Origin of the sequence: Pseudoalteromonas haloplanktis ATCC 14393, from assembly GCF_000238355.1 — a bacterium.
GTDB lineage: Bacteria > Pseudomonadota > Gammaproteobacteria > Enterobacterales > Alteromonadaceae > Pseudoalteromonas > Pseudoalteromonas haloplanktis.
Map to the genome: position 1 here is coordinate 57,672 of NZ_AHCA01000003.1, position 57,671 is coordinate 115,342.

General features: G+C 40.8%; 57 protein-coding genes (2 of these 57 cut by a window edge). 16 read left to right on the forward strand and 41 right to left on the reverse strand.

Translation table 11 applies throughout. From position 1 onward, the window contains the following. Together PHAL_RS0107130 and dnaQ are read right to left on the reverse strand one after the other, a co-directional pair. Positions 1-1,241, reverse strand: partial view of a TIGR03503 family protein gene (locus PHAL_RS0107130; RefSeq protein WP_167337197.1) — the 5' portion only. It extends 103 nt beyond the left edge of the window; the window shows 1,241 of its 1,344 coding nt (coding positions 1-1,241); it begins with the start codon at positions 1,239-1,241; its stop codon lies beyond the left edge, outside the window. Positions 1,242-1,282: 41 nt separating this feature from the next. After that, positions 1,283-1,987, reverse strand: a complete 705-nt coding sequence (gene dnaQ, locus PHAL_RS0107135) for a DNA polymerase III subunit epsilon (protein WP_016707727.1) — start codon at positions 1,985-1,987, stop codon at positions 1,283-1,285. 68 nt (positions 1,988-2,055) lie between these two features. On the opposite strand from dnaQ, the gene rnhA reads away from it, so the two are divergent. Further along, the gene (gene rnhA / locus PHAL_RS0107140; RefSeq protein WP_016707728.1) at positions 2,056-2,523 is read left to right on the forward strand and encodes a ribonuclease HI; all 468 of its coding nucleotides are present in this window, start codon (positions 2,056-2,058) and stop codon (positions 2,521-2,523) included. Between the two features lie 85 nt (positions 2,524-2,608). After that, positions 2,609-3,472 (forward strand): MBL fold metallo-hydrolase, encoded by an 864-nt coding sequence (locus tag PHAL_RS0107145; RefSeq protein ID WP_029216067.1) that lies wholly within the window; start codon positions 2,609-2,611, stop codon positions 3,470-3,472. Here PHAL_RS0107145 and PHAL_RS0107150 read toward each other — a convergent pair. Next, positions 3,443-4,201, reverse strand: a complete 759-nt coding sequence (locus tag PHAL_RS0107150) for a class I SAM-dependent methyltransferase (protein WP_016707731.1) — start codon at positions 4,199-4,201, stop codon at positions 3,443-3,445. The genes PHAL_RS0107145 and PHAL_RS0107150 overlap by 30 nt on opposite strands. 52 nt (positions 4,202-4,253) lie before the next feature. Here PHAL_RS0107150 and gloB point away from each other — a divergent pair, with 52 nt between their 5' ends. Both gloB and PHAL_RS0107160 read left to right on the forward strand, forming a co-directional pair. Then, the gene (gene gloB / locus PHAL_RS0107155) at positions 4,254-5,039 is read left to right on the forward strand and encodes a hydroxyacylglutathione hydrolase (protein ID WP_016707732.1); all 786 of its coding nucleotides are present in this window, start codon (positions 4,254-4,256) and stop codon (positions 5,037-5,039) included. 195 nt (positions 5,040-5,234) lie between these two features. Further along, positions 5,235-6,821, forward strand: a complete 1,587-nt coding sequence (locus tag PHAL_RS0107160; RefSeq protein WP_016707733.1) for a LysM peptidoglycan-binding domain-containing protein — start codon at positions 5,235-5,237, stop codon at positions 6,819-6,821. A 53-nt stretch (positions 6,822-6,874) separates the two neighbouring features. Here PHAL_RS0107160 and PHAL_RS0107165 read toward each other — a convergent pair whose 3' ends face one another. From PHAL_RS0107165 to PHAL_RS0107175, 3 genes are read right to left on the reverse strand one after another with little or no spacing between them, the layout of a single operon-like run. Next, on the reverse strand, positions 6,875-7,324 hold the full coding sequence (locus tag PHAL_RS0107165; protein WP_016707734.1) for a flavodoxin: 450 nt from the start codon (positions 7,322-7,324) through the stop codon (positions 6,875-6,877). Further along, positions 7,324-8,088 carry a tRNA pseudouridine(65) synthase TruC gene (gene truC / locus PHAL_RS0107170; protein WP_016707735.1) on the reverse strand — a complete coding sequence of 255 codons (765 nt, stop codon included), beginning with the start codon at positions 8,086-8,088 and terminating at the stop codon, positions 7,324-7,326. The genes PHAL_RS0107165 and truC overlap by 1 nt, the downstream gene beginning before the upstream one ends. Further along, positions 8,081-8,401, reverse strand: a complete 321-nt coding sequence (locus PHAL_RS0107175; protein ID WP_016707736.1) for a YqcC family protein — start codon at positions 8,399-8,401, stop codon at positions 8,081-8,083. Before PHAL_RS0107175 ends, truC begins: the two co-directional genes overlap by 8 nt. A gap of 103 nt (positions 8,402-8,504) precedes the next feature. On the opposite strand from PHAL_RS0107175, the gene PHAL_RS0107180 reads away from it, so the two are divergent. Together PHAL_RS0107180 and PHAL_RS0107185 are read left to right on the forward strand one after the other, a co-directional pair. Beyond that, the gene (locus tag PHAL_RS0107180) at positions 8,505-9,533 is read left to right on the forward strand and encodes a DUF3549 family protein (protein WP_016707737.1); all 1,029 of its coding nucleotides are present in this window, start codon (positions 8,505-8,507) and stop codon (positions 9,531-9,533) included. Next, positions 9,534-9,833: a DUF3301 domain-containing protein gene (locus PHAL_RS0107185; RefSeq protein ID WP_016707738.1), complete on the forward strand. Its 300-nt coding sequence runs from the start codon at positions 9,534-9,536 to the stop codon at positions 9,831-9,833. A gap of 824 nt (positions 9,834-10,657) precedes the next feature. Here the strand turns inward: PHAL_RS0107185 and PHAL_RS0107200 are convergent. Continuing rightward, positions 10,658-11,299 (reverse strand): GNAT family N-acetyltransferase, encoded by a 642-nt coding sequence (locus PHAL_RS0107200; protein WP_016707741.1) that lies wholly within the window; start codon positions 11,297-11,299, stop codon positions 10,658-10,660. Positions 11,300-11,453: 154 nt separating this feature from the next. Here PHAL_RS0107200 and PHAL_RS0107205 point away from each other — a divergent pair, with 154 nt between their 5' ends. From PHAL_RS0107205 to PHAL_RS0107215, 3 genes are all read left to right on the forward strand, one after another. After that, on the forward strand, positions 11,454-11,687 hold the full coding sequence (locus tag PHAL_RS0107205; protein ID WP_016707742.1) for a DUF2789 domain-containing protein: 234 nt from the start codon (positions 11,454-11,456) through the stop codon (positions 11,685-11,687). Between the two features lie 89 nt (positions 11,688-11,776). Next, positions 11,777-12,046, forward strand: a complete 270-nt coding sequence (locus PHAL_RS0107210; protein ID WP_016707743.1) for a hypothetical protein — start codon at positions 11,777-11,779, stop codon at positions 12,044-12,046. A 9-nt stretch (positions 12,047-12,055) separates the two neighbouring features. Further along, positions 12,056-12,829 (forward strand): Zn-ribbon-containing protein, encoded by a 774-nt coding sequence (locus PHAL_RS0107215; RefSeq protein WP_016707744.1) that lies wholly within the window; start codon positions 12,056-12,058, stop codon positions 12,827-12,829. 54 nt (positions 12,830-12,883) lie between these two features. Here the strand turns inward: PHAL_RS0107215 and syd are convergent, their stop codons facing one another. Next, a complete protein-coding gene (gene syd, locus PHAL_RS0107220; protein ID WP_016707745.1) occupies positions 12,884-13,423 on the reverse strand; it encodes a SecY-interacting protein in 540 nt (179 codons plus the stop codon). A gap of 59 nt (positions 13,424-13,482) precedes the next feature. Between syd and queF the strand changes: the two genes are divergently transcribed. After that, on the forward strand, positions 13,483-14,328 hold the full coding sequence (queF, locus tag PHAL_RS0107225; RefSeq protein ID WP_016707746.1) for an NADPH-dependent 7-cyano-7-deazaguanine reductase QueF: 846 nt from the start codon (positions 13,483-13,485) through the stop codon (positions 14,326-14,328). A gap of 44 nt (positions 14,329-14,372) precedes the next feature. Here the strand turns inward: queF and PHAL_RS0107230 are convergent, their stop codons facing one another. From PHAL_RS0107230 to PHAL_RS0107245, 4 genes are all read right to left on the reverse strand, one after another. Then, positions 14,373-15,182, reverse strand: coding sequence for a peptidylprolyl isomerase (locus tag PHAL_RS0107230; protein WP_232321841.1), 810 nt, complete (start codon positions 15,180-15,182; stop codon positions 14,373-14,375). Positions 15,183-15,262: 80 nt separating this feature from the next. After that, on the reverse strand, positions 15,263-16,063 hold the full coding sequence (locus PHAL_RS22850) for an amino acid ABC transporter substrate-binding protein (RefSeq protein ID WP_138973934.1): 801 nt from the start codon (positions 16,061-16,063) through the stop codon (positions 15,263-15,265). 34 nt (positions 16,064-16,097) lie between these two features. Then, entirely contained in the window at positions 16,098-19,790 is a 3,693-nt protein-coding gene (gene tamB / locus PHAL_RS0107240) for an autotransporter assembly complex protein TamB (RefSeq protein WP_016707749.1), read from the reverse strand. Then, a complete protein-coding gene (locus PHAL_RS0107245; protein ID WP_016707750.1) occupies positions 19,790-21,517 on the reverse strand; it encodes an autotransporter assembly complex protein TamA in 1,728 nt (575 codons plus the stop codon). The genes tamB and PHAL_RS0107245 overlap by 1 nt, the downstream gene beginning before the upstream one ends. A gap of 162 nt (positions 21,518-21,679) precedes the next feature. Between PHAL_RS0107245 and PHAL_RS0107250 the strand changes: the two genes are divergently transcribed. Then, positions 21,680-22,015, forward strand: a complete 336-nt coding sequence (locus PHAL_RS0107250) for a ribonuclease E inhibitor RraB (RefSeq protein ID WP_016707751.1) — start codon at positions 21,680-21,682, stop codon at positions 22,013-22,015. A 26-nt stretch (positions 22,016-22,041) separates the two neighbouring features. Here PHAL_RS0107250 and PHAL_RS0107255 read toward each other — a convergent pair whose 3' ends face one another. From PHAL_RS0107255 to PHAL_RS0107300, 10 genes are all read right to left on the reverse strand, one after another. Then, positions 22,042-23,799 carry a DEAD/DEAH box helicase gene (locus PHAL_RS0107255; protein ID WP_016707752.1) on the reverse strand — a complete coding sequence of 586 codons (1,758 nt, stop codon included), beginning with the start codon at positions 23,797-23,799 and terminating at the stop codon, positions 22,042-22,044. A gap of 76 nt (positions 23,800-23,875) precedes the next feature. Continuing rightward, positions 23,876-24,178: an H-NS family nucleoid-associated regulatory protein gene (locus PHAL_RS0107260; RefSeq protein ID WP_016707753.1), complete on the reverse strand. Its 303-nt coding sequence runs from the start codon at positions 24,176-24,178 to the stop codon at positions 23,876-23,878. Positions 24,179-24,407: 229 nt separating this feature from the next. Then, positions 24,408-25,178 (reverse strand): hypothetical protein, encoded by a 771-nt coding sequence (locus PHAL_RS0107265; RefSeq protein WP_016707754.1) that lies wholly within the window; start codon positions 25,176-25,178, stop codon positions 24,408-24,410. 219 nt (positions 25,179-25,397) lie between these two features. Further along, positions 25,398-25,952, reverse strand: a complete 555-nt coding sequence (locus PHAL_RS0107270; protein ID WP_016707755.1) for a DUF1439 domain-containing protein — start codon at positions 25,950-25,952, stop codon at positions 25,398-25,400. A gap of 95 nt (positions 25,953-26,047) precedes the next feature. Next, a complete protein-coding gene (locus PHAL_RS0107275; RefSeq protein ID WP_016707756.1) occupies positions 26,048-28,732 on the reverse strand; it encodes a DUF349 domain-containing protein in 2,685 nt (894 codons plus the stop codon). Continuing rightward, positions 28,722-29,003 (reverse strand): YeaC family protein, encoded by a 282-nt coding sequence (locus PHAL_RS0107280; protein ID WP_016707757.1) that lies wholly within the window; start codon positions 29,001-29,003, stop codon positions 28,722-28,724. The genes PHAL_RS0107275 and PHAL_RS0107280 overlap by 11 nt, the downstream gene beginning before the upstream one ends. A 1-nt stretch (position 29,004) precedes the next feature. Continuing rightward, positions 29,005-29,331 carry a hypothetical protein gene (locus PHAL_RS0107285; RefSeq protein WP_016707758.1) on the reverse strand — a complete coding sequence of 109 codons (327 nt, stop codon included), beginning with the start codon at positions 29,329-29,331 and terminating at the stop codon, positions 29,005-29,007. 143 nt (positions 29,332-29,474) lie between these two features. Next, complete coding sequence (locus PHAL_RS0107290) at positions 29,475-30,986, reverse strand: alanine/glycine:cation symporter family protein (protein ID WP_016707759.1); 1,512 nt, start codon at positions 30,984-30,986, stop codon at positions 29,475-29,477. A 175-nt stretch (positions 30,987-31,161) separates the two neighbouring features. Further along, positions 31,162-32,292, reverse strand: a complete 1,131-nt coding sequence (locus PHAL_RS0107295) for a M14 family metallopeptidase (protein ID WP_016707760.1) — start codon at positions 32,290-32,292, stop codon at positions 31,162-31,164. Positions 32,293-32,500: 208 nt separating this feature from the next. Then, a complete protein-coding gene (locus PHAL_RS0107300; protein ID WP_016707761.1) occupies positions 32,501-33,943 on the reverse strand; it encodes a glyceraldehyde-3-phosphate dehydrogenase in 1,443 nt (480 codons plus the stop codon). A gap of 176 nt (positions 33,944-34,119) precedes the next feature. On the opposite strand from PHAL_RS0107300, the gene PHAL_RS0107305 reads away from it, so the two are divergent. After that, a complete protein-coding gene (locus PHAL_RS0107305; protein ID WP_016707762.1) occupies positions 34,120-34,920 on the forward strand; it encodes a DUF2989 domain-containing protein in 801 nt (266 codons plus the stop codon). Between the two features lie 70 nt (positions 34,921-34,990). On the opposite strand, the gene ihfA is transcribed toward PHAL_RS0107305, so the two are convergent. The 6 genes from ihfA to PHAL_RS0107335 all read right to left on the reverse strand — a co-directional run bounded on the left by ihfA (position 34,991) and on the right by PHAL_RS0107335 (position 43,789). Continuing rightward, a complete protein-coding gene (gene ihfA, locus PHAL_RS0107310; RefSeq protein WP_016707763.1) occupies positions 34,991-35,284 on the reverse strand; it encodes an integration host factor subunit alpha in 294 nt (97 codons plus the stop codon). 2 nt (positions 35,285-35,286) lie between these two features. Then, the gene (gene pheT / locus PHAL_RS0107315) at positions 35,287-37,674 is read right to left on the reverse strand and encodes a phenylalanine--tRNA ligase subunit beta (RefSeq protein ID WP_016707764.1); all 2,388 of its coding nucleotides are present in this window, start codon (positions 37,672-37,674) and stop codon (positions 35,287-35,289) included. A gap of 15 nt (positions 37,675-37,689) precedes the next feature. Further along, positions 37,690-38,670, reverse strand: a complete 981-nt coding sequence (pheS, locus tag PHAL_RS0107320) for a phenylalanine--tRNA ligase subunit alpha (RefSeq protein ID WP_016707765.1) — start codon at positions 38,668-38,670, stop codon at positions 37,690-37,692. Positions 38,671-38,817: 147 nt separating this feature from the next. Continuing rightward, positions 38,818-39,528 carry a DnaA inactivator Hda gene (hda, locus tag PHAL_RS0107325; protein ID WP_016707766.1) on the reverse strand — a complete coding sequence of 237 codons (711 nt, stop codon included), beginning with the start codon at positions 39,526-39,528 and terminating at the stop codon, positions 38,818-38,820. Further along, positions 39,528-40,583, reverse strand: a complete 1,056-nt coding sequence (locus tag PHAL_RS0107330; protein WP_016707767.1) for a DUF2066 domain-containing protein — start codon at positions 40,581-40,583, stop codon at positions 39,528-39,530. Before PHAL_RS0107330 ends, hda begins: the two co-directional genes overlap by 1 nt. Before the next feature lie 125 nt (positions 40,584-40,708). Further along, complete coding sequence (locus PHAL_RS0107335) at positions 40,709-43,789, reverse strand: TonB-dependent receptor (protein WP_016707768.1); 3,081 nt, start codon at positions 43,787-43,789, stop codon at positions 40,709-40,711. Between the two features lie 331 nt (positions 43,790-44,120). Between PHAL_RS0107335 and PHAL_RS0107340 the strand changes: the two genes are divergently transcribed. Continuing rightward, complete coding sequence (locus PHAL_RS0107340; RefSeq protein WP_016707769.1) at positions 44,121-44,738, forward strand: LysE family translocator; 618 nt, start codon at positions 44,121-44,123, stop codon at positions 44,736-44,738. A 171-nt stretch (positions 44,739-44,909) separates the two neighbouring features. Here PHAL_RS0107340 and recR read toward each other — a convergent pair whose 3' ends face one another. Then, the gene (gene recR / locus PHAL_RS0107345; RefSeq protein ID WP_016707770.1) at positions 44,910-45,518 is read right to left on the reverse strand and encodes a recombination mediator RecR; all 609 of its coding nucleotides are present in this window, start codon (positions 45,516-45,518) and stop codon (positions 44,910-44,912) included. A gap of 282 nt (positions 45,519-45,800) precedes the next feature. Between recR and PHAL_RS0107350 the strand changes: the two genes are divergently transcribed. Next, entirely contained in the window at positions 45,801-46,148 is a 348-nt protein-coding gene (locus PHAL_RS0107350) for a hypothetical protein (protein WP_016707771.1), read from the forward strand. A 323-nt stretch (positions 46,149-46,471) separates the two neighbouring features. Here PHAL_RS0107350 and PHAL_RS0107360 read toward each other — a convergent pair whose 3' ends face one another. The 7 genes from PHAL_RS0107360 to PHAL_RS0107390 all read right to left on the reverse strand — a co-directional run bounded on the left by PHAL_RS0107360 (position 46,472) and on the right by PHAL_RS0107390 (position 52,165). Then, a complete protein-coding gene (locus PHAL_RS0107360; protein ID WP_016707773.1) occupies positions 46,472-46,798 on the reverse strand; it encodes a YbaB/EbfC family nucleoid-associated protein in 327 nt (108 codons plus the stop codon). 55 nt (positions 46,799-46,853) lie between these two features. Next, the gene (dnaX, locus tag PHAL_RS0107365; RefSeq protein WP_016707774.1) at positions 46,854-49,193 is read right to left on the reverse strand and encodes a DNA polymerase III subunit gamma/tau; all 2,340 of its coding nucleotides are present in this window, start codon (positions 49,191-49,193) and stop codon (positions 46,854-46,856) included. 3 nt (positions 49,194-49,196) lie between these two features. Next, a complete protein-coding gene (gene apt / locus PHAL_RS0107370; protein WP_016707775.1) occupies positions 49,197-49,742 on the reverse strand; it encodes an adenine phosphoribosyltransferase in 546 nt (181 codons plus the stop codon). 128 nt (positions 49,743-49,870) lie between these two features. After that, positions 49,871-49,993 (reverse strand): hypothetical protein, encoded by a 123-nt coding sequence (locus tag PHAL_RS24640; protein WP_016707776.1) that lies wholly within the window; start codon positions 49,991-49,993, stop codon positions 49,871-49,873. Positions 49,994-50,066: 73 nt separating this feature from the next. Next, positions 50,067-50,816 (reverse strand): HvfC family RiPP maturation protein, encoded by a 750-nt coding sequence (locus PHAL_RS0107380; RefSeq protein ID WP_016707777.1) that lies wholly within the window; start codon positions 50,814-50,816, stop codon positions 50,067-50,069. Position 50,817: 1 nt separating this feature from the next. Beyond that, positions 50,818-51,672, reverse strand: coding sequence for an HvfB family MNIO-type RiPP peptide maturase (locus PHAL_RS0107385; RefSeq protein WP_016707778.1), 855 nt, complete (start codon positions 51,670-51,672; stop codon positions 50,818-50,820). Between the two features lie 70 nt (positions 51,673-51,742). Beyond that, positions 51,743-52,165: an HvfA family oxazolone/thioamide-modified RiPP metallophore gene (locus tag PHAL_RS0107390; RefSeq protein WP_016707779.1), complete on the reverse strand. Its 423-nt coding sequence runs from the start codon at positions 52,163-52,165 to the stop codon at positions 51,743-51,745. Positions 52,166-52,484: 319 nt separating this feature from the next. On the opposite strand from PHAL_RS0107390, the gene PHAL_RS0107395 reads away from it, so the two are divergent. Then, positions 52,485-53,441: a tRNA-dihydrouridine synthase gene (locus PHAL_RS0107395; protein WP_016707780.1), complete on the forward strand. Its 957-nt coding sequence runs from the start codon at positions 52,485-52,487 to the stop codon at positions 53,439-53,441. Between the two features lie 71 nt (positions 53,442-53,512). After that, positions 53,513-53,857, forward strand: coding sequence for a TraR/DksA family transcriptional regulator (locus tag PHAL_RS0107400; RefSeq protein WP_016707781.1), 345 nt, complete (start codon positions 53,513-53,515; stop codon positions 53,855-53,857). A gap of 5 nt (positions 53,858-53,862) precedes the next feature. Here PHAL_RS0107400 and PHAL_RS0107405 read toward each other — a convergent pair whose 3' ends face one another. From PHAL_RS0107405 to PHAL_RS0107425, 5 genes are all read right to left on the reverse strand, one after another. Further along, on the reverse strand, positions 53,863-54,873 hold the full coding sequence (locus tag PHAL_RS0107405; protein ID WP_138973935.1) for a hypothetical protein: 1,011 nt from the start codon (positions 54,871-54,873) through the stop codon (positions 53,863-53,865). A gap of 105 nt (positions 54,874-54,978) precedes the next feature. Next, positions 54,979-56,238 carry a hypothetical protein gene (locus PHAL_RS0107410; protein ID WP_016707783.1) on the reverse strand — a complete coding sequence of 420 codons (1,260 nt, stop codon included), beginning with the start codon at positions 56,236-56,238 and terminating at the stop codon, positions 54,979-54,981. Between the two features lie 11 nt (positions 56,239-56,249). Further along, positions 56,250-56,867, reverse strand: a complete 618-nt coding sequence (locus tag PHAL_RS0107415) for an energy transducer TonB (protein WP_016707784.1) — start codon at positions 56,865-56,867, stop codon at positions 56,250-56,252. Further along, positions 56,867-57,271 carry an ExbD/TolR family protein gene (locus PHAL_RS0107420; RefSeq protein ID WP_016707785.1) on the reverse strand — a complete coding sequence of 135 codons (405 nt, stop codon included), beginning with the start codon at positions 57,269-57,271 and terminating at the stop codon, positions 56,867-56,869. Before PHAL_RS0107420 ends, PHAL_RS0107415 begins: the two co-directional genes overlap by 1 nt. 14 nt (positions 57,272-57,285) lie before the next feature. Next, on the reverse strand, positions 57,286-57,671 hold the 3' portion of the coding sequence (locus PHAL_RS0107425; protein WP_016707786.1) for a MotA/TolQ/ExbB proton channel family protein. The gene runs 139 nt beyond the window's last position; only the last 386 of its 525 coding nucleotides appear in the window; the start codon falls outside the window, past its right edge; it ends in the stop codon at positions 57,286-57,288.

The following is a 57,671-nucleotide window of genomic DNA, read 5'->3' on the forward strand; positions in this document are numbered from 1 at the left end:
GTTGCTGTTTTTTTCTGCAAAAATGGTAGCTTAATTTTTGGTATGAGTGACTTTTTCTGAACAAAGACACGAATAGCTAACCACCCAATTAACAAAATCAGAAGATTTCCACCCACAATTAAGCTTATCAAAGTTATTGTTGCCATTGCTTCAGCTTCTTTTGCCGCTTTTTGTATTGCTTGTTGCTCAGCCTCGCTGATAATGGGTGCTGCTAATTCAGGCACCACTTCAATTGGTCGCTCAATTTCAAACTTATAGGTGGGGAGTGTTGCCATAAATTCACGGCCATTAATATTAGTGCCAAAAACAGACAACTCAACACTGTATCTTCCCCAATCATAATTTTTAATTGCTAATTCACGAGTTAAGCTGGTATTAGCTTCAAGGGTAAACATTTGTTCTTCATTATTGGGGTAATAGATTTTACCTTGGATCAAAACCGTCTCTGGTTGCACTATTTGCTTATCAAGGGTAATCGTTAATTGATGCTCTTCGATGTCATCCTCAGCAAGTGCAATGCTATAGCTAAAAGGAGGCTCTTTAACTTCTAAAATATCTTGTACGACAGTGCGCTTTAATAATGGGGTTTCAATATAAAGCTCGGGCTGCCACTGCCCTGCGGGGAAAACTAATTTAAATTCGCCAGTAAAAATACCGTCTTTGGGGCGTTCATCAAAACCACGCCCATCATCTTTGAATTCTGCAACATTGTGAGTACCCGCACCAAAATTAGCAAAATCACTGTTATTAGTACTTATAAAATCAACATGTAAGCTCACTACATCACGAAACAGGCCGGTGTTTATTGGTTGCCCATCATTTAATATTTGTCCCGTAATTTTAACTGTCTCACCACGAAACAGTAACGAAGGCAACGGCTCCACTTGCAGCTCTACTTCGCCTAACACCACAATTCTACTCTTCGGTAAAATACTACCTACTACTTGCCATGGTCCCGGCATTGGCTTCTTAATGGTGATCAAGTCATAGCTGATTTCATCAAACCACTGTAAATTGTCATCTTTTCTTGCTGACGTAGCATAGTATTTACTGCCGTCAGGTTTAACTAAAACGACCGCTGGTGCCCCTGGTTTGCGAAAAAACAGCAAGGTGATTTCATCAACCTTATAGTCGATACGAAAACGATTTTCCAATAATGGAATTTCATTTTGCTGCCCATCACGCTGCAATAAGGTTATTTTATCTTCGCTTGTTGCACGACTGGTGCTTGGTAACATCATTACCAAGCACACAGCTAACAGTATGCTTTTCATGTTTTGCCTTATTCGGCACGCCATAAACATTGGCTACCGACTAGATTTAATCGTTCTTCATGAGCCAGTTGCTCATCACTACTGGCATGTAATACAACCAATGGTGGACGGTTTGGATTTAAACGACGCAACTCTTTTTGCTGTTGCTCGCTGCCTTGACTTTTATGTTGATTAAGATTGAGCTTTACTTGCCCACCCGTCATGGCTAAATAAACGTCGGCTAAGATCTCAGAATCCAGTAACGCGCCGTGTAAGGTACGTTTAGTGTTATCTACATCATAACGACGACATAACGCATCAAGGTTGTTCTTTTGACCTGGATGCAAGTCACGCGCCATAGTGAGAGTGTCGAGAACTTGGCAGTAATCATGCGTTTTTTGGTAGCCTTGATTAAGTAACGCAAATTCATTATCTATATGCCCAACATCAAACGGCGCATTATGAATGACGAGCTCCGCCCCTTTAATATAGTCGAGAAACTCTTGAGCAATCTGATGAAATAACGGTTTATCACGTAAAAACTCGTTAGTGATACCGTGAACATCAATAGCTTCTTCTTCACTTTTACGTTGCGGATTAATATAAACGTGAAAGTTATTGCCAGTTAAACGGCGATTAACTAATTCCACGCAGCCGATTTCAATAATACGATGCCCTTGTTTAGGGTCGATGCCGGTGGTTTCTGTATCTAAAACTATTTGTCTACGTGCCATATCGAATTTAACCTGACTCTGGTATCTTTCTATAATTACTTTATTGTACATAAGATCAAGGGAAAACAGTGCAAAAAACCGTAGAGATTTACACCGATGGTTCATGTTTAGGTAACCCAGGACCCGGCGGTTATGGTATTTTTATGCTTTATAATGGCCACGAAAAAAAATTAAGCCAAGGTTACACCCTCACCACCAATAACCGCATGGAAATGCTCGCAGCTATTGTTGCACTTGAAAGTTTAAACCGTCCTTGTGAGATAAACCTCACCACTGACAGCCAATATGTAAAGCAAGGCATTGAATCTTGGCTTACAAACTGGAAAAAGCGCGGCTGGAAAACAGCAGCCAAAAAACCAGTTAAAAATGTCGATTTATGGAAACGCCTTGACGAAGCTTGCGCCCGTCATACCATCACATGGAAATGGGTAAAAGGTCACAGTGGCAATAAATACAACGAAATTGTTGATGATTTAGCCCGTGATGCAGCCGGCAGTAAAAACTTACTTGTCGATGAAGGCTATAAACCTGAGTAATCAACTTATTTAGTTCAGCACAAACTATTTTACAATTAAGTTATATGATATAAGATTTAGCTATATCATATAATGGAGTTGTTTAATGTCTATTCTAGTCGAGTCTTTTTTTCATCAACAAAGTGCGACTTTTACTTATTTAGTTTCTTGCCGTCTTACGAAGACAGCGATGTTAATTGATAGCGTTGCAGACTTTAACGTTGCCAGCGGCGTATTAAGCTTTAAAACCGCCAATGACATTATTCATCACATAGCTGAAAACGAGCTAATACTTGAGTGGATTTTAGAAAGCCACGCTCATGCCGATCACATCACTGCAGCAAGTTATATCAAACAGCAGTTAGGCTCTAGCCATCCATGTAAACTTGCAACAGGTAGTAAAATAACACAAGTACAACAACACTTTAGCCGCTTATATGATATTGACATGCCGTGTGATGGCAGCCAGTTTGAACGACTTTTTAACGATAACGAGCACTTTATGCTTGGTGAGCTGAGAGTTACAGTGATCGCAACACCTGGACATACCCCTGATAGCGTATGCTATTTAGTAGAAGGTAATTTATTTGTAGGTGATACCTTCTTTATGCCCGATAGCGGCACTGCTCGTTGTGATTTTCCGGGCGGCAGCGCCAAACAATTATATGACTCATTACAACGGATATTAGCATTACCAGATCAAACTACTTTGTGGATGTGCCATGACTATCAACCCAATGGTCGCCAGTTAGCTAATAGAACTACGGTTGCACAGCAGCGCAAAAATAATATTCATCTACAAAGTACTGAGCAAGATTATATATCTACTCGTCAAACACGTGATGCCTCTCTTAATGTCCCTGCTTTACTTCATCCAGCAATACAAATGAATATTCGCGCAGGGCAATTACCGCAAGTACAGCACAATGCGCAACGTTATTTAACTATCCCGCTCACGGTGCTGCTTTGAAGTTTGCCGTAACCCAGCACCTTTGACTGGCGCAAATTGAGGCCGAGCATGCCATTTGGGTTTGATTGGTGTTAAAGGGGCGACTCGCTTGCGTGCAACTAGCATATACACACTGCCCATCGGTTTTAAATATTGTTTAGTGAAGCGTCGCCATGGCGCAAATCGTGACAAACGATTTCCCCGTGCAAGGGATGAATAAATAAAACGCTCATCACTAACAATTTCAAAACCCAATAAATTAAGCCAATCTTTCACCCGTGCAGGGGTAAAAAAGCGCCCTGTCCAAGGTAACTTTTGGCCACTAAAAGGCAGTAATTGCGCCAAGCCGCACAAGCTAAATGGATTAAAACCGGTGATCACCATATAACCACCAGGGATCAAAGTGCGATGCGCTTCACGTAATATATGATGTGGATCAGAGTGATATTCTAAGCAATGACTTAAAATACATGCATCAACACTGTGCTCGTAAAAAGGGAGTTCATCAATATCTGCAATCACACCAGTAAATGGCCCTGATTCTGCGACACACACTTGATGTTTTATGGTGCTTTTACTGGTATTGAGTTCACCACTGAGATTTCCTAGTTTTAGCATGTGATAACCAAACATACGTGGTAACCACTTATCTATTTTACGTTCTATATCACTACGTAAATAGTCACCATGAGGAAACTCTTGCCACGACAGTGGTTTGGGTCCTTCTTGAAAACTAAGGGCTGGTTTCATACGCTGAGCTCGTTATACTATCTAATATCGTCACTTTATAGAGCAAAGTCACATGGTGCAAGTCAAAGCAATTAAAGCCTTTTCAGATAATTATATTTGGTGTATCAGCAAGCCAGACAGCTCTGCTGCTTGGGTGGTTGATCCAGGCCAAGCAGAGCCCGTACTAAAATATTTAGCTCAGGCAGGCTTAACGCTTGAGGGAATTTTAATTACTCACCATCATTACGACCATACTGATGGCGTGAATAGTTTACGAGAGGAATTTGCCGACATTGAAGTCTACGGGCCTGTTAATAGTCCATTTAAAGGGATCACCAAAACACTCACTGAAGGTGATGTGATCACTGTCCTTGATACTGAGTTTACAGTTATCACCACCCCAGGGCATACCTTGGATCATATTTGCTATATCAATCCTGCGCTTGCTTTTACTGGTGATACATTATTTAGTGGAGGCTGTGGGCGCTTATTTGAGGGCACCGCAGAGCAAATGCAGTGCTCTTTTGATAAATTAAAAAGACTACCACTGGCGTGCGAAATTTATTGTACCCATGAATACACGCAAGCAAATTTGGCCTTTGCATTGGCCGTTGAACCTAACAACCGCGATTTAATTGCGTATGCGCAGTGGGTCGATGAGCAACGCAAAAATAATAAAATCACTTTGCCAAGCACGCTCGCGTTAGAATTAAAAATCAACCCTTTTATGCGCAGTGATATAGCAGGGATCGTGCAACACTTACCCGACCAATATAATTCATTTACAAAAAACACATTACAAAATAATGAACCTTGGCAAAACTTTGCAGGTCTTAGGGCTTGGAAAGATCATTTTTAGTGTAATAAACCTGAACGTTAGACAAACCGTAGGTAAAAAATTATTAACTAACGTTCAAGTTAATAAGTCTAAATATATTATTTAGTTAACTAATAAATTACAGCATTATTGCATATTTAAAACGGTCATAAAGTGGTAATACGTACTCATTACGGGTAGTATTCGCCGAGTTTTTTACCTGATGTATTGGTATTTATGAATAAATCTCCTCTCGTTTTAACCTTGGCATTGGTGCTAAGTGGTTGTCAAACATTGACATCAACACAATCCGACGACGCAATAGCCAATCAAGCCCGCCAATCGCAGCTTGAAGGTGCAAGCCCTAGCGAAATCAGTGAAGCACTGATGATCAATGCGCAATACTTGCAAGTGAATGAAGTAGATGAAGCACCACCAGTTTTTGATGATGTATGGGAGCGCATTCGTTACCAATTATCAATTGATGTGCCACAAAATCGCCCTGTGGTTGCTGAGCGTAATTATTATGCAAAGCACCAAGCTTACTTAGATCGCATTTCAAAACGTGCTGAGCCTTACCTACATTTTATTGTAGAAGAGGTTGAAAAGCGTAATATGCCGATTGAGATTGCACTACTTCCGATTGTAGAAAGTGCCTTTGATCCATTTGGCTATTCAAATCGCAGTGCATCGGGTATTTGGCAATTTATGCCGCAAACTGGTGAGCGTTTTGATTTAAAGCAAAACTGGTGGTACGACGGTCGTCGCGACATTGTGCAATCAACCCGTGCCGCATTAGATTACTTATCTTATTTACATAAAACCTTAGATGGTGATTGGCTTAACGCGATTGCTGCTTATAACTCAGGTGAAGGTCGTTTATTACGAGCGATAAAAAAGAATCGCAAAAAACATTTACCAACCGATTTTTGGTCGCTTGATTTGCCAAGCGAAACCACCGCCTATGTACCTAGATTACTCGCTCTGTCCGATCTATTGAATCGCGCCGATGAATTTGGCTTAACATGGAACCCAATTATCAATGCACAAGTTGTCGAAGCCGTTGATATTGGTTCACAAATTGATCTGGCATTAGCAGCTCAAATGGCAGATATCAGCTTGACTGAACTTTACCGTTTAAACCCAGGCTTTAATCGCTGGGCAACCGATCCAAATGGGCCACATTTTTTATTATTACCGGTAGATAAAGTTGAGCAATTTCAAAGTACGCTTGCAAAAACAGCGCTTAAAGATCGCCTTCGTTGGCAACAATATATTGTTGCCAACGGCGATAGCTTATCGGTAATAGCGAAAAAGTTTGCCACCAGTACCAGTGCAATTAAATCTCTCAACAAACTAAAGTCAAATACCATACGTGTTGGCCAACAATTGTTAGTACCATTGAGTGATGGTGCAATTAATAGCGAACACTTACCTGAGCAAGTCCGTCTAGCGGCGAACAAAAACAGCCAAAAAAAGCTCTCTCACACGGTGAAAAGCGGTGATACCTTATGGGATATTAGCCGAGAGTATGACGTGACCATTAATGAACTGGCAAAATGGAACAAACTTAAAAAGAACAGTGTATTACGCTTAGGACAAAAGTTAACGGTTTATAAAACAGCAAGCAATCCACAAACCGCTTTGATCAGCAGCAACCGTACAATCACTTATAAAGTACGTCGTGGTGACTCGCTCGCACGCATTGCCGATAAATTTAACTTAAGCGTTAACGATATTATTAAGTGGAATAACCTCGCAGGTCAAAAGTACTTACAGCCTGGGCAAAAGTTAAAACTTAAAGTCGATGTAAAAAGCACCTAAGTACAAATAATACAAGCAATAAAAAAGAGCGTATACGCTCTTTTTTATTGTCCTTATTCTGGAATTTTAGTAAGCCACTGCTTTAACCATGGTTCTGTCACAGGCCAAGGCTCAAAGTCTTCACATGCATCAATCTCTAAACGATGGCCCACAGGCTTTGCCTGTAAATCCCGAAATAACTCGTCAAAACTGCGCCCTGCACCACAAAAGGTATCGCCATAACTACGATCACCCATAGCTATAATCCCGTAAGGCTTACCTGTCAACATAGGAAATTGACTATTAAGCTGGGCATATAACGGTGCTAAATTATCAGGAATATCGCCCTGCCCCGTTGTAGAGGTGATCACTAAAATATGACTGGCCGACTTTATATCGTCAAGAGTTGGCGAGCTTATCAGCTTAGCTTGATGCTCAGAGTGCTCAATCGTGTCAATAACCTCGTCACTTAAACGCTCAGCACCGCCATAGACACTGCCTACAAATATACTAATAGTTGCCATTAATAATCCTTTTCTGTATTTGGCCAGCCAAGTTGTTGGCAAATAGCGAGCATTGCTTCACCTAGTGGCGCTTTAATATTGATCGATTGCTGCGTATAAGGGTGCACAAAATTAAGTTCAGTTGCAAATAACATTAATCGGCGCAGTGCAAAGTGCTCTCTAAAAAACTGGTTATGTTGATTATCACCATGATTTACATCACCAATTATAGGCAGTGATAAATGTTTTAAGTGCCTACGAATTTGATGTTTACGCCCTGTTTTAGGAAAACACTCCACCAACGAATATCGCACTGTTGGGTACTTTCCAATTGGGATAGCTAAGGTAGCTTGATGCAAACAGTTAAACTGAGTTTGTGCCTCTTGTGCAGCTTTATTTTGATCAGCAAACTTATCTGCAATTTTATCCAGCTCTTCTTTAAGTGGCTTATCTAAAAATACCGACTCAGGTGCAAAACCACGTACAAGTGCCAAATAACGTTTAGAAATTTGGTTATCGATAAATAACTGATTAATATCCCGCGCAGCTTCTGAACTTAGTGCAAACAGTAATACACCTGAGGTAGGTCTATCTAAACGGTGCACAGGAAACACATGCTGACCTATTTGATCACGCAACATTTGCATCGCAAATTGTGTTTCGTGCTTATCTAAAAATGAGCGGTGTACAAGTAAACCGGAAGGCTTATTAATCGCTATATAGTTTTCATCGCGATACAAAATATCAAGCTCACCAAACTCAATTGGTTCAGGGCGTTCATTCATCTGATTGTCCAAATACACTGTCTAATTCTTGCAATAGTTTTATCACGTGTGCTCCACCCTCTTTATTTGCAAACATTAGTTCAGCCATTGGCGCAATTGCAAAATTACTTGGTAGAGGTAGCTTATGCGTAACCAGTGCATCCATTTTCTCAATAAATACGAATTGCAGCCATTGCTCAAACGCCATTGTGTCGTGACAAAACGGCATTGTTGAGTTTAATGCTTGTGCATCTATAGGCTGTTCTTGCCAGAGCTGATGTTGTCGTAATAAGACTTCAAGTTGCGTTAGATACGCTTGTAACTGTTGGTACATAACCACCTGCTGTTATAAATATTGACTAATTATACCCTGTTCCCTCATTGCCTGCTATGGCGTATAATTTACCGAATTTTGCAGTAAAAACCAGTGGATCACTATGACCGAGCAAATCGCAACTTTAGGGCAACTACTTGATAACGCAGGCACCACATGGCGCGCGTTTGATATTGGCAGACACATAACTAAGCTAGATAAAAAGCAGTTCTTAGCGATAGAGCAAGCCCAAATACCTTATCCTTTTCCACTGGCAGGCCATGCATGGTTAGCAATTCAATTTTGGGATAGCAAAGCCAGTAGTGAGCCATTTGTTTGGTTCTTAAAATTTCCGGTTGATGAGCAAAGTAAGTTAGTTTGCGCAAGCCGTGACCATTTTGCCAATATGGTCATTGAAGCCATTGGTAATGATTTAACCGGCAGCCAAGCTGATGGTAAGCTTGATAATAACCCTTACGTATTTACACCTAATGCCAATAAATTAGCCGCTTTTAATGCACAATTAAAAGTGCTGTTAAAACAACCAGCTTCACAATATTACGAATACAGCCAATTATATTTTAGTGGCAAACTCGGATTTGATAACTGGCAAAGTGTTGCAGTACAAGGCATTGCTGATTTTGCCGTGCGCTTAGATGATGATAAAAACCTAGCTGCGTTACAAAATGCTTGGCCGCAACTACCAGCAGAGGTACTACAACCATTAAGCGCCATGCTTGAACATGTTGAAATCCCCCCCGTGTTAAGCGAGCTACTATTAAGTTACGCGAAACAAGCCATTGCGCAAAAAGATACATTAGCGCTGTGCTGTGCCTTACGAGCAATGTCAAAAGCGCAAGCGCAACCATTGACCGCTCAACTCGTAGATGCACTTTTGCAATCAGACCTAGCCACCGATGCAGATGTGCTGCAAACAATCGCAGGCCGATGTTTTAACTTACTCTGCGATCCTGAGCGGTTACATATTTTTATGGATAACTGCGCCCACCAGCAACAAATTGCAGAACTTTTCCCAAGTATTTTCGCAGATCTAGTTGCAATACCCAGTATTCGCCCGCACTTACTAGGTCTACTACGTAAAGAAAATCGCAGCGAAACCCTCGCCCGCGCAATTGGAAGGTTATTCTCGTAAATGGCAAGTTTGTGGACATTCATTATCATTGGTGCGGTTATTTATCTATTTTGGCTTAATCGTAAAGTAGCTGAAGCCGCGAACGCTCACGCCAAACGACAAAGTGAGCAACTGCAAGTACAGTTAATGAGTGTTGCCTGTATTAAACGCCGCTTTGGCTTGTTAAAAAGCGGCAAACCAGGAATTAAGAGCGAGTTTATTTTTGAATTTTCCAGTGATGGTGAAAGTGTCTACCAAGGCGTACTCTTGATGGAAAATGAAATGCTAAAAAGCGTAATTGTGCCGCCGCATAAGATCTAGTTAGAAAGTTAGAAATAGCTTTGCGAGAGGCTGTTATACCAATCGTGTTAAGTTACTGACCATTTATAGCGACAGATAAATGACGTGATAACAAGGCATAAATTTTGACATGTAGTTGTTCTACATGAAAAATTTATAACGCAGTTAGCGCTTTATTTAGCTCGCTAGAATGGTTAAATATTTAAGTCGATTGGTATTATATGTCAACTTAAAAAACTAAGGCGTAACATATAGTTACGCCCCAATCTGACTTCATCCATAATAAGGCATCCATACCTATGCCGAAGCACCCATTTTTATCTTTCCCCTGAACGGGTATATATCCAAATACACCCTCACATTGCATCTATGCAATATCCTACACGTCCTAGTGTTATCCTCTTGCCAGCTTGGCCGTCCTACGGTTCCAACCGCTCCTATTACTTCCTGTAATATAATCCTTTAGGTTATCCTTATCATTAGCTCCGCTAATGTGCCGCATCCTGGCGGTGTCCTTGTTCGTCCTTGCGTCCATGTAAATTGTCCATTGGCTTCCTGCTAAGCTTCATGCTTAATTGCCATAATCCATTTCCTTGGCAGCAGCTCATTCATTGAGTCTGTGTCGTCTTGACAAAGTAAAGTTTAAAGCAAAGTAGCCATAGCGGTAGTTGTAAATAACAATAATTTTCATGTCATAATTTTGAAAAAATAACATACCCGATAAAAAACAATGAGTTAAACATTTAGGAACACGATTAATGAAAGAATAAACGGCTAAAGCGCACGACAATGTAAGATATCTCTCACAGTGATATTTCCAAAACGGCGCTTAGACAGAATCAATGTCACTCAGCTGATTTAAACAGCAGTTCACCTTGTACATTATTAAACGTAAGACGTTGTAAAGAGCTAAATCCCTCGCTGGCAAAAAATGCAGTATGCTTATTTTGGGTAACAAAAACCGCGATTCCTGAAGCTCTCTCATTACTTTGCACTAAATCATTTAAGCCTCGTAATAAATAGCGGCCTATACCTTGTCCCTGAAAATGTGGATCAACAGCGATAAATGCTAAAAAGTAATAATTGCCTTGACCGCTGAGCGCATTACGGATTGTTTGTTCTTTTTCAATCAATTGATTAGTTTGTAAGTAACCTGCACTGAGCATTAATTTTAGGCGCCAATGCCAATAACGCTGGGCTTGTAATTGACTATCTGACTCAAACACGCACGCGACTGCTTTTAATCTATCTTGTTTATACAAACCAATTAATGGCTGTTTCTCCTGCCAGAATGTATTGAGCTCTTCACGGATCAACGCACGTAATTTCTTTTCGTACGCGGCTATATTCGATTCACTGTAATTAAGTAAGGGCTGTAAGAGCGGATCATCGTGATAGGCTTGGTAAATTAAACTCGCTGCGATACTGATGTCTTCTGCAGCAATATACTGCACACGCAATGCTTCACTTTCAGTCTCTACGGTCATGGCTCGTCCTTACTTTTTATTTTGATTTTTTCTGTCGCTACAGCTATAGGTATATTCCTATCTGGGTTAAAAGGCAAATTCAGCGGGTGTTAAACTCAAACAACCCATCATAAAGTTCTATTACTGTTTCACAGTTATCACCAAGGAGCATGACATGGATACCACTAAACACGACATCAATACACTTTTCAAACAACTGGGCTTGGCAAGTTCAGAAAAAGAAATTGATAGTTTTATTGCTGCTCATACCTTACCTGATACCACGTTATTGCAAGACGCTCCATTTTGGGATCAAGCACAACGCCATTTTATTGCAGAATCATTAGCAGAGGATGGTGATTGGAGTGAAGTGATTGATGAACTAGACGTGCGATTACGCCAACAGTAAAAGTACTTGGCTGTAGCCTGTCACCTGTTATTATACCCAGCGCAGCACATGTCAGTGCTGTGCCTTATTTAAAAGAGTTTAAAAATAGAATGAATGCCGTTGTTTTTGATGCTATCAAAGCCCTTCTTGACGAAGGCAAAACCCCTACTGTCGCTTTAACTAAAAGTAAACTAACCCAACCGATCCCATTACCTGTTATTATTGCTGCGGTTAGCCAATATAAAAATAATCCAGATTCAATTCATAATTTGGCCAAATCAGCCTCGGTTACGGTTGAGGCTGGCAGTGATATAAGTCAGCTTGATCGTATTGAACAAAAACTTGATCACTTACTCGCTTTACTCGAAAATAAAAACTAGAGAACTTACATGTTTGTTGTTGATTTAACGTTTGATTGTTACCAAGACACGACCCTTGAAAATGCCGAGCAAGCAATAAACCGCTTAGTGAATGCATTGCGCTTTAACGGCCAAATAATGGGTGAAGAGTTTCCAACTGTATTAAAAGATGGCTACTTCGTAACCCGTGTTATGTGTCCGACTGATGATGCAATGCACCCTCTTAACAACAGCCCGTTTGTTAAACACAGTATTGATAAACTTCACGATGCCGGATTACTGGCTCCGAAAGTCAAAGTAATTGGTCAAGATATTCACTCTAATGGCGCTGATCAGTGTCATGAACCTTCGAGTTATATTTTATACACCACTTATGTCCATACATGCAGTCCATTGTACTGTGGTGATGACTTTTTACCGGTGCCATTATTTCGTATTCCTGCAATAGCGAATGGTGACTATAAAACCTTAATTAAGTGGCAAGAAGATTGGCAGGCATGTGATCAAATTCAAATCAATGGGGCCACACGTTGTGAATTTCCTGCTTTAGAGGAAATATCAAAGCTTGATAGCGATCTTTCCCGCCGTGGTAAAGACATTGCCAAACGAGTGAGCTTTTTAACTAAGAAACCGGTGTATTATTATTTATACCGAGTGGGCGGCAAAGATAAAGCCTCAGAGCTTGAACGTAAATGTCCAAGCTGCAATGGCGACTGGAAATTAGCTGAATCATGGTTTGGCCTATTTGATTTTCGCTGTGAACCATGTGGCTTAGTGTCGAATGTATCATGGGATTTTCAATAACAAATCGCTCTAATTAAATGCTGCGCGGGAGCAATTTCAGCGCAGCATAAACGCTTAAACAGTAAGTGCTGATATAAAAGAGCCTAGATCCGTGCTAAGCACATGATGAGGCTTTTTACCCACATACTCTAAACACACCTCACCTGTGTCTAACAACACCGACACCAATAAATCTTCTTGATCGGTCAAGCCAATAAATACTGTGGGCGGCTGTTTTAATTTGCGCTTCATCAACACATGTCCGGTTATATTTTGTTGCAGTAAATCAAAATCCTCATCGCTCCACGCTTGCAGTAGCTCAACATCATGACCATCTATACAGGCTGTTATACACCCGCCAAAAAACGCACCATAATACTGTTGCAGCGCTTGTGGAAATTCAACCTCTAGGGCATTAGCTAGATCAGTTAAAGTGCCATTTGGTGTGCGAGCGACCGCTTGCCATTGGATCAACCCTTGTTCATCTGGGTTGCCAACTTCGCACGGACTTGGCCAATCGCTGTCGTGTTCAATCTGTGGCAATTTGCCTGTTTGATCTTGCTGCTTGCTGGCAAAGCGTTGGTGAAGTTGTTGTAACTGGGTAACAATAGACATGCTGTGAAACTCATAAGCTTTAGGTATAATAGCGCTATTGTAACTACAAAAGACTTAACATGACAGATTACAGCAACGCACCAGAATTAAAAGGCAGTGTGCTTGGTCAATCAACTGAGTATGTTGATACGTATACACCAAGCTTACTTTTTCCGATCGCACGAAAACTTAATCGCGACGATTTAAACATTGATGAACGCGCCCTCCCTTTTAAAGGCCAAGATATTTGGACCGGCTATGAGTTGTCGTGGTTAAACGCAAAAGGAAAACCTGTCGTTGCTATAGCAAGCTTTGTGTTTCCATGTCAGAGCAGCCATATTATTGAGTCTAAATCTTTCAAACTGTACTTAAACAGCTTTAACCAAACGCGTTTTGATTCAGTTGATGATGTAGCCGCTATTTTGACCGCCGATTTATCAGCCGCAGTGGCAATGCCTATCACAGTCAATTTATATAGCCCAGCAGATTATAACTGTTTACCTTGCACACCCTTGCCGGGTGAGTGTATCGATGAGTTAGACATTGAAATAACCGACTATCAGCTTGGCGCACACAGTTTAACAACGGCGAGCAGCAATACTGTCACTGAAACACTGCACAGTCATTTATTAAAATCGAACTGCTTGATCACCTCACAGCCGGACTGGGCTAGTATCATTATTCGCTATACGGGTGAGCAACTATGTAAGGAATCGCTATTACGCTATTTGATCTCATTTCGTACTCATAATGAATTTCATGAGCAATGCGTAGAGCGTATTTATTGTGATTTAATGGCGCAATTGAACATCAGTGAACTTGAAGTGTACGCACGTTACACCCGCCGTGGTGGACTAGACATCAACCCGTACCGTTCAACTTCTCACGATAGTGTGCCATTTGCGGTGAAAATAAACCGCCAATGATCTATCTAGTCAAACCCCGAGTCATTCGGGGTTATCTACACTGGCTAACTTTCAACTCTTTTAGTCGGTATAGGCATACCGCACACATCAACATAATTAGGCGTTTCAACAAACCATGTTTCTGAGCGGTTTTGTCGTGCTTTGATCAAGGCTAAAAATGCAGTCGAGTCAGTGCGCATCACCTTAAACTGGCTATTATCTTGTTTACTGATATCAGCTAACACGTGTATATCGGTAATAGGGTTACTAGTCGTGCGAGATAGACGAGTAAAATACTCCATCCCCTCCAGCACGCGGCCAAATACAGTAATATTTCTATCTAAATAACGCGGGCCTTGTCCTATAGTGACATAAAATTCAGTACCACCACTGTTAATGTCGTTATCTCGCGCCATTGCAAATACCCCATTACAATGCACTTGCCAGGTTTGCGTTTGCATCTCATTTTGCGCCACCGCAAAGCCATTTAAAAATCCAGTAATTGGGGCATAGCCATCATGGTGATCAAGCTCGGTGATCTCCAAAAGGCTTGAAGTCGTTAAATAAAATTCAGCAGCTATGGCTTTAGCGGCATCTTTGACTGGTTTTTTACCGCTTTCATCACCTCCTTGCGCTACAAAGCCTTCCACAACGCGATAAACATTTAAACCTTTGTAAAAGCCTTCGCGGGCTAGTTGTTTGATATTCTGCGTGTGTTTTGGTGCCAGTTGCGGGTTAAGCTCGATATAAGCAGCGCCGGTTGGCAGGGCTATTTTGATAATATTATCAGCCTCCACTAACCGCCATTGCTCAGCAGTTGCTTGATTAACAATTTGTGCAGCTGTGAGCTGAGTATCAGCTTGTGCCATACTCATTTGGCTAGAGAGTAGAACACCGCCAATGAAACATAATTTTTTAAACATGGCACACCTATTTGTATTGTTATAGTGCGAGGTTATTTAGTTAAGCTGTTTTTATCAAGCCAAAACTGAGCTTGATGAATTGGCGCACTGCGCGGCAGTAAAGGGTTTGTAAGTTCAATAATACGGCGGTTTTTTAAGTCAGCTTGTGCAATCGTAGCGGCAAAATATTCATAAAATAGCGCGTCAAAAGAACCATCAGCAATTGCCGCTAGTAGACCTTCTTGCAATAATTTATGCAGCGTTTGATTATCATTGGCTACAAAAAAATAAACTGCAGATGGATAACGAATAGCAATATGCGGCTCGTGAATAATATCGTCACCATGATTTTTGGGTAAATCAAAGATATCGTACGGCAACGCATCAATGCGCCCTGTTCGGAGCATTTCGATAGGCTCTGCCCCCATACCATATATTAATGTAGGCAACTCATTACGTTTAAAAATGGCAGTATCTGGCCAATCTTCCCGTAAACCGAATACAAATGAGCGTAATTGTCTAGAGTGGTTTACCTGTGCAAACATATCTTTATGGCTAACATGTACTAAAGGGATACGATAACCCAATAAGCCTTTATCAATTGGGATCAAAACGGCCTTGGCTTGCTTTTCCCAATCAGGGCTCGTTACTCCCCAAAAGACATCAATACCATTTTTATCTCCTAAAAGCCTAATAGCTCTGCTTTGCGAAGGAATATTTTGCACTTCTGTTGGCACCAGAGTCACTGCTGACTTACTCAATGCCAATGCCAGCAATGCACGTGGATATGGGTGCCCGTCAGCAGAGTAGCGCACACTAAGCTCAGTGTTTGCCAAACAAGTAAAAGAAGTCAAAAAGCAAATCCATTTGATCAACGTAATGTTATCCTTAATCCAGATCGAATTTATAGAGAATATCCACGTTCTGATACAAACCACTGGTAATTTCAATATAAAGTTGTGACAGTAATTGATAACGTACCGCAACTTCACTTAAGGAGTCAAAAATACCCACACTGTATTTAACTTGAATACCCGGTGCCACATAACCAGAAATTTCTACTTTGGTTTCGTCACCACTGCCTTTAGAGCTCAAGCTAACATCCGACAAGCCGAACGTTTCACCCACTTTAGATACCACCCCTTCACTGCGACTCACCCCTTGTGCTAATAATAATTGAGTTAGCATTGCATCAGTTGAACTGTCACCTTCGTCTAATGGTTGACCATTTAATAAATAAGCTAGAGACTCGGCTTGATCCATTGCCGGCTCAGAGAACACCTTTAATGCAGGTTGCTCGATATTACCCGTTAAGGTAATGCCAGCAATGACATCATTGGCGGTATTATCTGGGTTTCGGATCGCTTTAATATTTAAATACGGTTTATCTATCGGACCACTAAAACCAATTTGACCAGTACGGATGATCAGGTCTTGTCCAAAAGAGCGGTAAGTACCTTCACGTAAGTTCAACTCGCCGGTGGCAATCATTGGCGTTTGCTGATCCATCTTAATCGACAAGTCACCTTCAATTTTAGACTCCAACCCAAATGAGTCAATGCGCACATCATTTTCAACAATCAACTTAAGACTTATGTCGTAATCAAACGGTACGGCTTGAGTTTGCTCTGCTTGTTTGTCGATAATAATTTCATCATCGCTTACCTGCACAGCCCCCTCTGGAAGCTCTTCAATCTCTATCCGACCATAAGGCACAACCACTTGCCCCGCTAACTTAAAAGCATTATCAGCCAAACCAATTTTTAAATCCGGTGATACTTTAAATGTTACACCTTGCTGAGCTCGGACATAAAACTGCTCACCAACTACGGCTAAATTCACCGCAGGTTGTGCGCCTTGCCAATCAATATCCCCCTCCAAGGCTAACTTACCGCCTTGTGCATCGTTTAATTTGCCATCAAGGGTGGCTTTAGTTTTGTCAAAAGTAATGCTGATATTTGAATCTACAATCGCAACTGGCAGCTGCTCACCTTGTAAATTTACATCTATAACTTCCAGCTCACCATTAAGCAACGGTGCGCTCAACGTACCTGCTAAGGCTATTTGGCCACTAATGCTGCCTTTTAATTGCTCAAGCGTACCAATAAAAGGTTGCAAGTCAGTTAATAAAATCTTGTCAATCACCAGCTGTCCACTTAGTAACTGTTGCCCGGCTAAGTCCTCAGCATCGATATCTGCATTGATATCACCAAGCACTGTGGAGCTCAACCGCGCTTGCAAGTTAGCATCACGGGGATCTGCAATTGCATTTAACGTGAATGTGTCTATTGGTAAGCGATACCGCTTTTCCTCGTTAATAAGGATTGCAGCCAAATCATGAGAGTTAATTGTCGCAGATAAACTTTGTAATTGGCTCGCTTGCCAATTCGCTTTGACCTGCCCTGCAAATCCACCTTCGGTAATAATGTTATCGGGCAATAAATGTTTAATTTCAGTTAAATCAAAATTCTCTAACTTGGCATTAAGCTGACCAAGCTGCGCTGTTTGATTAAGCCGGTCGATACACAGCTTACTGTTTTGACTTTGCCAACAATGCTGCTGTACGGAAAAATCACCCGTATCGATGTTAAATTTAATCGCAACCGCAGGCTTCGTAGTAAAATCAATCACGTTATCGCTTAGCAGCACATTACTTAGGCTACCTTGCCACACGTTTTTAGCAAACTTACCCGCAACTTCAAGTTCAGCTTTACCCTGTACAGCGTTTAAATCAAGCTGTAGTTGATGATCATCTTTATCTCCAGCCGCTGCAATCGTAAAGCTGTTAATTTGCTGACCTGCTACATTGGCATCTGTTACTTTTAAGCTCACGTTAGTTTGCCAATCAGCGGCATAATTAAAGTCTGTCTTTAACGCTAAGTTTGCAATCTGAATATCAGCAAAACTTAAATCACGTAAGCCAACATCTAAGTTTACAATGGGTTGTAAACGCGCGCCTGATATTGCAAGCTTTCCTTCACCCACACCAGTAAATGGCAAGTTCTTTTGTTCTGGTTTATTTAAGTGAAGTAACCCCTTAATTTTCCATTGTTCAGCAATATTCCCTGATAAAGCTAGCTTATTTTCCCCACTGACAAGTTCAAATTTCTCAATACTGGCATGTAATGAGTTATTTAAATCAAAATCTGAAACAAAGCTAAATGGAATATCATCAACCGTACCGCCAAGTTGAGTATCTGTCATTTTTAACTGCCACTGCTGCTGTGACGCATTAAATTCCCCATTAAATTGCCCTGACAGATCACTGCTTACAGTATCAGTTAAGTACTGTGCTTTTAAATTTGCTAGCTTTCCTGAAAATTGACTCTCGATACCGTTTTCCCAGCTCGCTGACGCAGTTAGCGTCGCTTTACTTTCGTTTGCCATTAACGACAATTGTTCAACATTGATATGCGTTAAGCCGCCTTTTAGCGCGCTTTCCAATCGCACTTTAGGGTATGCTGCAAGTTGACTTTGTGCCATCAACTGTAATGTATAGTCATCGGCATTGCCTTTACCTGTTAACTGCACGTCATTTATTTTTAATTGATTACTCTCTACTTCAAGTAGCCACTGCTCAATATTTGCATTGATTGAAAAAGGAAAATTAGTGGTTTTTAAATCGGCATTTATTTTTGCAGTTAGTGGGTATTGTCCTTCGGTGATCACGTCTAGTTGTAAATTACGTAAATCTCCAGCAACCGCCAAAGCGACTTGATGCTCAGGATTATTCAAAGTAAGTGCTGCGGTGACGGGAGTGTCATCAGCTAAATTTGCTGTTAATTGGCTTGCCAAGTGCCATTGTAAATAGTCTGCACTGAATGATGGTAGCTGCAGTTCACTTTTGTTTATCGCAAAAGAGCCTTTAATATCACTAATTTCGTGACTTTGTTCGCCTTGTACCAGCGTTACTTTCGAGATCAAAAGTTGTTCGAGTTTGGCGGCAAGTGGCGAACTAAAATGAATATCGGGCAAAGCCGCAAGTGCCGTTAATGGCTCACTAGGTGGTGCTTGAGTTTCTTTAAGTAACACATCGACCTGTGCAATTTTTAATGAGCTTAAAGTAACGAGCGACTGTTGAGCGAACGCTGCCAAAACAAATTTTTTCACTGATACATTTGCACTGGCATGATCAAGTTCAAAGGATGCAATTGCAATGCGTTTGATTGAAACGCCAATAGGCAAGCTAATCTCATCGCTCGCACTCGTAGCGGGTTGTTCTTCTACCCTTGCCTCTTCTTCAGTCTCAGCTTGTGTTTGAGTTGGCTGTGGTAACTTCAACGATATTGCCTGCGCGCTCATATTTTCAATGCATATACCTTCACAGCCCCACCAATAAAGATCGAGTTTCAAGTTTTTCGCATTAAAATCTAAGCCATCACTTTGAAAGCGTACATCAAATGAGTCGTTATATAAAAAGCGGCCATTTTTAATGTCGATGCGTAAGCCATCAACTAACTTCGTTGCCGTGTACGCAATTAATTGATTGCCTGGCGCTGTAAATAATAAACAAAATACCAGCACCAGTAGCGAAGTAAAAAACAGTGTCAGTGCGGTGGTAATTTTTTTCATTTTTGACATTAAATTTCAGGCCCTATAGTAATACTAAGTCGCGTACTTTTACTTTCTTTGGTAAGCCCCCACGCGTGATCAATTCGAACTGGGCCCACAGGGGTTAAATAACGAATACCAAAACCTGCGCCTACTTCAACCCGATCGGTAAAGTCATTGGTCGCTGTACCGCTGTCAACAAATAAAGCAGCTCGCCAACTTTCTGCAAACTGGTAATTATATTCAACCGTACCAGTGATTAAATATTTACCACCAATTAGACGACCTTTTTCATCCTCTGGAGAAATTGACTGATAGGCAAAACCACGTACACTTTGGTCACCACCGGCGTAAAAACGCAATGAAAATGGAACATTATCAATGTCATCTACTAACATGGCGCCAACATTTGCCTTTAAAAACAATAAATGGCGATCAAGATAAGTTTGCAACCAGGCATTTTGAAGCTGTATTCTGACAATATTAGTCGTAGAAAACATGTCTTTTAAACCAAATTCTGCAGATAATAACCATTGATAGCCCGATGTTGGTGTGGTGCCTCCTTCGGTTTCTTTTTTAGCATAGCTGATGCCGGGCATTAACATTTTAGAACTTTGTTCTTCATCGCCAATGCGATAAGTCTCTCTATCACGGCGTAAAAATACAGTACGAACCCAATCATCATCTGTTAGCCATTGTCGTTGCAATTGCCCGGTCAGAATTTTACTGTACACATCGTTGGTTAACTCATCTTCGAGTTTGTAACCGGCTGAAAAACGCCATAAGTCATCATTAGGGTCGTCTACAGGTACCGTGTAACCAAGTGAAATATCTTGCTGTCGCTGTGATACATTTAAATTACTTTCAAGATAATGACCATTTTCAGTGATCCACGGTTTAGTCCACTTAAAACGCACTTTAGGCCCTAGATCAGTACTATAACCGCCCCCCACTTCGTAACTATTGGCAGGTTTGTGCAGTACATCAACCTTTATTGGTACTTGTTTATTAGCACGATTAGGTATATCTGCGTAAACGCGTACACTGGCAAAATACGGCGTGGTAGATAACGCTAAATTGTACTCTGATACTAAAGTAGCCCTATAAGCTTCGCCTTGTTTAAATTTAGCTAAAGAACGAATGTATTTCTCAGCTGGGGTTTGTTCCCCTAACACAAGATCACCAAATTGATAACGAACACCGGTATCTATCGCTAAAATCACCTCAGCACTATTATTCTTTAAAGAAATAGCCAGCTGATGTGTTTGCCATTTCACATCAAAGTACCCTAGCTCAAGCAGTTGTCCTTCAATTTTTTTACGTGCAGCATCGTAATGACTGTGATTTAAAATATCACCTTGCTTTAGCTTAATACTATTTATCGTTTGCTTAAGCAATAAATCATCCTCACCTTCGCCCTGCACTGTTATGCGCACGTCGGCAATACGCGTCACGGGGCCACGTTCGATGGTTGCAATCAATGTTTGCGATTCACTATTATAATTAAGCTTAATAACAGGCTTATAATAACCCAGTGCTTTTAAACTGCTGGCAACTTGCTTCTTTGCATGGCTTAACAAGGTGCTCGTAGCTGTTTCACCTTCAAGTTGCTTTAAGTACAGCGCAACATTTTTTTCCAGATCGCCCTTAATGCCATTTATTTCATAGCTACTTACAACGTGTGCGGCTGCAAATACATTTAATGAAAACAATAAAAATAAACCAACTGTTATGCGCGTTAATATCCAGCTAGGCAAGTAATTTCCTTACTTAAAAACGATTTATCAATAATGACAGAAATAGTACCATATTGATGCTACTTCACGCAGTAACTCAAATGTGAAAATTAGTACGCTTATTTGCTTTATTTTGGTTACAATAGCCATTACTAATTTGAAATGATTTTATTGAGTTTTTAAATGCACTTTCCTGATGATGACAATGGCCAACTTTTAGCTGAAATCGCAGCTGCAGGTATAAATTTAGCCCAAATGCACACTATTGACTTCTATATTTTGTTCGAGCAAAAAGTAGATGCCGAAAAATTTTCCGCAGCTATAGTAGAAGATGAGCTGGCACCCACCACTGAATTAGTACAATGCAAAGATACTGGTATTTGGGAAGTCGTTACTCAGGTACAAATGGTGCCCGATCACACCCTGCTAGGCCAAACTGAACAATATTTAGAGAGCATTGCCAATGGCTATAATGGCTACGGTGATGGCTGGGGATTAATGGAAAGCGACGACGCTTAATAGCTAACAGCTAAAATCAGTTAAGTTTAACGACTTAACTGATTTGCCTTTCTAAAATTTCCTTGGTAATCAAATAATTTATCTGCAACTTTCCAACCGTATTTTTTACTCTTTCTAGCAATAACAAAGTCCGGTGCGACCAAGTGTAATTGCGCTGCAATCACTTGCTGTGCTGATTTATACTCGACTGGTGTTTGCCCTTGGGCTGTACGCTTAGCAAATTGCTTATTAAACGCATAACGCGCCGCAGGTTTAGCAAAGTCATAGACTTCATCACAACTAGCGCCATCTTCGTCATAATACGTAATTTTGATTATCTGCTCATTACTTGCAAGACTATTCACACTTAAACCACTACAACGCAATACTAAGGCATCTTTTAAGTTAAGCGCAGCGCGCAGTTTATCATCGGGATCGGCCATCACTTCATGACAGGTTTGGCACTGACGAGCAGCAATATCATTTTCAGCACCACAGGCTTCACATTCTTTAAAACGAAACCGATAATCACACTGCTCTTTTAAGCCATCATCATCTTCGAGCAAGCCTTGGCAACGACGGCCAAAATGTTCAGTAACTTTACCTTGACTATCTGTTTTTCCCCAGAAAATATTGGCAAAACCACAGCCAGGGCACTGAACTTGGACAGGTACGTTATCACTGTCACCCTTTTTACTCCCTACCTCTGGATAAAACAGATCAAAGCCATTTCCCGCATAATCAATGACTAAGCAATCGGTTTTTCCTTCACTTAAACGCAAGCCACGACCAACGATTTGTTGATATAAGCTCACTGACTCCGTTGGTCGTAAAATAGCGATAAAGTCTACATGAGGTGCATCAAAACCGGTTGTCAACACCGATACATTAACAAGGTATTTTAGCTTCCGCTGTTTGAACGCCATAATGATCTGATCGCGTTCCGCATTTGGTGTATCACCGGTGATCAAAGCCGCTTGTTGAGCGGGTAAATATCCATAAACTTCATTTGCATGTAGCACAGTCGCTGCAAAAATCATGATCCCCTGGCGTTGCTCACTGTACTCAATAACTTGCTGCATAATGGCTTTAGTAGCCCGACTATTTTTTGCTAGTAACTGATTCATGTCATCACCGGTGTAACGCCCAAATGAATCACTTTGTAAAGCAGAAAAGTCATAGTGGCTGATCGCCGCATCCACTTCCCGCGGTGGGGTCAGGTAGTGGTGTTTAATCATATAACGCAGAGGTAGTTCAAAAATGCACTCTTGAAATGGGCTGCTTTTGTCACCTCGAACAAAGCCATGATAATGACGATGGTACACCCAACCGATCCCCATTCGATAAGGCGTCGCTGTTAAACCCAGTATCTTTAACTGCGGGTTATGGGCTTTTAATGCCAAAATCACTTTCTCATATTGGCTATCTTTGTCCCCACTGACACGATGACACTCATCAATGATCACTAACGAATAGTGTGCATTTAGTTGCTCAATATTGCGCGACAAAGATTGAATACTCGCAAACGTTACCTGCTGCATTAACGATTTTTGTTTTAAACCTGCCGAAAAAATACTCGCTTCAAGACCAAAACTGCAATATTTCTCAGCATTTTGCTCCACAAGCTCTTTCACATGCGCAAGAACTAAAATCTTTTGTTTGGCAATACGTGCTAATTCAGCAATAACTAGACTCTTACCTGCACCGGTAGGTAATACTATTAGAGCGGGCTCTGAGGTTTTTCGAAAATAAGCAACGGTGCGATCAACCGCTTCTTGTTGATAAGGGCGTAATACATACGTCATGATGGCAACTTAGAGGAGCAAACGAAATGGAGAGTAACTCTCTCCAAAGTAAGGGGCGCTCACGGCCCCTCAGCGATTAAGCCAGGTGTTTAGTCAAATCAACACCTTGGAATGCTTTAGGACGTTTACCACGGCCCGTCCATTCAACCGTTTCACCTTCAAATTCAATACGGTACTTTGGCATTACTTTTGTGCGCTTATCATTTACACCCTCTTGAAGATCTTCAAGAGTTAAACCTTTCGCTTTTAACAGGTCCAGTACTTCCTGCTTCGCTTGCTGCTGCTGCGTATATTTTGCGATAGCGTCTGCTAATAAAGCTTGTGCTTTTTCTAAGTCAGCAAGACTCGCTGATTTGATAAACGCCTTAATTTCTTTCATTTTCTACTCACTAAATTGTAAAGAGTTAAAATTAGATATAATTCTACTAGATTATAAGCCTATTTTTTAAAAGAGGCCAAGTCGATTAATCAATTTAATGGTTTAATTTATTCTTTTCAAGTTAAGGGATGTTAATATACTTGTTTACTAATTAAAGTAACCGCGTTTATTCATAATCATAAAATAATTTAACTAGGTAATAAAATGTAGCTATTAATTATTTTTACTACTACATTGCCATTATTAGCGCTTTAAACTGTTTAGCTAAACTAACTTCGTTGATGTTTTTCGTAAGACTGAGCTGATAAGATTGCTCATCAGTTGCCCAGCCTAAACTCGTATACACGTTATCAACTTCGTCTTTTAATACATAAAGGATGCCTGGGTAACTATTTACATAATAATTCACCGCATCTGCATCCATATATACTCCACCATTATGAGAGAAGTCTCTCACTTGTATAATAACGGTGCCAAACATATCACTTTTGACTATTTGAGTTAATTGGTCCCAGCCACTGCCTGTAATAAAATTTCCACCAACCATGCTACTGATAACAGTAAATTCGTGTTGTTTCAAAATACTTTCTAAGCCGACTGAGTCGCCGGAAAATTGCTGCGACAAGTTAGTTTGATCCGCAATTGATTGTGCAGCCATAATTTCAGGTTTTAAATTACGCAGAAATAGTTCATGGCCATATTTGTGCTCAGCAATTACTTTTTCAATATCTTTTATCTGAGATGTGTCCACTAACGTATAACCATTCGCTTTAGTCTCTAAAGCTAGTCGTAAATAGTCTGTATTTTCAGCTGCATTACTTTTATCACTCTCGTGCAATGCAATGGGTGTTTTGGTAAAAGAAAACAGCCGCACGCCCTGCTGTTGCGTTGCATGCTCTTCAAGAAAAGGATTTGCATTAAAATCAGGCTCATTCGCTAACGTGACAATCGAGAATAGAGCTGTTATAACACCACTGAATACAATGATAAATTTTTTCATAATAGCCTCTTTATCCATAAAGAAAACAATAAGGGGTTGATTAACTAACACTCAGTATAGTTGATTAGATACACTACTTGTACCTATATAATAAATTAATTATTTAATTTACATCACGGTGTGCAGTTACAAACAGCTTAAGGTTTAATCATAACCTTATAGATACAAAAAAGCCCTGACACGTTCATTCAGGGCTGCAACTATTTAAAGAATATCGGCTTAAATGCTAGGTACTAATTTAATTGCACCCTGCTCTACTTTCATATCTAAAGGCAGCTTGCTTAATAACGCAACCTTAGGATCATTCATATTTAATTTATAAACTGGATTAACAGCTAAAAAACCGTTAATTACTTTCATTGCTTCATCATCAAGTACCGCTAAGTTGCCCTTAAACCCACCAGCGTCTATTGTTGAATCAAGCAGTTTTACATTACGTAAAAATACCGCTTTCTTTTCACTATCATAAAAAGGCGCCCCTTCTATCTGCAATTTTAAACGTACAGGGTATTTAAGCGCGAAGGCATTTACAACAGCACTTGAATCAGCACCAAGTACCACCACATCTCGGTTATCAGGGCCAACATTTACACTTAAATCATTCACATCAAATTGCACAGGTAATCCCATCAAGCTCACTTTTTCACTGAGCTTAGGTAATTGTTGATTCAATACTGTCTCAATTTCACTGCTAGTAAATGAATAGACAGAAACACCATTAGTGGTATTACATGCAGCCAATAATAAACAGCCAATCAATAAAATATACTTCATTATTTTTCCTTTACCGTATGCAAAATATTCACGTCAAACCCTAAATAAAAGCCGCACAATGGCGGCTTTATCATTTAATTTATTAGGGTCTAGTTTTAAGCACCAAAAATGACTTTTAAGCGTGCTAGTGTGTCACTCTCAACTGAACCTTGGCTGAGTGCCAACAGTTGTTTTAAGTAATAATGTAAGTCCGCTTGTTCACCGCGATGTTTATCATCAAGCATAGCAACTTGCTCAGCCATGCGTGATATACCTTCTGGGCTGCTAACATTAGCCAAAATTTCCATTCGTACTAATAGTTGTGCAGCGCTTAGCTGCGTATCAGCACTCGTTTGCCATTGTGCAGGAACTGCTTGTTGGTCTTGCAGTGCAGTAAATAAAGCGGCGAAATCAGCTTGTGCAGCTTGCTCTGTAACAGCCGCAAGTTTATCGTCAATATTGGCTAATAACTTTTCAATGCGATTATTTAATTCTTTGTTCGTTTCAAGTACAACTACTTTAGTACGTAAATCCAGCAATTGCGCTTTTTGATTTACGACAGGTAATGCATCTTCCAGTTCAACGAGTTGAGCGATTATAATAGCATTGTCGGCAGCTTGTTGCTCTTTATGCTGGGCAAACTCTTCACTGCGTTTAGCAAAGGTGACATCGTTAAATTGGCGGAATTTTTGCCATAATGCATTTTCAGCTTTCACACCAGCAAAACCAATACGTTGCCATTGCTGTTGTAATTCTTTTAACTGCTGACATGCACTCGCTAAGTCATCACTTTGCGCTAGCTGTTGCGCTTGCTCTACTAGCGAATTTTTTGCTGCCGCATTGCCTTTGTGAAAAGTATTTAGAGTATTAAATACGTGTTGCTGCTGCGCCTTATATTGCGTTTGTAATGCGCGGTATACTTTCGGCTCAACGTTGCCTGCATTACGCCAAGCTTTATTTATCCGGTTGTACTGGCTTTCGAACTCTTTCCAATCAAAAGCATCAATTGTGGTATCACTTTCATTCAATAACGTCATTTGCTCAATAATAGCTTCACGCTCAAGTTTGGTTGCTTCGCGTTGCTGTTCAAGCTCGGCAAAATAGTCGCGACAAGGGGCAAATAATAGCTCGATTTTGTCATCAAACTCTTTTCCTTGTGCTTGCTCTTGTTCAGTATCTAAACGTCCAAGCTCATTCCAACGACGGCGTAATGTTTTCACTTCAGTTGCGCGGGATTTCGCATCCGTGCAAGGTTGCTCAAGTAAGACTGTGATCTCAGCCAACAATTCCTCACGTTTCGGCGCTGATGCATATTTTTGCCAATCACGGGCATTATCTAATTGCTGCTCAAGATCTGTTTTAATCTTTTCAAGGCTTTGCTGACTGTTTGGAGTTAGGGTGTCATACAACTCAATAAAGCCTTTAAACACACCAAATGCAACGTTAAAACGACCTTGTTCAATTAAGCGTTTTACATCACGCCCTTTACGAGCAGCAAGTTGTTGGTTTTTAGTTAGCTTATCACTGATAGGCGCTACGGCTGTATTCCAACGTTCTTTCTGCTGTGCAAGCTGGCCTTTAAAAGGCCCCTGCAAAGTCTTTGGCAATTGTGCCAATGGTGCTTTAGCAGCTTTATACGCTTGATTAAAATGGCGTTCAGCATCATCGTAACTTGCTTGCTCAATGCCATCGGTACTGATATTACTCAGTTCGGTTAATGCAGCTTTGAATGCACTGATCGCTTCGCTAAGCTCTGGCAATTTAGCGACTTGCTTAAATAAACTCGTTAGTCGCGTGGTTATTTGCTGTTGTTGGGCATTATCTGGTAATTCACTTTGCGCCAAGCTGTCTTGTGCCTGCGCCACTTTTGCATCTAACCAATCTTGCTGTATTTGCTCGGGCGTTTCTAAACCAAGTTGCAGTGCATTTTCAATTTCATCACTGAGCGCTTCTAAATTTGCCAGTGCTAGCAGCTGACGTTGTTGCAGGGCTAAACGTTGCTGTTGCTGATCATGTTCAGCTTGTAATTGACTCACTAGTTCATTTAACTTATCAGTCAAGACTGTGTATTTAGTGGCAACGGTGTCACGTTGCTCTGGGCTTAACCAACTCAGTTCCAGCCCTTGCCATTGATCCATTAATTCAGCGTATTGTTGAGTCACTACGATAAAGTCTTGCTTTTCACGCAGTGCATTAAGCTTTGCTAAAATAACACGGGTGTCATTTTGCACTTGTAATGGCATTTCAATGGCTAGACGCTCGTTTTCAATATGTGTTTCAAGTGTTGCTTTGGCGTCACCCTGTGCATGCTTAACTAAGCTTTTCACCAGTTGATGCGTTATTACTTGCTCCACAAGATGCACTTGCAGCTCTGCTGAACCTTCTTTAAATGCCTTTTCAACTAGCTTTGGATTGGCTAAGCGTTTTAACAACTTTGCCCTTACTTGCAGTTCTTTCTCTGCAAACGCCAATTTTTCAAGGGTTTTTACTGGCGCAAACCGTTCAATATATTCATTTTTAATTTGGCTCGAAAGTTTACTTTCATCACTCAGAACGGCATTTGATATATGTTGTTCTGCCAGTTCTTTTAAGCTTTGATCTTGCTTATATGCTTGCCACCACAGTACTAAGTCATTAACTTTAGTCAGTGCTTTTTTACGGATTTCTGCTGAGCTGTCTTCAAGTGCTAATGCATTTAAAATAGTCGCATCTCGCTCTACATCAAGCTTTTCAATGGCCTCTAAACGTACTTGCTGCTTGGGATGTTTCCACTTTGGGGTAAAAAGGTGTTTAAAGATCATGTTCACTAAACCTTGCTATTTCGTTGTCTGCGGTGAATTCTTTTTGCAATTGTGCTTTGGTTTTTTGCACCATTTCACCATTAGAACCAATGGTAAATTGCTCATTTGTTTGCGCAACTTTAGCTTGGTAAAGCATCACTAATTGCACGGTCTGCTGTTTTTGCTCGTCACTGAGTACAGTGCCATCAGGCCATTTTCCTGTTGCCGCACCATACTGTAAGCGTTCGAATAATTCTGGGGTAATTGTTTTTACAAGATTGTCGATGTTCATGTCATTTTTTCTTTTTCAGCATCACTAAAATAACGCGATTTATTAAATACCAAATACAGCCAATACCAATGGCTGCGGCGCATGCGTACCAGGTTGGCGTTTCGGGTTCTGGGTGCAAAAAGTATAAGCTAAAGAAGCCACCTAAAAATATGATCAACGCAAAAAAAGAGTGATTCATAAACATTTGCTGTTTTTGAATACGCTTTTCGCGCGCTAGCTGTTGACGTTGCTCGTCATCAAGCTGGGCTACATTATTATCACAGTGTGGGCACTGTTTATGTTTATCTGATATTGACTTATTACAACTAGGACAACTAACAATCGCCATATCTTTCTCCATACTTCGCATAAAAATCTACGCATAAAAAAGGCGCCTTGCGGCGCCCTTTATTGTACGTGTTTTATTTGTCGTTGTCTTTTTTCAATTGCACCCAATCGGTGTGAATTAAAAAACGGCTTTAATTACCTAACTTAGTCTTTAGACTCTGTCGCTTTAGCTTGTTCAGCAAGGCGCTTTTCCCAGAAAGTCGCGTTTTTAATGCCTAGCTTAACAGGGTCAAAGGTAATTGGCCCCCCACTTTTCTTTTGATCTTCATAGTCACGTAAACATAATAGTGCGGGTCTTGCGACAAAAAATATTGCTAAGATCCCGACAATATTGATCCACGCCATTAAGCCGACACCAATATCACCAATATTCCAAATGTAACCAGAGCTGTTCACCATACCATATGAAACCATAAACATAATTACTAGCTTGACAATAACCAGTGGAATACTGCCTTTAAAATAACGATTTAAATAAGCAACGTTAGTTTCTGCAATGTAGTAGTAAGCCAAAATTGTCGTAAACGCGAAGAAAAATAATGCGATACCAACAAACGCTTCCCCAAAACCACCAAACACGCTAAATAAGGCCATTTGGGTAAAAGCAGCTGAGCCAACCTCTGTCGCAGCATCGACATTTTGAACAATAAATTGCCCTGCAGGTAATTCACCCACCACGTTGTATTGCTGAGTGATTAAAATCATTAGCGCAGTTGCTGTACAAACAAAAAGTGTATCAACGTACACAGAAAAAGCTTGCACTAAACCTTGTTGAGCTGGGTGGTCAACCTCTGCCGCAGCGGCAGCATGGGGGCCTGTACCTTGGCCTGCTTCGTTAGAATAAATCCCGCGTTTTACACCCCAACCAATCGCAGCACCAAAGCCTGCCTGGGCAGTGAATGCATCAGAGATAATTAATGAAAAGATCCCCGGTACTTTATCGATATTTAAAAATACCACGATCAACGCCAGTATGATGTAGCCTAATGCCATAAATGGCACCACAACTTGAGTGAAGTTGGCTATACGTTTAATCCCGCCAAAAATAATGAACGCTAGCACAATTAAGATAATAGCCAATGCAACCAGTTTAAAACTGCCGACATCACCGAAGCTAGTTGTCACCATAGTGCCACTACCAAATACTTGCGTAAACGCATTGCCGACAGCATTTGCTTGTACGCCTGGTAAGAACACCCCACACGCAATGATTGCTGCCACAGCAAATAAAACCGCTAGCCACTTTTGTTCTAAACAGCGGTCGAAATAATAAGCCGGGCCACCACGGTACTGACCATCTTCTTCAGTTTTATATATTTGTCCTAGTGTTGATTCTGCATACGCGGTGCTGGCACCTAAAAAAGCCACGATCCACATCCAAAAAATAGCGCCTGGGCCACCAAAGCCAATGGCCGCAGCCACCCCAGCAATATTACCAACCCCTACTCGCCCTGATAATGATACTGCCAGCGCCTGAAAAGACGAAATACCCGTATCTGAAGTATTCGGGCTAAACAGCAACTTACACATTTCTTTGAAATGCCTAACTTGCGCAAAACGCGTTAATATTGAATAAAATAGGCCTGCGCCTAAACATAAATAGATGAGTGCATTACTCCAAACCACGCCATTAACAGCGCTTACAAAAGCTTCCATGGATATCCTCTTTTATTTTTTATTATTGTTTCGTACGATAATCGGCTCTGTGAGCCAGAACTCGTGACATTTCCTGCTGGTACGATCAATCTTAGCCTAAACATGGCAAAATTATTATCAATTTTATGTTTGCTTTGGCAAATGATAAGGGCATCACTATGATGCCCTTTTTATATTAGCGTAACTTATCAACCACGTTGACAATGGCAGCCAACGTATCTTGACCAAACTGATATGAGCGACGATCTGACCAACCGTAGTCAGGATCAGGTAAATCATCGTTATCTTTAAACGGCATTTCTACAGTATAAGCAAGCGCCTTAAACTCTTCTGCAACAGCAGACGAGCCAACAGTTAGGTTTGCTTTACCTGGTTCATCTTTGGGATAACCATGCACATCTTGAAACTCAGGAGTCACTACGTGTAACGCTGCTTTAAAACTGTCTTCTAATTCTTTTAAGCGCGCATCGTAACTGGGTATACCTTCACTGCCTGCAACAAAGTTATATGGAATAGCTTCATCACCATGAATATCCAAATGCATATCAACACCCGTTTCACGCATCTTATTTAGTACTAAATACACTTCAGGGCTATTTTCCATGCTTGGTGTTTGCCATTCACGGTTTAAATTCACACCTTTGGCGTTAGTACGTAAGTGCCCACGCACACTACCATCAGGATTCATGTTAGGCACAATGTAGAAAACTGCTTTTGATAACAAGGCCGCAGCATGCGGATCTTCATCATCTAATAATTTATGCAATACGCCTTCAACGAACCATTCAGCCATTGTCTCACCTGGATGCTGGCGCGCAGTGATCCAAATTGTCTTTTTATTCTCGTCGCTTTCACCACCAATGCGCAGCACGCTCATATCACGGCCATCAAGCGTTTCACCTAAGGTTTCTAACTGACACGCTTCTTGGCTTTGCGCCCAAGTAATTAAATCTAAATGACGCTCGTAACTGTATGGTGCAAAGTAAGCAAAATACACCGTGCCACATTCTGGTTCTATTTCAAATGACAACGTGCCATCAGCATAGTTTGAAGGAACTCGAAACCATGTTTGGCGATCATACGATGCAACCGCTTGATAACCATCCCAACCATCTGGGTAAGCTGAGTTTTCAAGGTTATTGATATGCAGTTTATGATTTTGAAAAGGTGTCGTTTCTAGACGAAAATGAAACCACTGAAAAAAATCAGATAAATGATCTTTATTGATTTCTAGTTGAATATTAAGTGGATCGGTTGCGGCAATGACTTTGATATTGCCACTGTCAAAATTACTGGTGATTTTCATTTTATTAAACCTATCTATGAAAAGTTAATCGCTCACCTTTCGCTTGTTAGTGAGAAATTAAGGAACGTACCAATGTAATGGACGCATTGTTATTAAAATGTAGCAAACTAGACACAGCCTACCACATGGCTTTGGTTTTGAAAAAACATTCACGACTAAAAAAGCCAGCAAATGCTGGCTTTTTGTAAAGATTTTAAGCTATGACCTATTAACGCGGTAAGCTTGGGAATGAGACCTCAGCCATATCACGCATACAGCGCACAACCTGACAGCTGTAACCAAACTCATTATCATACCAAACGTAAAGTACGACACGATTACCGTCAACAATGGTCGCTTGTGAATCAACCACACCCGCATAACGACTTCCCACTAAATCGGTTGATACGATTTCAGTAGAGGCTGTGTAATCAATCTGATCACGTAACTCAGAATGCAGAGCAGCATGGCGTAAGAATGAGTTTAATTCTTCAACCGTAGTGCCTGTAGCAAGGTTAAGATTTAAAATAGCTAAAGATACATTTGGTGTAGGAACACGGATTGCGTTCCCCGTTAATTTACCTTCAAGCTCTGGCAATGCTTTTGAAACAGCTTTTGCTGCGCCAGTTTCAGTAATAACCATATTAAGCGCTGCAGCACGACCACGACGATCTGCTTTATGATAGTTATCAATTAAGTTTTGATCATTGGTGTACGAGTGTACTGTTTCTACGTGACCGTTGTTAATACCAAACTTATCATTCAATGCTTTTAATGTTGGCGTAATTGCATTTGTTGTACAACTTGCAGCACAAACAATTTTATCTTCAGGCAGAATATCGTGGTTATTAACACCGTATACGATGTTTTTGATATTACCTTTTGCCGGTGCCGTTAATAAGACCTTCGCTGCGCCTTTTGATTTTAGGTGTAAACCAAGCCCTGCTTCATCTTTCCAGATACCGGTATTATCAACAATAAGTGCGTTTTCGATACCATACGAGGTGTAATCAATCTCATCTGGTGAATTAGCATAGATAACTTGAATGTAGCTACCGTTTGCTTTAATTGCATTGCGCTCTTTATCAATGGTGATTGACCCATTGAATGGACCATGAATTGAGTCGCGACGTAATAAGCTCGCACGCTTTTCAAGATCGCCATCTTTACCACCACGTACAACAATCGCACGTAAACGTAAATCAGCATAAGGACCTGACTTTTCAATTAACAAACGTGCTAATAAACGACCAATACGGCCAAAGCCGTAGAGCACAACATCACGTGGCTCTTTTGCTTGTGAGTTAATAATTTCAGCTAATTCGTCGTTTAAATACGCTTCAATAGAACGACCATTTGCCGCATCGTTAAATAAATAACCGTAAGCAAGTTTACCGATATCAATACGTGCAGAGTTTAAATCCATTTTGCTGATGGCTTCTAAAAACGGGAAGCTTTCGCGTAAACGTAATTTAGTGCCTTCAAATTGTGCCACTGTTTTATGAGACTTGATGATGTCAATAGTACTAGCATTAACGAGAGGACGGCCATATACAGCGATTTCAATACCGCGATTACGATACAGCTTACCGATGATAGGTTGCATGCTTTCAGCGTAATCTTGGCGTTCTTGCCAACTATTTGTGTATTCTAACTCGTGAGATGAGGTCATGTTTTTTACCTAATTAAACAATTTTTGAACGGATAGCCTTAAGACATATTGTGTTTTGAGAGCAATACGCCTCAGTGGGCAGCGCTATTCTAATTTAAACTAACTTTATTCTCCACTGTTACAGAGCAATTCATTAAGCTAGAATAATAAAGAAATTATTAAGGTGGGGTTAAGGAATGTTACTTAGGGTAAGTGTTTTACTAAGTTTATTAGCGTTAACTGGGTGCGAACAACCGTTAACACTTACTAAAGTGTGTGAGGATACACCGGGGTTATGTAATGATTTAAATACAGACAGTCACTGTAAAGCGCTCCGCGCTGAGGTGATCATGGCCCGCTATCATGAATATAAACAACCAACAGATGATAACAAGTACCTATTATTGAAAGGGTTTGAAAAATACGATCAGTGTGTCTCGCTAGCAGCAAAAATTGAGCATATCAAATTAAAAACAAAGACCACATCTCGTGTAGAAGCACACTTAACCAGCATCAAAGAAATGACACGGCTTTATCAAGATACCAAAAATACTGAGCATCCTGGGTTATTATATTATCACTGGTCACGCAATAATAATCAGTCAGCACTTACTAAGTTGCTTGCGCTTGAAAACGATCCCAGTGTGACACAAAGTGCTGAAATGCAGTTTTTCTTAGCCAGTTACTTTATTAAATTTGATGAAGAAAAGACTATTGATTTACTTTATAAAACTTTAGAGTTAAATAAAGCAAACGAAACTCCCAACCCTGAAATTTACACCACTTTGGTCAGTTTATTTTATAAACATGAAAAATATAAACACGCCTATACTTTTGCCAAGGTTGCACAGCTTTCTGGAATAACCAATGTCGAAATATTTCCGATTGAACAACAATTAACTGCGGCAGGAAAAAGTCTGGATAGTTTAGATACATTGGCACAGCAAACTTATGACAGCATCCAATCCGGTCAGTTTGTCTCACCACGCGAATTTTAGGCTCAATATTTAATACTGATAAATTTGCGCAATAGCAAAGAAAAAGGCAGCTTACGCTGCCTTTTTTAATTTATTTGCTCGTGCCGACTTCAACACGAGTTTTCAGCTTTTGACCCGGTCGAAAAGTCACAACACGTCGCGCCGAAATAGGGATATCTTCCCCTGTTTTCGGGTTACGGCCAGGCCTTTCTTTCTTGTCACGAAGATCAAAGTTACCAAATCCAGAGAGCTTAACCTGCTCGCCTTTTTCAAGCGCTGAGCGGATTTCTTCAAAAAACGCTTCAACTAAATCTTTGGCATCCTTTTTATTGATCCCCAATTTTTCAAATAGGTGTTCAGCTATGTCGGCTTTAGTAAGCGCCATATCTAGTCCCTCAACGATGCATTAAACTGTTCGGCCAGTGCGGCCACCACGTTATCAACTACTAGATTGATATCTTTCTCTTCGAGTGTTCTATCAACCGCCTGCAGTGTTAGAGCAATCGCCAAACTCTTGTAATTTGGCTCAATACCTTTGCCCTTATACACATCGAATAAGTTTAGGTCAACCAATTGATTTCCGCCAACTTTTTCTATCACTGATAAAATGTCGCCAGATTTAACCTGATTTTCCACTAAAATCGCGATGTCGCGGCGGTTTGAAGGGAACTTCGAAACTCCAACAGCCTCTGGTAAATTTCTTTTTTCAATGGCAGACATTTCAATTTCAAACACATAAGTCGCATTATTGATATCTAACGATTTTTGTACTTGAGGATGAATAGCACCAAAAAAACCAACTTTTTTACCATCAACATAAATCACTGCAGATTGACCCGGATGTAGGCCATCTGATTGTTCTGCTTTGATCTCAAAACGTGTTATATCATTGGTTAATGAAAGTAATGCTTCAACATCACCTTTTAAGTCATAAAAATCAACGACACGTTTTTCTTCAATCCAGTGCTCACCATGGGCAAGACCGGTGATCGCACCACCAATAACCGCCACTTGATTAACGCCATTTTCAGCATTCTCATCACGTAAAAATTTAAGGCCATGCTCAAATAAACGAATACGTGGTTGCTGACGGTTTTGGTTATACATTACTGACGCAAGTAAACCCGGCATTAAACTCACTCGCATTGCCGACATTTCAATCGAAATAGGATGTGGTAAAACGAGCGCATCGCTATTTGGGTGCAAAATAGTTTGTGCTTTAGGATCAACAAAGCTGTATGTGATTGCTTCTTGGTAACCACGAGTCACTAAGGTATTACGGAATTTATTCACCGCAATTGTCGCTTCATTGTGCGTAGTCATTTTTAATTTAGCAGTTGGTGCTACATTTGGAATGCTATTGTAACCATATACACGAGCAACTTCTTCGATTAAGTCCTCTTCAATACGGATATCAAAACGGTAGCTTGGTACATCCGCGCTCCACACACCATCAACAATTTTAACATCAAGGCCTAAGCGGGTTAAAATGTCTGTTACTTTCGCATCATCAATATGATGGCCAATAACGCGGTCTAAACGTGCACGACGCAGGCGCACTTCGGTGACCTTAGGTAACTTATCAGCTGCAACAGCTTCAACCACAGGACCTGCTTGACCGCCTACGATTTCAAGTAGTAAGGCTGTTGCACGCTCCATTGCATCATGTTGTAGTGCAAAATCAACACCTCGCTCATAACGATGCGATGCATCAGTATGTAAGCCGTAGCTGCGAGCTTGACCCGCAATTGCTACCGGATTGAAAAACGCGCTTTCTAATAAAATATCAGTCGTTTGCTCTGTAACGCCTGATTGCTCACCACCAAAAATACCTGCAATAGCAAGCGCTTTGTTATGATCGGCAATCACTAATGTCGATTCATTTAACTTTGCTGTGTTGCCATCAAGTAATACCAGCTCTTCCCCAGCGTTGGCGCTACGCACTTTGATACCACCTTCAATAGCATTTAAATCAAACGCGTGCATTGGATGACCAAGTTCAAGTAACACATAATTAGTTACATCGACGACAGGATCAATTGCGCGCACACCACTACGACGCAGTTTTTCAACCATCCACAGTGGCGTTTGCGCGTCTAGGTTAATGCCTTTGATCACACGCCCTAAGTAACGTGGACACGCATCTTCATTGACCAATTCAATCGATACTTTATCGTCAATTGTCGGTGTCACCGCAGGAATATCCAGTGCTTTAACATCAATGCTGTTAAGTACACCTACTTCACGGGCAATCCCTTTAATACCAAGGCAGTCGCCACGGTTAGGGGTTAAATCAACATCAATGATGTTGTCATCAAGGCTTAAATACTCACGTAAGTCGGTGCCCACAGGTGCATCACTTGGTAACTCCATGATGCCGTCGCCTTCTTCGCTAATACCTAGCTCTACAAACGCACACAGCATACCGTGAGACGGTTGGCCGCGTAGTTTGGCTTTTTTAATCTTAAAATCGCCAGGTAACACAGCGCCAACAGTTGCTACAGCAACTTTAATGCCTTGACGGCAGTTTGGTGCACCGCACACAATATCGAGTAGCTCATCGCCACCGACATTAATTTTTGTTACGCGTAATTTGTCTGCATCTGGGTGTTGGCCGCACTCAACCACTTCACCGACAACCACGCCTGAAAACTTTGCAGCAGCTGACTCTATACCATCTACTTCTAGGCCAGCCATCGATAACTGTTCCGAAAGAGCCTGCGTGTCAATTGCAGGATTAACCCACTCTCTTAACCACTTTTCACTAAATTTCATGTTATTTCTTCACTCTTAACGGAACTGATTAAGGAATTTTAAATCGTTTTCGAAAAACGCTCGTAAGTCGTTCACACCATATCGCAACATGGTTAAACGCTCGACACCCATACCAAAAGCAAAGCCGGTGTATTTTTCAGGATCGATACCTACAGATTTAAGTACATTCGGGTGCACCATTCCGCAACCTAATACTTCTAACCATTTGCCGTCTTTGCCCATTACGTCCACTTCAGCTGAAGGCTCTGTAAATGGGAAAAATGAAGGACGGAAACGAATTTCCATGTCTTCTTCAAAAAAGTTACGTAAGAAATCATGCAAAATACCTTTTAGCTCTGTGAAGCTAACATCTGTATCAACCATTAAGCCCTCCACCTGATGGAACATTGGTGTATGAGTTTGGTCATAATCGTTGCGATATACACGCCCAGGCGAAATAATACGCAGCGGCGGTTGTTCGGTTTCCATGGTACGAATTTGCACGCCACTGGTTTGCGTACGTAAAACCAATTTTGGATTAAAATAAAAGGTATCGTGATCAGCGCGAGCTGGGTGATGCTCAGGAATATTTAACGCGTCAAAGTTATGAAAGTCATCTTCTACTTCAGGGCCTGATTTAACAGCAAAACCTAATTCACCAAAAAAGCTTTCAATACGTTCAATTGTACGTGTTACTGGGTGTAAACCACCTGTTGGCATAACACGCCCGGGTAAGGTTACATCGATTGTTTCAGCAGCGAGCTTTTCTTCAAGGGCTTTGCTAGCCAGTAACTCACGTTTTTCATTAATTGCAACTTGCACGTCTTGCTTGGCTTGGTTGATCACTTGACCCGCTTCTTTGCGTTCTTCAGGGGCAATTTTACCAAGGGTTTTTAATAGGTTAGTGATTTCGCCTTTTTTACCAAGGTAGTTAACCCTGATATCTTCAAGCTGCGCGATTTCACTGGCACTGGCGACCGCCTCAAGTGCTTGCGCTAATATATTTTCTAAGTTCATTCGATACCTGATCTTTCACAGAGGTGATTGCATTTTAGTAATAGCTAATGATAACTGAAAGCACAGGCTAGATTCTAGACCTTATACCAATCTTCTTGAATTCTTTCCCATTCTGATTAAACAAAATGGGAACATCCGCAGATTTAACTAGAGTTTGAGGGTGGATTTTATGAACGGGATGGTGAGTTTACGTTGTGCGGCCATTGATGCATGATCGAGTTTATCAAGCACATCGAGCAGTGCTCGCATATCACGACTTAAGCGGGTTAATAAAAACCGCGCACATTCATCACTAAGTTCTAAACCTCGCATATTGGCACGTTTCACTAAAGCTTCGGCTTTATCATCATCACTCATTGAGCGAATTTGAAATGTGGTGCCCCACTTTAGCCTTGATTCAAGATCTGGCAGACTAATGTTAAGCATGTCAGGGAGCAAATCAGCGGTCACTACTAGGCACTTACCCGGTTCATTAAAACGATTAAAAAAGTTAAACAGTGCTTTTTCCCAAGCATCGTTGCCAGCGACTAAGTGCACATCATCAATACACAACACATCGAGGGTATCTAAACCATCAAGCACCATAGGACCAAAATCAATCACTTCTCGCATGGATAACAACATAGTCGATAAGCCATGCTCTTGGGCATGAATACAGGTTGCATACAGTAAATGTGATTTACCCGAATCCCCCAAGCCACACAAGTAAGTATACTGAAATGTGGTCGACAAACTTGCAAACGCATTTTTTAAATGGCTTACTTCCAGTGAGTTTTCGCCGCCAAAGTAAGAGGCAAAGGTTTCATCATCTGGTAATGTTACCGGTAATGCCATTTGCACCGGTTCCATTGCCTGCATTAGAGACCAACCCACTGATATTCTAGATCGTTTTTCGCTGCTACAGGGTAAAATGCACGCGGGTCCACAAAGGGTTTAAAGGCACGGTCAAGTTCTAATGCTTTTTGCAAATCATTCATACTTCCAGTGTGATTTAGAGCAAAACTAACCACCTCAGGTGTACGCGAGATAATAGTCACTTGTGTCACTACACTTAGACTTTGTAACTGACGTTTTGCCAATTCAATATCAACAAAGTTGTTGGTGCCTTTTAATTTAAATACCGCTTGAGCCTGCTGCGATGTGGAGTTTGGATCAACCGCGTACTCAGTTGCCAACCCTGCGGCTAAACTGTCAATCATTAAAGCGATTGCTTGTTGTTTATCCCCAGAGACTCTATTTGCTTCGAATAAGTCGTCGTTTGTAAATCGCCAATCAAGTAGCCATACTTCGCTGTCTGCTTGTTTGTACAATCGTGCGGTAATGCTGCGTTCAGCACTGTAACGACTTGACGCCTGCTCTACCGGCTCAGAGAAGTTCCCCCACACTTCTGGTATACCTACCAGCGCACGGTCTTGTAAATCAAGTAACGGTACCACAACAGGCACGCCACGACGGGCCGCGGTACTATAAATTAATTGCTCTAGTTGTGGGTAGCTTTCTTGTGTCACAAGCTCACGGCGCCAATTGTCTTCAATGGCAAGCCAAATAGCCACAAGTGGACGACGCGTCCCCCACAACGGCAGGCCGAGTTCTTTGACAAGGGCGTTGATCTTATTCGCCTCAAATTTAACCACCAAATTCAGTTGACCATCTGCTTTTTCGTCGTACTCAAATTTGAGCATGTAATCTGAAATATCTTTGCTGCGTTGCTGAGCGGCAGGATTTTTATCCGCGTTGGGATCACCGCTGACCTTGACCAGTACATTGAGTAACGCTTCACGGCTGGCATTCAATCGAGCATCACGAGATTTGTCAGATACTTTTAAAACATCTTGATATAGATCAGTCACTTCAACCGCTGTCGCAGTGAAGCTTAAGAAAATGGCGGCAATAACTATAAGTAATCTAGACACAGGGCATTAGTTCTTGGTTTTAAACTGATTTGATCCTAATTCAAAGCTACCAACAAAGCAAAAATATATTAGTAAAAAAACCACTTACGAATAAGTGGTTTTTAACAAGCTGAAATAAGTAAAAATTAAAAATTCCAGTTCAAGCCAACATAAAAGTTACGCCCGGTCGTGTAGTTATTACCTGCAACCTTTTCTTTACGCTGCGTGTAATAAGCTTCTTGTCCTTGAGGAATACCACCTTCTGGCACTTCAATTTGTTTACGAATGAAATAATATTCTTGTGCTTCATCCAGCAAATTTGTTACTGAGAAAGTTGACATAATATTCTCAGTAATTTGATAAGTCAGTTTCATATCAATTGACTGCCTATCATCAACCACAAGGTCTGATTGCGAGTCAGGGCCAACAAAATACTGTGAGCGATAATTATAAGAAAGGCGCGCGGAAAACGATTCATTTTCAAAATACACTTGTGCATTACCTGTGTGTTTTGAGTTACCTTCAGAGCGAACGTTTTCAGTGTAAGGTGTATCAGTTTCAAAACCAGTTACAATAACATCGCCATTATCATCGGTTTCAGTGATTGGTGTATAATCTTGCGAAGTAAATTCTTCATCAGGCACATTGATAAAAGTGTAATTACCTTGTACTCCAAAACCATTACCAAAATCATGCTGTAGCTGCACTTCGTAACCATTAATTTGCTGCTCACCAACATTATAGTTAGAGGTAATTGCGTACTCACCTTCAGCCAGCTGACCATCATTAGTGTATAAACCTGCTCCCGTTAAATCACGGATGGAGGTTTGGCTACGGATGATATTTTTTAAGTCTTTATAAAAAGCCGTAATACCAACTAGCGACGAATCAGTAAAGTACCACTCTAAACCAAGTTCAAATTGATTTGCTTGATATGATGCTAAATCAGGGTTACCCACAACACCTACGCGCTGTGCATCCTCTTCGTTAACCGCACCTTGATCATTATAAGTACCACTAATATCGTAACCATCTCGTAATTGTGCCAAGCTTGGGTGATCAATCACTTTAGAGGCCGCTGTGCGTATAACTAACTCGTCGGTCAAATTGTAGCTTAGGTTCATACTTGGCAATACGTCTTGCGTATCTGATTGAGTAGATACAGGCTGCCAAATAGTATTACCAAGTTCATCGACCCCCACACTTTGATAGTTAAGTGATGAACGCTCAGTATCTACAAAACGAACGCCGATGTTACCACGCCATTTTCCACCACCAATATTTGCCATAATATAGGCTTCGTTGATATCACTGCCTTGATCGTAAAATTGCGCCTGCTCTTCTTGGAAGCCGGTACGACAACCACGATAACCAGACCCATCCGCAGCTAATGCTGCTTCACAGTTATCTAAATTATCAACAACTAGATGATCATTTTGCCAAATATCATCACGCACATTTTTATCCACATCAAAAAATGCTTGCGGGAAAGTACCTACGCCGTCACGGACACCTGAAATAGTCCCACTGGCAAGCTCTCCTGCAATAATTCGCTCTCCTTCGCCACGCTTAGAATTAGCAAGATAACGTGAGTTTTGTGAGGACTTTTTACGAATTTTAAAGCCTGATTCGATAGATGTGATATAGAATTCATTATCTAAAGACCAAGTAATATCACCTTGAAAATAGTTTTCATTATTTTCTCTAAATTGCTCACGTTTAAAAAAGCCATTGAGGTACATTTCAGAGGTTGGGTTTGCAAGCCAGTTTTCGGCTCCCCCTGTTACCCCCCAGCCCGGCGTATTTGAGTCAGCATCATAATCATAATATACCCCCACATCGCTGAGACCGGTATCCACGCCTTCTTGGAAATTTAAGTTAAACTCAGTACCAAAATCAGACACGTAAGACTCTGAAGTAGAACGGCCAACTTGAAATTTAACAAACACATCATCAAACTGATAATCAACGGTAAAGTTTAATTGATCATTACTGGCATCGCTGCCATCTCGATCCTGAAACTCCATCGCAAGTAAGTTATTGATAGGATCGCCATAGCGAACCCCCTGCGAATTAACAGCGGTAATATCATTTACATTACCTTGCGCATGCAATAGCAAATCTTGAATACGGTCAACATCGTAGCCTGGAGCCGAGTTAGCTTCACCCGTAGAATAAGCCCAACGTGCTAAATAATAGTTGCGCATAAGCATCGCGTGCGATTCGTTGTCATTATCGTTGTAGTTATAGGTATAATCTAAATTAAAGTTTAGCTCATCCGTTGGTTGATATTGAAAAGCAAGCGTACCATTTAAACGTTTTTTCTCACGAAAGAAGCGAGCGGAATTAGGTATCCCCCAATAAGCGCCTGGCTTTTCATAAGTATCACTGCTGGTGTTATAGACGTTGTTATCATCAAGCGAGTTATTTATTTGGTTCGGTTTATCATTACGATAATAGCCATACCAACCACCAATCGCTTCATTACCATCGCGCTGGGTATTAACTTCTTGGTAACTGAGGTTGAGTGATGTACCAAATGAGCCTTCTTCATTTATCCAATTGTAAAGGCCGCTCATCTGTGGTGACGTTTTATCATACGCATCGTTATAGTTCGCTTCAGCTTTAAGGTAACCAGAATGATTTTCACGCTCTAATGGCTTTTTCGTATGTAAAATTACGGTTCCGCCAATACCACCAGCTGGTAGATTGGCTTGCGGTGATTTAAATACTTCAATCTTAGATATTTGATCAGCAGACATCGATGAAAAATCGAATGAAGCGCTTTCTTCCCTTAATGGAAGTGAAGCTGCTGATTCAAGAGACTGACCGTTTAACAGTGTATTAGTAAATTGTGGTGCAGTACCACGGATTGACACTTGTGAGCCTTCGCCAAATTCATTCGTAATTTGCACACCTGGTACACGCTGTAAGGCCTCTGCCATATTGCGGTCGGGATTTTTAGCAATATCTTCCGTGTTTATTGAGTCAACAATTGCGTCAGAAAAGCGTTTATTATTTAAATTATCACGTAATGAACCACGAATACCGGTGACTTGAATCACTTCTACATCGTTATCTATTTGCTTTTGCTGATCTTGTTCGGCGGTTGATGGCCTTGCTACTTGATCAAGTTCATTTGCAAATGTTGTAAAAGAAAAAGCAGATCCTAATAATAAGGCGATTTGCGTCGCCACTATGGTTTTTTTTACCGTTTTTTGTTTCATCAAAACTCCAAAACATAGTTTATCTATCAAGACTGAAGAACATTTGAATGCTTCTTTTACTAAACTGATCAGCACACGTGGTGAATATAAAATCACCAGAAATAGATAAATAATGAATAAATGATTAAGGAAGCGTGAAGTTAACAGATCCTTTTATTACATTCAAATAATTTATTCCAATCAACAAAAACAATTAAATTAAAATATTTACATCTAAATAAAAACAATTCTAACTAAAATTGAGCTTTAAAAAGTTCTAACTACTGGTTTATAAGCATTACAAAAACCATTACTATTGCGCGTTCTAAGCATATAAACAACGGATATCGACATGTTCGACTTAGCTGTATTGGCAGCATTTATACCAACCTTCTTTTTTGTCTCTATTACTCCTGGGATGTGTATGACCTTAGCCATGACCTTAGGAATGAGTATTGGTGTACGCAAAACCATGTGGATGATGATCGGTGAGTTACTTGGTGTTGCCATTGTAGCGATTGCCGCCGTGGCAGGGGTTGCTAGTATGATGCTCAATTACCCAACTGTTTTTAATGGATTAAAATGGCTTGGGGCAGCGTACTTAGTCTATATTGGTATTGCAATGTGGCGTGCAAAAGCAACCATACAACTTAGCGAACAAAACCCTGTAAAAGTCAGCCGACAATCACTTTTTTCGCAAGGTTTTATCACCGCCATTGCCAATCCCAAAGGCTGGGCATTTATGATTTCCCTGTTGCCGCCATTTATTAATATTGATTATGCCATTGCACCACAACTGAGTATTTTAGTGGCTATTATTATGCTCAGTGAATTTACCTGCATGATGCTCTATGCCACTGGCGGAAAAAGTTTAAGGTTATTTTTAAATCGAGGCGACAACATAAAATGGATGAATCGAATTGCTGGCTCTTTAATGATCGGCGTAGGTGTTTGGTTAGCAGTTAGCTAATACCAATCGGCTTAAATATTTAACCATTCTAGCGAGCTAAATAAAGCGCTAACTGCGTTATAAATGGTCTGTAACTTATCACGATTGGTATAACTTATTTTAAATTGTCTAATAAAAAGCCTGAAAATGCCTGTCTTTAGCTTTCAAAGAATTTGACTTAGTACAATAAAACTAACTTTGGCTGACAACACGTCGGCCACTAAAAGCATGCATCAAGGTCATACCATCGAGTAAATCAAGTTCTCCGCCAACTGGAATGCCATGTGCAATACGTGATGCAGCAACGTTATAGCGATGGCACAGCTGAGCGATATAATGCGCTGTGGTTTCGCCTTCAACCGTCGGGTTAGTTGCCAAAATCACTTCATTGATGCCGCCTTGCTGCAACTTTTGCTCAAGCACGTCAAGGCCAATTTCATTAGGGCCAATGCCATCAATGGGTGATAGGTGTCCCATCAGCACAAAATACAGACCTTTGTATTGCCCTGTTTGTTCGATTGCCAACACATCAGTAGGTGATTCAACCACACATAAAATACCACTGTCTTGGCGCTTTGGACTCAAACAAATTTCACACTGTGGTTGCTCTGCAAATGTACGGCACGATTGACAATGACCAATCGCGGTCATTGCTTTGCTCAGTGCAGCACCTAGCTGAGCGCCACCTTTACGGTCACGCTCAAGTAAATGAAATGCAATGCGTTGTGCAGACTTTGGTCCAATGCCTGGCTGACAGCGCAACGCTTCAATGAGTGCAGAAAGAGAAGTTGATAATTGCATAAAATACTTTTAGCACCTTAATAATGACGAAAGTGATTGGCTTATTCATAGGATATACCCAAGCCGATTAAGGATACAAAATTCTTCATCCTTAATCATGCTACATACGCGATAATATCAGAAAACATTCCGCTTAGGCAGCTCGAAAAACATCACTGCACAACTATTAATAAAAACTATTTTCAAAAGCATGTTCCCAAAAATGATTAAACCCTGACGCAGTTGATACATTATAACATTTTACAAATCGCAATAAAAATATAATCTTTAGCCAGGAACATCATGGAAAAGTCTTTAATTACAGTCAGTGTCTTAGCTTGCTTGGTCAACTCAGAGAGCCTCATAGCAAACGAATTAGAAAAAATAGAAGTCCATGGTACGCGTACACCTTTGTACAGCACTCGCGATATTAACGCGTCAGCCCTCGGCCCTAAAGATGCACAGAATATCCCTATCTCAATTCAATCTTTCTCTGAAGAGCTAATTAGCAACCAACGCGTAAAAACCCTAGGCGAGGTATTAGTTAATGATGCATCCGTACAAAACACCTCGATAGGAACCGTATTTGAGCCAGCATGCCTACATGTCAGCGGTAGAGCAACACCATCAAAAGCTGCAGCATTTTTTTAAAACAGAAATTGTAAAAGCAAGTCAAGCAGGTGATTTCTCTCCTTGTAACGGCTGCAATGCCAAACCTACATTGACTGATTTAGCAACCACTCCTCAATTCAACATGCCAACAAGCACAATTCCTCTTGCCATTTGGCCTTTAGCTTTACTATTTTTGATAAGCTTTGGTTTAGCAATAATTACCAAACGCAGAGTGACTCAAATCGGCTTAGCAGATGCTCAGTAGGTAGTAGTGTAAATCCATCAGTAAGGACTTCTAGTTTAAAAACACAAAAGCCCAAGTAAAACTTGGGCTTTTAAACAACGGTTGTGTTGTAATAAATTTAGAACGGCATTTTCATACCAGGTGGTAATTGCATACCACCTGTTACTTTACTCATACGCTCTTGTGTTTCTTCAGCTACACGGCGTACCGCGTCATTACACGCCGCAGCAAGTAAATCTTCAATCATGTCTTTGTCGTCTTCCATTAAGCTTTCATCTAGCTCAACGCGACGAACATTGTGGTTACCAAGCATCGTTACTTTGACTAAACCAGCACCGGCTTCTCCAACCACCTCTAAGTTAGCAATTTCGTCTTGGGCTTTTTGCATGCGCTCTTGCATTTGCTGCGCTTGCTTCATCATATTACCCATTCCACCTTTAAACATAACTTTCTCTCTTTCTATTTCTAATTGCCATGAAGATAAGGGCTATTGCAGTGAATTACAATGCCTGAATACTGTTTTCATCGATAATTGCAGAAAATAGCTGCTGCAACTGCACGATGTTTTCATCATTGTTGATCACATCGATCGCTTGCTGATGACGTCCCGCATCTATTTTTTGCTGAATTAAATACGGCGAGTCAATTACTCCTGCTGCAAAGTTAATTGTCAACTCAACATTGTGCTCATAGATAGCTGCAAGTGCTGCACTTAACTTTTGCCGTAACATCGGGGTATCGAGGTGTTTTTGTGATTCATCCACTTCTAAATGCAGTTGTTGTTGCTGTTTAGAATAAATTGAATGCAATGCAAACTGACGCATCCGCCCACCAAGCCCCATACGCTTAATTAAATAAGCCCACTCATCTTGCTGATGCGCAAAACGAATATCGCTGATCTGACTTTGAAAATCATCCGGCACTTGAATATTTATTTCAGGCTCTGCCTCAGCCACCACTTTTTGTGGATTAATTTGCTCCAATAACTCGGGCGCTAAATTTTCTACTATCGTCTGATGCTTTTCTTTAAAGTCAGGCTTGATAACCTTTGTTGGCATACTCTTAGGTGTGTAGCTGCCAGCCTCGGCTTGACTAGGTGCCCCCGTTATCTGGGGTTGTGACTTTTTTTCGTCAGGAGTACTCTCAATTTCGGGAGGGGGACTCGTTTGCACCTGAGTTGATGCTTTTCCACCAGATAAAGTGCCTGCACCTGAAATATTTCTATCACGTAAAATACGAGCAATTGCAGACTGTGCTTGCGCTTCTTGTTGACTAATATCTGTCGCCATTGGTTCCACTGACGAATTGCTACTGTGTAAAGCCGAATCTGTTTGTTCACCATGATGAGCATTGTCAGGCTGAAAACCTTGCTCAACCGCGTTACTCATCACATCATCATATTGTGATGCTAACTGTTGCTCAAGTTCGGCCTCTGATGCGTACTCAGTGTCATGTATATTGTTCAATTGCGGCGTCATTGACGTCGCTTGCATAAGCTGATTATTCGCTACGCTAAATGGCTGTTGTCCCTGCTCTTGTTCTTGCTCTATAACTTGGGGGGTATCAGTATTCCTAATTGTTTTTTCATCATCAACAACCACCACAGATGAAGTGGCGTGCTCAGTTGTTTGATCAGCAATAGATTCTGATGGTGTAGGCTTATTTTTATTAAGAATATCCCTGAGAGAGCCCGCACGATCACGCTTCTCATCAGCCGATGTGGCTGTTGAGGTTGTGCTGACAAGAGCTTGGTTATCAATTGGTTGAAATGCCATTAAACGCAGCATGATCATTTCAAAACCTAAACGTGGTTCAGGCGCCCATTGTAAATCTTTTTTACCGTTAAGCAGCAATTGATAATAAACCTGAATTTGCTGTGAGTCGCAGCTAAGCGCTACTTCACTAATAAATTCTCGGTTGTAATCATCTAACTTGGCTGCATCAGGCACTAATTGGCTTAACTGCACTAAATGTGTCAGACCGATAAGATCGTCTAACAAAGCCGTATAATTTGCATGCTTGCTGGCGACTTGCTCTATTTGCGCCATTAATGCAGCGCCATCTTGGGCTAATAATGCGACCAACAAGTGTTGGCTATAATGGTTGTCCATCAAGCCTAACATTGCTTGTACTGCTTGATGCTTGATATCACCATTGGTTTGTGCAATTGCCTGATCGGTTAAGCTCAATGCATCACGCATACTACCATCAGCCGCTTTGGCGATAATTTGCAGTGCTTGTGTTTCAAAACGGAGTTTTTCTTCGCCTAATACATACTCAAGTTGTTGGCGTATTTCAGACTGCGATAATGAATTGAGATTAAATTGCAAACAACGTGATAAAATTGTGACCGGAAGTTTTTGTGGATCAGTGGTGGCGAGTAAAAATTTAACGTGCTCTGGGGGTTCTTCAAGCGTTTTTAATAATGCGTTAAAACTATGCTTTGAGAGCATATGCACTTCATCGATAAGATACACTTTGTAGCGACCACGAGTGGGGGCATATTGTACGTTATCAAGAATTTCTCGGGTGTCTTCAACCTTCGTCCGTGATGCCGCATCAATTTCAAGCAAGTCAATGTAACGCCCTGCTTCAATATCTGTACAGCTACTACATTGCCCACAAGGTTGTGCCGAAATCCCTTCGTCACAATTTAAACTTTTTGCGAAAATTCGCGCGATGGTGGTTTTACCCACCCCGCGAGTCCCAGTGAATAAATAAGCGTGATGCAGTCTATTTTGTGTTAAAGCATTGACTAATGCTTGTTTCACATGTGACTGTCCAACCAGTTCATGAAAGGTCTGTGGTCGCCATTTTCTCGCTAGGACTTGATAACTCATTAATTATTCGCCTTCGAATTCAACCAATTTAAGAATTTTAATACCCATTTTTTCAATACGTTGCTCGCCGCCCAGTTCAGGTAACGATACTACAAATGCTGCATCTGTCGCATGACCACCTAATTTGTTCACTAACTTAGCAGTCGCTTCGATCGTACCACCAGTCGCTAATAAGTCATCCACTAAGAGCACTTTATCACCAGGGACAATCGCATCTGTATGTAATTCTAAAATATCTTCACCATATTCTAGCTGGTAATCTTGAGAGATCACAGCGCGTGGCAACTTGCCCGGTTTGCGCACAGGAATAAACGGGATACCAAGCGCATATGAAAGTGGTGCACCAAAAATAAAGCCACGAGATTCAGTACCAATGATTTTGGTAAAACCTTGATCTTTATAGGCACTAATGAATGCATTAATAGTTGCTTGGAATGCAGCCGGATCAGCCATTAACGTTGTTACATCACGGAACATAATGCCCGCTTTCGGGTAGTCCGCAATAGTAGTAATACTATCTTTGATGATAGATGGAGTTACTTGAGTCATAATTTAAATTATTTTATCTGTAATATTACAAAGCAAATAAGTATAACATCACAAAAATCAGTTGTCGGCAGGAAGTTTAGAAAAAGATAAGGCTGCAAAGGCAGCCTCTGAATTTGCTTGGTGCAAAATTAAGATACTGTGGTGATCCAACCTAGGATTGCATTTAAGCAGCCGATCCCAACAAACACAGCTAAAAATGCAAGAAAATACATTGCATTAAATGGGTCTTTAAAATCTTTATCTTCAGACATTGGTACTACCTTTTATTAAGCGCGACAAATTAAGGCGCTCATAATAGACGATGTAAAATAATCAATAAAGGTTTTAAGCGTGATTTTTTGTCACGATGACGCCACGGTCTGCCATCGCACTTAGCGTCGCAATTGCACCTTGCTGTAATTGTTCTATTGTAAATTGTTGGGCGTGCTGCGCAACTTGCGCTACCAGAGCAGATAATTGAATACCCGGTGTACTATCTATAATAGACAACAGCAAAGCTGTCATTGCATTGGTCGCAAGAAACTGCACTTCATCGTCTATATCACGATACACCACAAAGTAATGAGGCTGCTCACTAGGCTGCTGTGGCTGAAAATCAGCACTGATATGCTGTACAGGAAATTGATAACTTAGATTTCTAGCGCTACTACTTAAGTATAACGCCGCCTCACATAACTCCCCAGTAATGGGGCACTCCATTAAGTCTGTTTGCACTATAGATACATCAAGCTCAATCCATTCATAATGGGCAAGCTCCAGCATAAATACAGGATCACTTGCTTGAAATGTGTAGTCACTGCTTAAATATGCAACAAATTCAGCGGCAATATCCAAAAAGTAAGGTGATTGACAATCGTGCTCAGCAAAAAAACGCCGAATTAGCTGTAACCAGTCATCATCACAGTAGAGTGTTTTTAAAACTGGGAAGCCTGAGGAAATAAAACCGTTGATATTATTAAAAAATAAATCACGGTAAATCGCCATGCGACGATCTTCGATACCATCAGGCTTTGCTTGTCGTTGCGGGTTTCGTATATGCGCCATAAAGGCATTTTGGGTATCAATCAAACTCATATTAAGCACTTTCTTTATTTTCAGTAATCGCATGCTTCGCTTGTAACTGATGAATTATATCTAATTCTTTTATAAGCTCAGCTACGCTTGGAATATTAAAGTCACGCTCTAATAAAGTAGGAAACACACCGTGATGTTGGTATGCAAGATCAAGTAGGTGCCATACCGGATCAATCACATCGGCACCGTGAGTATCAATAATTAAATCATCCGCTTCATTATAGTGTCCTGCAACATGCCCATAAGCAATTCGATGTGAGGGCAAATTTGCTAAAAAATGTGCACTGTCGTAACCATGATTGATTGAATTCACATATATATTATTTACATCAAGGAGCAATTTACAGTCCGCTTGCTGCAGAACCTCATTAGTAAAATCCAATTCGCTGATCTGCTGATCTGGCGCGGCATAATAAGAAACATTTTCAATGGCGATTTGCTGCTCTAAAATATCTTGTACTTGCTTAATGCGCGGTACAACATGCTTAATTGCCTCTTCTGTAAAGGGAATAGGCATTAAGTCATACATATGACCGCTACCTGAGCAATAACTAAGGTGTTCACTAAAAAGTTTAATATTATGGGTGTCGAAAAACACTTTTAACGATTTTACAAATTCAATATCTAGCGGTTCAGCAGAGCCAATAGACAATGATAAACCATGGCAAACGAAATTATTTGTATCTGTCAGTTGCTTAAACTGTTTGGCAAATCGTCCTCCCAACTTTAACCAATTCTCTGGTGCCACTTCCATAAAATCAATTTGACTTGGTATTTGGGTGAGCAGCTCGTCGAGCATCTCACGGCGCAAACCAAGACCTACCATGCCAAATTCATCTTGTTTCATTTCTGCCATTTTAATCTCCACCAATAAAAAGGGCCTATGCAGGCCCTTATTATGCATTGCGACTAATCGTAAAACTTAATTAGCTACGGCCACCGCATTTACCTTCGCCGCACTTACCTTCTTTTTTGGCCTTTGCGTCTTTAGCATCGCCACCGCATTTGCCTTCGCCACACTTGCCTTCTTTTTTCGCTTTTGCGTCTTTAGCATCGCCGCCACATTTACCTTCGCCGCATTTACCTTCTTTTTTGGCTTTTGCGTCTTTAGCATCGCCACCACATTTGCCTTCGCCGCACTTGCCTTCTTTTTTAGTTTTGTGCTCTTTTGCATCACCACCGCATTTACCTTCGCCACATTTACCTTCGGTAGCATCAACTTGGTAACCCGTTACCATTTGTTGAAATTCAAAAGGGTTAGCTTGAGCATCTGCAGAAATAAAGCTTGTGCTGCCAACTACGACTGCGCCTAATGTTAACGCAATTGAATTCTTCTTAATTGTATTCATTTTATGACTCTCTCTAAACAAAGGATGTATACCCAAACCACCTCAAGATACTAATTCTGTATCTTGAGGTGGTTTGGGTATATTAGTAGACCTCGCTACAAAAAATAATATTTCACTTGCTCGCAAGTTTTTACATTATTTTTGCTTTCACGGCAAAAGTCACACAACTGACGAGATTAACTATGGGAGTAAAATCGGGATTTATCAATATATATTATAGCTAAGCATTTATAGCTTAGCTGCATGATTGGCATCTTGAGGTAGCTTCAGTATACAGGTAGACTACGCTCCCTTTGCAGTAGTATTAAGTGCCTCTATTATGAAATTAGTTTTAGCGCCTATGGAAGGAGTTGTCGACTTTAAAATGCGTCAACTACTCACCGATATTGGTGGTTTTGATCTATGCGTAACAGAATTTGTTCGTGTAATAGATGCTTGTCTACCTGACAAAGTGTTTAATCGCTACTGCCCAGAGCTTACCAATCATGGATTAACTCGCGCTGGTACACCTGTACGTATCCAATTACTTGGTCAAGTGGCACATGCTTTAGCTGAAAATGCGGTAAGAGTAATCGAATTGGGTTCCCACGGGGTTGACCTTAATTTTGGTTGTCCAGCGAAAACCGTCAACAAGAGCAAAGGCGGGGCTGTGCTACTCAAAGATCCAGAGCACATGTATGAAATCATCAAAGCAGTCCGTGATGCAGTACCTAGTGAGCATCAAGTCAGTGCCAAAATTCGCTTAGGCTTTGATGATGATAGTAATAGCCAAGAAATTGTTGATGCTGTTGTTAGCGCTGGTGCTACAAGCATAGCTATCCATGCCCGTACTAAACGCGATGGCTACAACCCCCCTGCTTATTGGGAAAAAATTCCACCACTGATTAAAGATAAAGAGATTGCGGTGGTCGCAAATGGTGAAATTTGGCAAGTAGAAGATGCATTACTGTGTCAGCAACGCAGTCGCTGTACAGATTTAATGCTTGGTCGTGGTGCACTCTCACACCCTGATTTAGCCCGCAAAATAAAAGCACATGTAAACAATGAGCAATACACAGGATTACAATGGGAGCATGTGCTGTATCACTTAATTCACTCTGCAATACATCAGGATCCAGCCAAAGACGAAAAGTATTTTGCTGCGCGTACTAAGCAATGGTTAGGCTATTTAAAACGTCAATATAGTCAAGCAGATATATTATTTGATGAAATAAGACGATTAAAGATAAAAGAAGATGTCGCTAATGTTTTGAAAAAATACGCTATTGCACCTTAATTTGACACACATCATAGTAGACTTTTTTTAATTAATGAATACTGCAGCATTGCTCAATCAGGATAATGATAATGGTCAATGCTCAACACCACCTACAACATTTAAATCAAGAGTTAGATCAAGTTAGGGCTTCTTTGCTCTTCACACTATCAAACTCAACTAACCTATTACATCAATCACTTGCTGAAACCTTGCAACAGAATAACCCTGAGCAATGGTTAGAGCTCATGCAAAAACAGCTTGGCACTGAATATAAAGAAAGTATTACTCGCTTAGAAAAGCTTGAAGCTGCGGTATGCCAAATAGATATTGGTCAATATGGTTATTGCTGTGATTGTGAGGAAAAAATTGACTCGCAACGGCTTAATGCCGATCCAACTGTACAACGTTGTATACGCTGCGAGTCAAATTCATAATGTAGTTACTGCGGTGTAAGTAATGAGGCAAACGAGAAGCTTTGTGCTGGGTAAAAAATGATATCAGCAAGTAAATAATCAACTTGTTGTGGCGTCATTTGTAAATGTTTCAGTAAATTCACTCTCGCTTGTTGCACAGTCCAAGCATGGTAATGGATCCCCAAGTCGGTTTCCATCATAGCTAACCAAAATGTGCGCTCTTCAGGCGTTAGCCGTGTTGCGATTTCTGCTGCATTAAGTGTGAGCTCATGGTAATTCTGTGCCCAATCAAAACCAGCTGTGTTCTGCTTAGATAATGTAAAACGTTGTGCAAGTACTGAATGCTGATGATTCTCAGCAAAAGTAATCATGTAAGGGACTTGCTTCATGTCCTTTAGCTGAGCTTGTATTGCAACTAACCAGTTTATTGGTGCTTTAGTTATACCAGAAAAGTAATTTAATTTACTTTGATACCAAGGCCCGCCATTAGATAAGCCATATAAACCAACACTCCCGCGTGGCGTATAGCTGGCTAAATAATCATTAAACTGAATAAGTGTGCGCTTAATTGTCTCAGGTAAGTCACTACGAGCAAGGCTTTTCGTTACCTGTGACTGTAGCGCAGTAAGTTCAATTGAATTGAGTCTTAGCTTACTTTCTTTAGCTGCTACTAGTTGTTGTTGAGTAAAGCCAATCCAGTTATTAATAGCGTCAGTAATGTCGTTATGCTGATTGTGATCCAGCATATTATCCAGCACTGGAATATGTGCAGGCCAAGTAAAATAACGCTGCGGAAAACGCTCTGCAATAATAAGATAATCCAATGAGCTCTGCGCAGCTGGTGTTAACTCAAGCCCTTTCATAGCTTTATAGATATTGTGCCGCTCCTTTAAATAGGCAGCACTGAATGGAAACTGTGACTCAGACACACTGCTAATTGCATCTGTTGGTCTTAGAAATTGATTTAATCTCTGCAATGCTTGTTGAGCTTGCTCTTTATTTTGATACTGGTTGTTTGTATCACCGCATGCACTCAAAAAAAGCACTAAGAGACATAGCCATATTAGGTGTTTTATCATCAGTGTAATCCAATAAAAAAAGCCCCTGAGGGGCTTTTTAATAATTGCTATAGCAAATTAAAGTTAAATTTTAACACCGTTGCGAGCGGCTTTATCTTTAATAAATGTAGACCAACCTTTAGCAAACTTGCGAGTGCGAGGGTCATCCATTGCTTTAGTAATTGCAGCATAAGCTTGCTTATACTTTTCTTGATAGTAATAAGCTTCTGCTAAATCTGAATAAATAGTTCCTTGCTTATCAGAACCTAATTCAAGCGCCTTGTTCAAACGAACCACGGCTGCACTATAATTCTGCGACTGCAATAATAATGAACCTGCTTTGCGGTAAAGCTCAGCGTCGTCATCAAATTTTGCGGCTTCTTCATAGTACTTAGCTGCTTTTTCAATATCTTTAGAGCGATGGTAATTACTTGCCACTGCGCTGATATTTTGTTTAGTACGTTTAACAATCTTATCATCAATTGACTTCTCTAAAACCTTAGCGGCTTTATAAGGAATTTCATTCAATGAATAGAAGTTAGACAAAACTTTATAATCAACTTCAGCTTCAAAGTAACCGTTTTTGTAAGCTACTTCCATCGTCGCAAGACCTGTTTTATAGTCTTCCGTCTGAAGGTAGTATTTACCTAAACTTACCCATGCTTTTTTATCGCCAGGCCAGATACGAACAATTTCTTCACCAACTTTAACCATATTTTTATAGTCTTTAAGTTCAAAGTAAGAACCTAATTTAAGTTGATAAGGGCCTTTATTAGGCTCTTTTTGAAGTTTAATTGCTTTATCAGCAGGTGAAAAAACGTCTTTGAATAATCCTAACTGGTAGTTAGCTTGGGCTATACGAGTATAAACCGTCGCATCTTCTTCACCAGTAAAATCCATCCACGCTACGTAAGCTTTTTTAGCTTTTTCATACTGCTCAGTACCCGCGTACATATCGCCTAATGTTTTTAAACTTTGCTCTTGATCAGCAAAATTTAAAATATCAGGGGCAACAGCTAACTCTAGGTGTTTAATCGCAGTTTTATACTGCTCTTTTTGACCATACATACTACCTAAGTAGCGGTTAACGGTTGCTTTGTCGAAATCATCAGACGCTTCGATTTCTTTCAACATGGCGATTGCTTCATCAAGCTTTTCTTCGTTATACAAGTCAAACGCTTTAATAACTTTTTTACCAACGCGCTCACCCATAACTCTAGTCTTAGCTTTTTTGCGCGCTTCAATCTTTGCGGCATCCGGCGCTGCTAGAACTGGTGCAGTAAATACTGCACCCGAGAGAGACATAAGTACCGCAAGTGCTGTTACTTTAGATAAATTTCTCATTACTTGCCTCCTTAGTTGCCTTGGTTAATTTTAAAGTCTAGCTGAACTTGTAAACCAACTTGCTTTTGCGGCTTACCGTCAATGATTTTAGGACGGTATTTCCACTTGCTCAGTGCACGCTTAGCTTCTCTATCGAAGATGCGTTTAGGGTCTGCGTCAATTACTTCAACATCAGTTACCCCACCCAGCTCATCGATTGAGAACGAAAGTTGTACCCAACCTTCTTTACCATCACGTGCCGCTTGTGTTGGATATTTTGGTTCAATACGAACGATAGGTGTCGCATCACCATCTCGTCCAAATGCCCCTGGACCACTTAGACCACCGGCCGAACTTCCCACATCGATGCTGCCCATATTAAATGACATTGCACCCGGATTAGGGTTGTTGTTTTCCGGCTGTGGCGGCTGCGGTTTAGGCGGCTGCTTTGGCGGTGGAGGCGGCGGAGGCGGTACACGCTTCCGTTCCTGCACCTTAGATTCAGGCGGATTCGTCATAATTTCGACTATGATCTGCTCTTTTTGTTCTGTATTACGGTCAGCCCCACCAGAGATGAGGAAGGCCATGAAGTAGAACAAGCCGAAAGTAACTGCCCCACCTGCAATCAGTGAAAACAGAAAACGAATCATTACTGATCTCCAGCTATTGAAATTCTCAGGTTATCACCCGTCGCTTTGATCTGGTCCATAACTTTAACCACTGTGCCGTGTTTTGCTTCTTTATCAGCTTGCAAAATTACAACTTCAGTAGGTTGTTCTGCTAGTAAGCTTTCAATTTTTGCTGAAACACGTTCAACATCAACTTGTTGCTTATCAATCCAGATCTCGCCGTTGTTACGAATCGCAATAAAAATGTTAGCATTTTTTTGCTTCGTAGCTTGGGCCGCTTTTGGTTTATTGACCTCGATACCAGCCTCTTTAACGAACGATGTAGTTACGATAAAGAAAATAAGCATGATAAATACGATGTCAAGCATTGGTGTCATATCTACCGCTGCTTCTTCTTCTTCACGAAAACGTTGTTTACGTGCCATATTTAATTCTCTCTCTAGTGATGAGGCATGCTATCTACAAGTTTGGCTTTCACCATTCTCGCTCTTGCCTCAAGGCGTGAGCTAAAGAATACTCCAGATAGTGCCGCAACCATTCCAGCCATTGTTGGGATTGTTGCCATTGAAATACCTGATGCCATTAAACGTGCATTACCTGTACCTTGGCTGGCCATGGTTTCGAAAACCGCGATCATACCCGTTACTGTACCAAGTAAGCCTATTAAAGGACAAACAGCTACTAATGTTTTAATCAACAACATACGCTGATCTAATTTTTCAGACGCTTCAGAAATCCATGCTTCACGGATTCTGTGTGCGTACCAAGACGTAGTGTCTTGGCGGGCATCCCACTTAGCTACAATTTCCTTCGACATGCGAGGAA

Bases quoted from the DNA above. Each gene is read 5' to 3' on its own strand.
- dnaQ (WP_016707727.1), bottom strand. From the start codon at position 1,987: ATGGCACGTAGACAAATAGTTTTAGATACAGAAACCACCGGCATCGAC.
- PHAL_RS0107145 (WP_029216067.1), top strand. From the start codon at position 2,609: ATGTCTATTCTAGTCGAGTCTTTTTTTCATCAACAAAGTGCGACTTTT.
- PHAL_RS0107150 (WP_016707731.1), bottom strand. From the start codon at position 4,201: ATGAAACCAGCCCTTAGTTTTCAAGAAGGACCCAAACCACTGTCGTGG.
- gloB (WP_016707732.1), top strand. From the start codon at position 4,254: ATGGTGCAAGTCAAAGCAATTAAAGCCTTTTCAGATAATTATATTTGG.
- PHAL_RS0107160 (WP_016707733.1), top strand. From the start codon at position 5,235: ATGAATAAATCTCCTCTCGTTTTAACCTTGGCATTGGTGCTAAGTGGT.
- PHAL_RS0107165 (WP_016707734.1), bottom strand. From the start codon at position 7,324: ATGGCAACTATTAGTATATTTGTAGGCAGTGTCTATGGCGGTGCTGAG.
- truC (WP_016707735.1), bottom strand. From the start codon at position 8,088: ATGAATGAACGCCCTGAACCAATTGAGTTTGGTGAGCTTGATATTTTG.
- PHAL_RS0107175 (WP_016707736.1), bottom strand. From the start codon at position 8,401: ATGTACCAACAGTTACAAGCGTATCTAACGCAACTTGAAGTCTTATTA.
- PHAL_RS0107180 (WP_016707737.1), top strand. From the start codon at position 8,505: ATGACCGAGCAAATCGCAACTTTAGGGCAACTACTTGATAACGCAGGC.
- PHAL_RS0107185 (WP_016707738.1), top strand. From the start codon at position 9,534: ATGGCAAGTTTGTGGACATTCATTATCATTGGTGCGGTTATTTATCTA.
- PHAL_RS0107200 (WP_016707741.1), bottom strand. From the start codon at position 11,299: ATGACCGTAGAGACTGAAAGTGAAGCATTGCGTGTGCAGTATATTGCT.
- PHAL_RS0107205 (WP_016707742.1), top strand. From the start codon at position 11,454: ATGGATACCACTAAACACGACATCAATACACTTTTCAAACAACTGGGC.
- PHAL_RS0107210 (WP_016707743.1), top strand. From the start codon at position 11,777: ATGAATGCCGTTGTTTTTGATGCTATCAAAGCCCTTCTTGACGAAGGC.
- PHAL_RS0107215 (WP_016707744.1), top strand. From the start codon at position 12,056: ATGTTTGTTGTTGATTTAACGTTTGATTGTTACCAAGACACGACCCTT.
- syd (WP_016707745.1), bottom strand. From the start codon at position 13,423: ATGTCTATTGTTACCCAGTTACAACAACTTCACCAACGCTTTGCCAGC.
- queF (WP_016707746.1), top strand. From the start codon at position 13,483: ATGACAGATTACAGCAACGCACCAGAATTAAAAGGCAGTGTGCTTGGT.
- PHAL_RS0107230 (WP_232321841.1), bottom strand. From the start codon at position 15,182: ATGAGTATGGCACAAGCTGATACTCAGCTCACAGCTGCACAAATTGTT.
- tamB (WP_016707749.1), bottom strand. From the start codon at position 19,790: ATGTCAAAAATGAAAAAAATTACCACCGCACTGACACTGTTTTTTACT.
- PHAL_RS0107250 (WP_016707751.1), top strand. From the start codon at position 21,680: ATGCACTTTCCTGATGATGACAATGGCCAACTTTTAGCTGAAATCGCA.
- PHAL_RS0107255 (WP_016707752.1), bottom strand. From the start codon at position 23,799: ATGACGTATGTATTACGCCCTTATCAACAAGAAGCGGTTGATCGCACC.
- PHAL_RS0107260 (WP_016707753.1), bottom strand. From the start codon at position 24,178: ATGAAAGAAATTAAGGCGTTTATCAAATCAGCGAGTCTTGCTGACTTA.
- PHAL_RS0107265 (WP_016707754.1), bottom strand. From the start codon at position 25,178: ATGAAAAAATTTATCATTGTATTCAGTGGTGTTATAACAGCTCTATTC.
- PHAL_RS0107270 (WP_016707755.1), bottom strand. From the start codon at position 25,952: ATGAAGTATATTTTATTGATTGGCTGTTTATTATTGGCTGCATGTAAT.
- PHAL_RS0107275 (WP_016707756.1), bottom strand. From the start codon at position 28,732: ATGATCTTTAAACACCTTTTTACCCCAAAGTGGAAACATCCCAAGCAG.
- PHAL_RS0107280 (WP_016707757.1), bottom strand. From the start codon at position 29,003: ATGAACATCGACAATCTTGTAAAAACAATTACCCCAGAATTATTCGAA.
- PHAL_RS0107285 (WP_016707758.1), bottom strand. From the start codon at position 29,331: ATGGCGATTGTTAGTTGTCCTAGTTGTAATAAGTCAATATCAGATAAA.
- PHAL_RS0107290 (WP_016707759.1), bottom strand. From the start codon at position 30,986: ATGGAAGCTTTTGTAAGCGCTGTTAATGGCGTGGTTTGGAGTAATGCA.
- PHAL_RS0107295 (WP_016707760.1), bottom strand. From the start codon at position 32,292: ATGAAAATCACCAGTAATTTTGACAGTGGCAATATCAAAGTCATTGCC.
- PHAL_RS0107300 (WP_016707761.1), bottom strand. From the start codon at position 33,943: ATGACCTCATCTCACGAGTTAGAATACACAAATAGTTGGCAAGAACGC.
- PHAL_RS0107305 (WP_016707762.1), top strand. From the start codon at position 34,120: ATGTTACTTAGGGTAAGTGTTTTACTAAGTTTATTAGCGTTAACTGGG.
- ihfA (WP_016707763.1), bottom strand. From the start codon at position 35,284: ATGGCGCTTACTAAAGCCGACATAGCTGAACACCTATTTGAAAAATTG.
- pheT (WP_016707764.1), bottom strand. From the start codon at position 37,674: ATGAAATTTAGTGAAAAGTGGTTAAGAGAGTGGGTTAATCCTGCAATT.
- pheS (WP_016707765.1), bottom strand. From the start codon at position 38,670: ATGAACTTAGAAAATATATTAGCGCAAGCACTTGAGGCGGTCGCCAGT.
- hda (WP_016707766.1), bottom strand. From the start codon at position 39,528: ATGCAGGCAATGGAACCGGTGCAAATGGCATTACCGGTAACATTACCA.
- PHAL_RS0107335 (WP_016707768.1), bottom strand. From the start codon at position 43,789: ATGAAACAAAAAACGGTAAAAAAAACCATAGTGGCGACGCAAATCGCC.
- PHAL_RS0107340 (WP_016707769.1), top strand. From the start codon at position 44,121: ATGTTCGACTTAGCTGTATTGGCAGCATTTATACCAACCTTCTTTTTT.
- recR (WP_016707770.1), bottom strand. From the start codon at position 45,518: ATGCAATTATCAACTTCTCTTTCTGCACTCATTGAAGCGTTGCGCTGT.
- PHAL_RS0107350 (WP_016707771.1), top strand. From the start codon at position 45,801: ATGGAAAAGTCTTTAATTACAGTCAGTGTCTTAGCTTGCTTGGTCAAC.
- PHAL_RS0107360 (WP_016707773.1), bottom strand. From the start codon at position 46,798: ATGTTTAAAGGTGGAATGGGTAATATGATGAAGCAAGCGCAGCAAATG.
- dnaX (WP_016707774.1), bottom strand. From the start codon at position 49,193: ATGAGTTATCAAGTCCTAGCGAGAAAATGGCGACCACAGACCTTTCAT.
- apt (WP_016707775.1), bottom strand. From the start codon at position 49,742: ATGACTCAAGTAACTCCATCTATCATCAAAGATAGTATTACTACTATT.
- PHAL_RS24640 (WP_016707776.1), bottom strand. From the start codon at position 49,993: ATGTCTGAAGATAAAGATTTTAAAGACCCATTTAATGCAATGTATTTT.
- PHAL_RS0107380 (WP_016707777.1), bottom strand. From the start codon at position 50,816: ATGAGTTTGATTGATACCCAAAATGCCTTTATGGCGCATATACGAAAC.
- PHAL_RS0107385 (WP_016707778.1), bottom strand. From the start codon at position 51,672: ATGGCAGAAATGAAACAAGATGAATTTGGCATGGTAGGTCTTGGTTTG.
- PHAL_RS0107390 (WP_016707779.1), bottom strand. From the start codon at position 52,165: ATGAATACAATTAAGAAGAATTCAATTGCGTTAACATTAGGCGCAGTC.
- PHAL_RS0107395 (WP_016707780.1), top strand. From the start codon at position 52,485: ATGAAATTAGTTTTAGCGCCTATGGAAGGAGTTGTCGACTTTAAAATG.
- PHAL_RS0107400 (WP_016707781.1), top strand. From the start codon at position 53,513: ATGGTCAATGCTCAACACCACCTACAACATTTAAATCAAGAGTTAGAT.
- PHAL_RS0107410 (WP_016707783.1), bottom strand. From the start codon at position 56,238: ATGAGAAATTTATCTAAAGTAACAGCACTTGCGGTACTTATGTCTCTC.
- PHAL_RS0107415 (WP_016707784.1), bottom strand. From the start codon at position 56,867: ATGATTCGTTTTCTGTTTTCACTGATTGCAGGTGGGGCAGTTACTTTC.
- PHAL_RS0107420 (WP_016707785.1), bottom strand. From the start codon at position 57,271: ATGGCACGTAAACAACGTTTTCGTGAAGAAGAAGAAGCAGCGGTAGAT.